Raw genomic sequence first — 57,087 nt, 5'->3', positions numbered from 1 at the left:
GCAGCAGCATTTCAAAAGGCTGATCCAGCAATTCAGCGACCGAGTATCCAAAGATATCGGCGCAATAGGAATTCATGGAGAGGATTCTCCCGGTGTGATCAACCTGCATCAGGCCAACAGGGCTGTGCTCCAACACATCGGGAGTTACTTGTTCTGAGTTCAAAGGGAATGGGGTCACTGGATTCAATACAAGCAGTTTGCCCGAGTCAGAGAAAAAACAAGGGGGCATTACCGTGGTAAAGCCCCCTCTGTTCGTTCAATTGATAAATAATTAATTACTGTGAATTAACATTTCTAAAAGCAGGTGCTGACCACCCCTGGCGAGAGTTGGCAGGCTTTGCCGGCAACGGCGTACCGCCAATCAACTTCTCGGTGGCAGTGCCATATCGCAACCAGGTTTGTGTGGGCTGTGTACCTACTCCCGGTTTGGTATAGTCGCACACACCTTGCGGGAAAATTTCCTTCACCTGGGCCACAAAGGCTGCGGGGTCGGTGATGGACATTACCCCCGCATAGTCGGCTGCATCCACTGGCTTCAATACGCATTTGTTGGCGAGGGTGCGAATATCGTCACCCGCCACTGTGCGCGGTGTGCCAAACCGGGTTTGCACCAAGACATGTTGCAGCTCTGCAATGGGGCCGGTGAGTTGGCCCGACATGCCCGTGGCGTCAAAAGCCGAGAAGTCCAGACCACACACCTGATTGCTGAGTTGATCAAAAATTTGACCCGCCTCGGGAGGTGGCTTCGGAATACTGCTCGAGTTGGCCATGGGCAACACGGGATCTGGATAAAACAGGTTACCACTGAGCGGAACAAAAGGCCCGTCATCTGCATAAATGCTTTGCGCTGACAAGCATTTGTCGCGGGCTGCGCGCGGTTTGTTGGCCACTACTTTTTCGCGCAGTGGCTTGTTGCTGTCATCAGCCTCAATCTGACTCAACCAACGATCCATCACCAGCAAGGCCTCGGTGCTGTAGGTGGAGTCACCGGCCAACACCAATTGCCCGAACCAGATGACATGGTTGTCAAAGTGCCCCTGTGTGGCATTCAAACGGGCGCGCATTTGCCAACTGTGGAAAGCATCGTGTGCAATGCCGGGATCGGGGCCCCGCAAGTCGATAATCGGGATATTGCTGAGGTGCTCGGCCGTGTTCACCGCGCCTGTTTTATAGGAATTGGCCAAAGCCAATGGGTCCGCCACGGTGCGGTTGGCCACGCGTTGAATGTCCACATCAAAACCGCCAATATTGCGGTTCAAGTCCAGAAACTGATCGGCTGTGATGGTGCCTTGCTTCAAGGCACCCAAACCGTATTGAACACCCACGTTGTCCAAGGGAATACCACCAAATCCACGTCCGATTTTCTTTTCGTTGGCACTCCACACATCGGGTGTTCTGAAGCCAAACTGGGTGCTCATGTAATCGATCAAACCACAACGCAAACCGCCCGGATTGTTGACTGGATCGTAGGGCGTGGCCGCGCCATTCAAGCCACGACAATTCTGGGCATATGGGTAGGCTTTTGGAAAAAATGCGTTGTCCGACAGCACTGGGTTGATTGGCAAATGCCCATACACGGCACTCCACTGCACGTAAGGCAGGAAGTTGGGAGCAAATTGCGGAAACTGGCGGGAATTGTCTGCTTCATTCACCCCTTGGTAGCGATTGCCGAAATAGGAGTTCAACAGGTTGTAGTCCGCAAACTGAGTGGCTGTGGTCCAGACATCGGGGTATGAACACTGCACGATGATGCCCTGATAAATACCAGGGTAGGCATTGGCAATGTGTTGCTGGGCAATCGCACCACCCGAGCAGCCTGTGCCCATGGTGTAGCGGATTTCGCCATATTGCTCAACAATCCGTTCCTTCACCATCATCAGCGATTCAGCGGCAGTCACCAGATTCACGTTGTGCCCCAAATTGGCCAGGGCAGTTGAGGTGGCAATAAAGCCGCGCCCCAAAGCCACTGTAATGCTGTCACCCAGCAAAAACTCCGCACCGTCTGGCGCTGTACCCGAAATGTCACCATTCGGTGGATTGCCCGGACCATAGGTGACGCCCACGTTGCCACCATGGTGAATCAGTACTTTGCCATTCCACTGCGGCTGAGGCTTCCACGGTTGCCAATCCTCGGCCGGGTTGAACAGTGTGCGGATTTGATAACGATCGCGGTTTTGCACACCCCGTTCAGTGCGAACAATAAAGGGTACAGTCACACCGTTGTCGGTTGTGGTCATCGCAATTTCACTGGCGGGCGGTGGGTTTTCCGGATCGTATGGCAGGAAAGTGGGTGCAAATTCCTGTTCCTGGAAATTGGAGTTGGTGAGTACGTGTTGCAGTTTGTTGGCAGGCAGATATGAAAAACTGAACACGGCCGGCTGATTGCACTGGGCATCCATGGTGCCCTCGTTGGTGCAGGTCCACGGTTGCACTTGCGGCCCGGAGAACACCGGTCCACCGTTGGGGTGATTGGTGATGGTGGTCACAATTCGGCCTGTGTTTTTCAACACTGCCATGATGCGGTTTTCACCCAAGGCCAAGCCCTGAATGCGACCCATGTAACGGCCATTTTCGCGCAGCGCAAACTGGTCGCTTACATCCACGGAGCCCAGCATCACTTTGACATTCTGCAAATTGGCAGGGTCTTCGGCCGTAATTTCAACCAAGGCATTGCCGTCGCTGATCAAGTCGGCACGATTGGACAAAACACGAATGCCATCCCCCGGCTCCAGTTCGACCGGCGTCTCTTCGTTGGGGTTGGTGACCGTGGGGCCATCACCCCCAGCCAGAATGCTGGAATCGTTGCCACCCAGGCAACCGGCAAGAAGCGCAAGCGTGCTGAGCGCCAGCGCGGACTGAAGTGTTTTGCTCATTTTGTATTGTAAGTTTGAATTGTCTCCAAACCTTCATACTTCAAGCCAACACTTTCAGATTCATCTTGTAAATCAGTTACTTACTTTGTTTCGTACTTTACCTAATCACAGTTACAGTTTATTACTGTCGGTGTTTTTTCGGCATGATGTGAATTAATCCCAAATCCATTTCCACCACACAGGCCTCGCCCTTTTTCAGACCCAAGCGCTGCGCCCCGGACACAGCCATCTTCAGCGTCTCGAACGGCGCCACATCCAGGGCCAGATCAATCAAGCTGAGTTCACCCAGATCACGGTGCGCTTGTACCAGGACAGGCAACGCTACAAAACCCTCACGCTGCAAGTTGTAAGCTGCCGGCTTCAAGGCCAAGCCATCTGCATGCACCACCCAGTTCACCGGGAAACCGGGTGGAATCTTGCCTTTGTCCTTCACCCGAAGCTGAAAGCTGTTGGAAGGTATTGCCTGCTGAGTATCCAGTGCACGGGTCCATTGCAAATGCCCCACGCCTGCTTCCTGGCCGGGTCCAAGCCATGCCCCATGAAAGCGGTTTTGAATGCCCACCAGGTCAGCCACTCTGGAGTTACGGGGTCTTCGATGCACCTCAAAGGCCGGACCTTCCTGCAGCACCTGCCCTTGGTCCAGCACCACCAGTTTGTCGCACAGCATGCGGGCTTCATTCAAGTCGTGGGTGACCAGCACAATCGGGATATTCAGGTCGGCCCGCAGTTCCGCCAACAATCGGTACAAGCCTTCACGGTTCATTTGATCCACCGCGGAAAAAGGCTCATCCAGCAACAGCAACTGGGGCTGACGGGCCAGGGCCCTGGCCAGCGCAACGCGTTGTTGTTGCCCACCGGATAAGCGGGCTGGTTTGCGCATGGCTTCGTCCGCGGTCAAGCGCACGCGCTTGAGCCACTGCACCGCTTCAATAATTTGTTCACCCTTGGGCAAGTGTTGCAAAGCCAGCGCCACGTTGGCAGCAGCGCTAAGGTGGGGCATCAAGGCGTAATTCTGAAAGACCAAACCAACCCGACGCTGCTGAGGCGTTTGAAAAATTCCTTTCTGTGTGTCGAGCCACACCTGCCCGCCCACTTCGATGCGACCACTCGCTGGTTTCATCAAGCCTGCCAACACGCGCAAAATGGACGACTTGCCCGCCCCGGAAGGCCCCACCAGGGCAAGCAATTGCCCGGCCTCACAGGAAAAATTTGCACGCAGCGGCATGGGCTTTTGCTGCTCAATTTCAACATGCAATACGCTACTTGTGTGCTGCATCTGGCTCATGGTTTGCGCCTTCTTCGGCCAGACAGCCACAGCGAAGTGGCCACCGCCACCAGCGAAAACATCAACAGGGCCAGCGACATGGTGTGGGCTGCATTCAAGTCAAAACTTTGCACGCTGTCGTAAATTGAAATCGCCAGGGTTTTCGTTTCTCCGGGAATGCTCCCGCCTATCATCAGCACCACGCCGAACTCACCCAGGGTATGCACAAAAGTGAGCACCATCGCCGACAAAATGCCGGGCCAGGCCAAAGGCAATTCCACTTTGGTGAAAATGGCCCAACTGCTCAAACCGCTCACCTGTGCGGCCTCATTCAGATTGTAGGGAATGGACTCAAATGCCCGCTGAATGGGTTGCAACATGAAAGGAATATTGAACAACACCGAGGCCAGTAACAGACCCGCAAAATTGAAAGTGAGCGACACGCCAAAATTGTTTTGAAGCCACTGCCCCACAGGCGACCCACCGCCCAAGGCAACCAACAGGTAATAACCCATCACTGTGGGTGGCAACACCAAGGGCAACAAAATGGCGGCCTCGATCCAGGTGCGGCCTTTGAAGGCTGTGCGGGCCAACCATCGACCCGCGAGCAGGCCCAGCGGCAACAACACCAAGAGGGTGCCCAAGGCAAGTTGAATGGACAGCGAAAACGCAGACCAATCCATCATCGTTCACGCACCTCGTCATAGCCGTACCTCTTGAGTATGGCGCGAGCAGGTGCCGAGCTCATGAAATCTGCAAATGCCTTTGCAGCCGGGTTACCGGGGCGAATCAACACCATGCCCTGTACCAAAGGTTGATGCCATTCACGGGGCACCAAGGCATATTGGGTACGTGCAGCCAGCTCGGGCGCAAGGGCCAGCGACAAGGCCACCAACCCAGCCTGTGCAGCGCCTGAGGCCACAAATTGCGTCGCCTGGCCCACATTCTCGCCAGTGACCAGTCGCGGTTTTGCTTCAACCCACAAATCAACATGCATCAGCGCTTCTTGCGCGCGCATGCCATACGGTGCCACGGTGGGATTGGCCATGGCCAACTTGCTCAAACGTCCATCCTTCAATGCGGCGGCCAGGTCTGCCAGCGTGCCATCGGGTTTCAGGCGGCTTTTATGCGGCAACAACAACACCAAACGCCCCTCGGCATAGGGCAATGCCGGCGATGCAGCCAGTTTTTCATCCACCAGCTTTTGAGGAAACACCATGTCGGCTGACAAAAACACATCAAACGGCGCACCTTGTTTAATCTGGCTGTAGAAGTTGCCTGAAGAGCCATATGCCACCTTCAGGCTGTGCCCAGTGGCTTTGGTAAATTGCGGAGAAATTTCATCCAGCGCGTAGCGCAGGGTGGCAGCGGCGGCAACCGTGGCGCTGCCCGCATGGGCTGCGCCCAGACTGATCAGTAAAACAAAACAGGCCAATGTTTTCAACACAGTGTTTCGCCTACCTATTCAACATTAAATGCTGCGCTGATTCACACGTCTGGACAACTCTTCTGCAGACTCTACACGCTCGGAATAGCGATCAACCAGGTATTGCGCGTGGCCGCGCGTCAGCAAGGTGAATTTCATAAGCTCTTCCATCACGTCCACCAGTCGGTTGTAATACGGCGAAGGTTTCATGCGGTTGTTCTCATCAAACTCCATAAATGCTTTGGCAATTGATGATTGATTGGGAATGGTGATCATGCGCATCCACCGCCCCAACACGCGTAACTGGTTCACCACATTAAATGATTGCGAACCACCGCACACCTGCATCACAGCCAGAGTTTTGCCCTGTGTGGGCCGCTTGGCACCACCGGTCAGGGGCAACCAGTCAATTTGTGTTTTCATCACGCCTGTCATGGCACCATGGCGCTCGGGCGAACTCCACACCTGACCTTCCGACCAATCCGCCAGCTCGCGAAGTTCTTGAACCTTGGGGTGTTGCTCATTCGCTTCATCCACCAAAGGCAAGCCTTCCGGGTTAAAAAACCGGACCTCGGCCCCCATCAAGGTTAGCAAGCGCCCAGCTTCCTCGGCTGCCAAACGGCTGAATGAACGTGCACGCAACGAACCATACAGAATCAAAATGCGCGGCGGATGCAACAAGCTGTCGCCCAGCAGTTCACGATCAGGTTGCTTGAAACAGTTGGCATCCAGGTTGGGCAAATCACTCGGGTTCATGACTACTTTGTTTCCCTCTTGTTCGAACTGATTAAAACCAGGCCACCGACATTTCAGAAAAATAAATTACCGCCACATAGCGCAATGTTTTTCCAATACCGACCAGCACAATAAAAAGCCATAGCTTCACTCGCATGATACCGGCGACCAGGGTTAAAGGGTCGCCACCAATCGGCATCCAGGCCAACAACAAACTCCAAACACCGTAGCGCTGAAACCAGGTTTGCATTTTCTCGATTTGCTCAGGCTTGAAGTAAAACCATTTTTTATGCTGGAAATGCAGCAAGTAGCGCCCCAACACCCAATTCACCACCGATCCCAAGGTATTGCCAACTGCCGCCACAGCCAGCAACAAACCAGCGGGTTCACCGGCACGAATCATGGCAAACAAAACCACTTCGGAATAAAAGGGCAAAATGGTGGCCGCCAAAAAAGCAGAGGCAAACAGCAATAGATACGACATGGATTACACGCGGAGGGAAGCTTGCTTGCATTGTTGCACAAGCCATTTGAACAGGCGCCGTTGCTGCGGGCGGTAGAGTAAATATTCCGGATGCCATTGCACACCCAACCAGTGACAGTGCTCTGCGGGTTCAATGGCCTGCACGAATCCATCCAGATCTCGAGCCACGATTCGAATACCCTCACCGAGTTGGTCAATGGCCTGATGATGAAGGCTGTTTATTCGCAACCTGCTGGCACGGGTTACTGAGGCCAGACAACTGCTGGCCCGCAAGGCAGCGGTCTTACGTGGCAATACCGTGCCCCTGTTTGAGGTTAACTTGCGCTTTGCGCGAATGTCGATGTGCAAACTGCCACCCAAGCTAACATTGATCAACTGGGTGCCGCGGCAAATTCCCAGCATGGGCAACTGGTGCTTTAAAGCCCAGGCGATATGCGCCTGCTCCAGGGCATCGCGATCAGGGTCGTAATGCGCTTTGGGCGCTTCCTCTTCGCCATACAGGGAGGGGTGAATGTCGTCACCACCACTCACAATCAAGGCATCAATTTTTGAAATCGGCCACGGGTGCCTCACGCTGATGCGCCGGGCTGTGCCGCCGGCCAGCCACACGGCAAACCGGATACTGAACCACGAGGGCGACCACCATTTGGCATTGCCGGTCACACCGACAACAGGTTTTCGTGAATGGTCGCCAGTTGCTGGTGCCAAGGCTCTTCCTTCAAGTTGATCAGGTTTTCGTTGTAATCAGTCCATTGTTCACACATGGACCTTAATGTGACCGGGTCCGCAGCCAAGTGTTCCACCACGCACCAAATATTCCAGCTGTCGGCCAAGCCCCAACCCTGCTTTTCAATCTCGCAGTTGGGCAAGCGGTAATGGAATGTAGGTCGGGCGTTGACGCGTTCATCCTGCACCGCAGCCAGCACCCTCGCTTCATCAATCTGTTTGAACAAAGGCAGCAAATCCATGCCCCGGTTCCGCGTGGGGTTGTATTCCAGGTAATCGTCCATGATTTGTTCCAAGGGTGTATCGGCCGTGTAGGTCATCACCTCATGGATGTACTTTTTGGGATAGGTGTCGATGTAAGGCGTTAAGCGACGCAGTGTGTCCACGTCATGTGCCTTCATCAACCAGTACTGCGACACGCAATAGGCCTGCAAATAGGGCACCAGTGTTTTCGAATCCAGCGCAGGCAATTCGGTGTTGATGTGCACGCCAAATGCGTAAAGCAGTGAATCGGACGTACCCAGCGCACCAGCGTGTTGCAAGGCGCTCACCATGTCGTCAAGTATGCCGAGTTGATCAACTGGAACTGGTGGACAAACCACCTCAAGAGGCACAACCTGACGTGCCAGGTCGGTCATCAATTCCAGCACGGCATCCTCGCTGGCCCCCTGCTCTTCGAGCCGCTTGCGTGCCATGTTCTTGGCAAAGCTCCAGTCCAGTTCAATCTTGAAATCGCCAAATTGTGGGTGCTTTACCTTGCATTCGGCCTGGGTATCCTTGATCACCTCGCCGCGCACCGCTTGCGCCACTGCACTGGCTGCGGTTTGCAAATCAAGCCCGGCAAATTCCAATTCGAAACCTGCACAGCGTACCTGCCCCTCGGCATTGTTCATCCACGCAGGTTTGGCATAGTGCTTGACCATTCAATTTTCCCTACAAAAAACAAAAGCGGCGGGCTTTTTCAAGCCCACCGCTTTTCAAACGGTTAACAGCCTGTGAGCGCTTACACCACAGTCAACTTTACATCCACATTGTTACGGGTTGCGTTGGAGTAAGGGCACACCTGATGCGCCTTCTCCACCAGCGCATTGGCGGCGGCTTTGTCCATGCCGTCCAGCTTGATACTCATGTCCACAGTGATTGCAAAACCCACACCTTTCGGGTTGCCACCGATCCCCACTGTGGCGGTAATTTCAGGCTCGGAAGGCAAGCTGATTTTTTCCTGTCCAGCCACAAATTTGATTGCGCCGATAAAACAGGCCGAGTAGCCTGCTGCAAACAATTGCTCAGGGTTGGTACCTGGGCCGCCGGCACCACCCAACTCCTTGGGCGTGCTGAGTTGCACTTTCAAGCGCCCGTCGTCGGTGGCTGAGCCGCCTTCACGGCCGCCGGTGGATGTGGCTTTGGTTGAGTACACGACTTGCATTGTTTTCTCCTTTGCTTTGATTAGGTGGATGAAGCAGCAAATAGTTATCGCAGTAACTATTTACAAGAACAATTCAATAAAATTTGCCAGTGATCGGCAAATGTTATCGCAATAACCAATTACGAACAAGCGATCAGGCTTTTAGCAGTCGTTCACGCAAGGCATCCAATTCGCATTTCAATCGATGAATGTCCATGGGTGTCATGCCACATTGTTCAACCACACACGCGTAAACGTCCAGCGCTTTTTCCCGAATCCGCTTGCCTTCTTCAGTGAGGTAAATTTGCAGTTGCCTTTCATCATCGGTACTTCGATTGCGGGTCAACAGGCCTTGTTCAGCCATGCGTTTGATCACTGGCGTCAGTGCGCCTGGCTGTTGGCCCAGCTGACGGGCCACATTGATGAGGCTGACACCGTCCTCTTTCCACAGGATCATCATCACCAGATACTGCGGAAAGGTTAAGCCCAAAGGTTGCAACAGGGGCTTGTAAACCTGGGTGATTGCCAGGGAAGTGGCATACAAAGAGAAACAAAGCTGATTGTCTAGCGCTAAAGGATTCTCGGTTTTCATGTTGTTGGAGTTTTAACCAAACGATTGGGGTGTATCAAGTGTAAACGCTTGAGCGGTTTGAGTCATCCTTGTCTAAGTCAATCCAAGACAATCTTGCATGAATGCAGACAATTCACCTCAAACCGCACCCGTCTGAACCCCGAATTACACGCCTCGTTCCTTAAACCAGTCCAAAGTCAGCTTCCAGGCATACGTGGCGGCCCGTCGGTCGTAAGTGGGGCGGTAATCTGCATGAAAACCATGGTTGACCGCTGGGAATACCACGATTTCAGAGGCACTGTTGCCTTTGCCCAGCTCATTACGCATCTTGTCCACCACCTCATCGGGCACGAAACTATCCTCGCCCGCATACAGACCCAGCACGGGCACCTTCAGGCTTGCGGCCACATCCACCGGGTCTGCGGGTTTGTTCGGTCCTTTTAGACCTGCCAACAAACCGTAGTAAGACACACCCGCTTTCACGGCCGGATTGTGGTTCGCGTAAAGCCATACCGTGCGGCCTCCCCAGCAGTAGCCAACAATACCCAAACGGGCGGTATTGACCTTGCCGCTGGCCTTGGCAAAAGCCACGGTGGAATCAATATCGGTCATCACTTGGGCATCGGGCACCACTGGCACCACTTCCTTCAAGATTGCATCGAGACTCATGTTGGAAACATCCGCTTCGCGGCTGAACAGCGCCGGGGCAATCGCATAGTAGCCTTGCTTGGCCAAGCGTCTGCAAATGTCCTGAATGTATTCGTGAACACCGAAAATTTCCTGAATCACAAGGATGACAGGGAAACTTCCACCTTTGGCTGGCATGGCCCGGTAAGCTGGAATTTGCCCGTCTTTGACCGGTACTTTCACTTCACCGGCGGTGATGCCCTGCGTGTCTGTTTTGATCGCTTGGGCGAACAGAGGCTCAGAGGCCACGGCAAAGCCGCCTGCGAGCGACGTGAGCAAAAAGCCCCTTCGATTGACTGTTGTTTCCCTGATTTTCTCTGCCAAGCCAAATTTCATTTGATCCATGCTAACTACTCCTGTGCTTCCTTGGGATTAAGCTTGATTGCTTATCACGATAACAAACTATCACAAGAGATCGACTGCCTTGGCTATTGAGTACGCTCTTTCCTGCGGATTTTTCACTTTCAATGCCGATTGAAGACCAGGGCTGTAATGCAATCTCAGTAATTCTTTGTAAAAGTCGTATTCGTTTTGAATGCCCAGCGCTGCGCGACGCATTTTTAACTGCGCTTCTTGAAATGCCTTACGATGCTTGGGGTAATAACGCTCGACATGCGACAGGGCAAAGACGTCGGCATACAATTCCTCACGGTGACGACGCCGAACAGGTCCAAAATCAATTTGCTCCCGCATTTGAACGCAATGGCCTGATTCATGCGCGAAAAAAGCCTCGTACACCACCTGCTTGGGCAGCCCTTCGAAAAACTCGAGATATTGCTCAAAGCTGTGCCATGTTTTGTCACGAGTGCTGATAAAAAACGTACAGCGCTTAAGCGGGGCGTTGTACTGAACCAGCAAAGGTGACTGGTGAGGCGTTTCTTTTCCGATCAATTTGAAATCGACGCCATAGCCATACATGCGTCCGTATCCACGGGCCACGCTGCCTGCAATGTGGTCAATCAACTCTGCGTCGTCAAAATCCTCAAATCCATTGGCCTTCAATGGTTGAGAATAAAACGCCGCTGCGCCGAGCAGGAGCGCGCCAGCGCACCGCCAATGCAATGAACTACCCACCTGTTTGTCCCCTCTGCCTGTGTGGTTTATTTTTTCATCATGGCTTTGAATGCCTCGCAAGGGTCTTCACGGGGATGCGCCGGCACCTGCGCCAGTACATCGAATTGCTTAGAGCCACCCGCTTGCGAATTCTCAATGAAACCATACACGGTTGTTGTTTCTTGTAGTGTAACGGGCAACCATTGCACCACGCCGACATCTTTTTGAACATGGCCGTTGCCGGCAATCAAAACCACATCGCGCTGTTCAGCTTGCTGCTCGATGACCTTGGCCATCCAGACATCTCGGGCCACTTGCGCCGCAATCATCTTCTCGGCCACCTGGGGTGGCAGCATATTGCAATGCCCCTCCACAATGTTTTGCCGATGCTGTTCAGCCAGTGCCGGTGGCAAAGGTTTGTTTAATTCATAGTGGGCAACCGTGTCAGGGTCCAATGCCGCGCTGTAGCCGCCCTTTACAATGCGGTTTGCGTCCTCGCGCGACACATTGGCCGCCAACAAAGGCAATTGGTAATCAAGCGCCAGCTGAATGATTGGCTCGTAGAGTTCCCACTGCCACTTTTCCGCCCATGGTTTGGAAGTGATGCAAGCTGCTGTTTTGCATTCATCTTGCGCCGTACGCAGCAGGCCTTGGTGTTCGCGGTCAAACTGTTCCATCACAATGGCAGGTCGCCAACCTTGCTTGACCTTCTCAGCAATGATTTCATACCGCGCCTGGTGGGCTTGGGGGTTGTCATGAACCTCACCCATGAGCCACACAGTGGGCGCTGAACGCATGGCAGATTCTGCGGTGTGCTGCATGGAGCAGGCAGTGGTCACCCACACTGCCGACAAGGCAAACAGACTTCGTGTCAAGACTGCCATAGAAGTTATCCCCTGGCCTGCACAGGCACTACAAAATCAAACAAGGCCCGCTTGGGCTGTTTCGCCTTTTGTTCAATCTTCACCAACAAGGCTGGATTGAAGAAACCATCGCGTTGGTTCAGGGGTTGATCTGGAAAATACAATTGTGTGGTCAGCAATGAACTTGCCGGAGGCTGAATTTTGACATGCAAATGGGGGGTTCGCCTGAAACTTGAATTGCCGTAAGCGCCGGGCATGAGTGTTTCAAACCGGTACCAGCCTTGCGCATTGGTGATTTGATGCCCACGCAACTTGAAACCCGTGTTGTCGTAAACACCTTGAGCATCGCAACTCCACAAATCCACTATTGCACCGGCAACGGGTTGGCAGGCGGTGGACAATACCCTGCCCTCGAGCACCAGAATTTCTCCGGGCAAACCGTCGATTAAATTGCTGCGCCTGGGAGTTTGAGGCGTGTAATAAGGCCCCTCAATTTGACGGGGTGTGGGGTTGTCCACGCACTCGGGAGTTTGCGCCAAGGCACGGCGTTGACTAAACATGGGGTCTGCAAGCACAAGGCCCGCGCCGGCCTGAAGAATTTTTCGTCTGAATTTCAGCATGCCACCTCCTACTGCTTTTGGTGCTGAGTGAGTTCACTATAACCAAAAGCAAGGGTGGCTGCACGAAGTTAGCTATTTAGCCAGCTCACGGTTTTCGCCCAGATGGTATTGGGCGATTCCTTGCCGCTCATGATGCCGATATGGCCGCCCGGGCCGATGAAGAATTCGGAGTTCTCCGAACCAACAACCTTGGTAATCGGCTTGCAGCAGGCTACGTTGGCCAGGTTGTCCGATTTGCCTGCAATCCCCAACACCGGGCAAGTGATGTCTTTGAAGTTGGCCACGGCCTTGCCCACTTTGAAGTGGCCGTGCGCTGTTTCATTTTCAAGCCAAATGCTGGCGAACCAGTCGCGCAATGCACCACCAGGGTAGGCTTCCAGGCTGTCAATAAATGCAGCTTGGTTGGCATGCTGGGCCACGAACTCTCGGTCATGCAACTGTGAAATCAGGTTCCAGTAACCTTTCAGGCTACCCACTGGATCGAGCAATTTAAAGCCGATCACGTTGGCCCAGCCCGGTGTGTACAACAGTTTGGCGGGTACCTTTCTGAAATTGATTCGCGCAGACTTCAACAAGTGTGCCAGGCGCTTGTATTGCTGACCGATGGCGCCATTGGCGTGGCCATCGATGGGCGTTCCATAGGTGACCACTTTGTTGATGTTTTCGTCTTTGAATAAAGCGGTGTAAGCCAAGGCCATGCCACCACCCATGCTCCAACCCTGCAGATTGAGCTTTTTGGAACCGCTGTGTTCACGCACGGCATTCAGGCACGCGGGCAGAAATTCCTTGATGTAATTCTCAAGAGTTAAACCAGCCTGTTTGCGCGTGGGCTTGCCCCAATCGATCAGGTACACATCAAATCCCTGCGCCATCAGGTAGCGAACAAAACTGCGCTCAGGCAGCAAATCATACACATACATGTTCACGGCCAGGGGTGCGATCAGCACGAGCGGAATTGCGTTGCGCTTTTTGCTCACTGGCAGCGTGTCGTCACCCACGGTGATGCTTTCTTCAGTCAAGGGCAGGTAATGGCGAACGCTGTGAATACCGCTTTGATGAACGATTTCAAACGGCTGCAAACCAGCGCGAACCATGGATTCTGATTTGAACAAACGATCCCAGCCGTTGCTGGACATGCGGCTGATTCGACGAAGGCTGAGTGCAGTGGACATGGCGGCAAACCTGATTGTGAAAATTATGTGTGTCAGATTCTAACAGCGCCGCCAATGAATTGATTGGGGTGCTGTCTCTAAAAAATCCCGCCGAGCTCATTGTGTGGGCAAGCAGAGTCCAAGAAAACGGGAAATATTCCCTGGCGTCAGCGCACGGCTTATTCGAAGATATTTGCATGAAATTCTCACTACGATCATTGATATGGGTTCCCCTGACCTTCTCAATTGGCTTCGCTTTGTCTGCCAGTCTTATTGTGATACAAGCGAGGGATGACATCCGAGAAGAACTGGAATCCGCAACGCATGTCGCGAAAAGCCTGGCACTGCTGATTGAATATGACCGAATCGGTGCGCAAGAGGCGAAAAATCTGCAGTTCAGACACATCCGGATTTCAACGCAGCCACCGCACTTGGTGAATCAAAGCCTCAATGTGAGCATGCCTTCCTGGCTGGCTAACTGGACTTTGGGTGATGTTGGCAGTGATTGGCAAAAGTATTCAATTCACCTCGACCCGGTTCAGATGTGGACTGTGTACGCCACACCGGAGGATGAGCTCGATGAAGTCTGGGAAAGTCTGACTTCGACATTTTTTGTATTTCTTGTCTCCGCACTTTTGTGCATCGCGTTAATTCAGTTTGGGCTCAATGACGTTCTTAAACGAATGCGTCAGTTTAGTCGCGCCATGACAGAAATGCGCGATGGCCACCTTGAAACAAAGCTGCCTGAAACCAGCCCGATTGTGGAACTTCAGGCTATAGCCCGTCAATTCAATGCCACCACACTGACACTCAAGCAAGCCAGAGAAGACAATAAGTCTTTGTCGATTTCACTGATTAACTCTCAAGAACAGGAACGCAGACGCCTTGGCAGTGAACTGCACGACAATCTGGGACAGATAATCGCAGGTCTTCGTGCCCGAGTCTATTTACTAAACATTCAAACTCAGTCTGAGATGTCAGCCTCTGGTCTAGAGACCCTGAAATCAGTATCCGACGAACTGGAAGAGGCCCACCGCGTGATCCGGAATCTGATCACCGAGTTAGATCCAATGGATCTACAAACAGTCAACCTGAATGAGGCCTTGAACCAGATTTGCATGAAATGGATGCAAGTCACTTACATTGAATGTGAACTTGAAGCCTCGTGTGAAGTGTCACCAGCGATAACCTTGGTCGCACAAGAAGTAGTACACATCATCCGGATTGTCCAAGAGTCCCTTCACAACATTTACAAACACTCGAATGCAAATAAAGTCACCGTGAGCTTGGTCAACACTCGGGACTACCTCGATTTGAAAATTGAAGACAACGGTGTCTCATCAAAAGAGTTGAAATCCGGTTATGGTCTTCGCTCTATGCAAGTGAGGGCAAAAGAACTTGGAGCACGTCTTCGTATACAAAAACACAGCACGGGCGTGACCGTGCATTTGCACAAAACACACCAGAGAGCACACTCGAATGAATTACTTGATTGTTGATGATCATCCACTAATTCGTCAAAGCTACTCACAAATCATTAATCAGATTTGCAATGGCTTGGCGCAAATCGATCATGCGGACAACGCCCAATCAGCTTGGCTCAAGTGGACAGAAATACGACACGAACTGGTCGTACTTGACGTCAATCTCCCCGACATCTCCGGTCTGGATCTGGCAACAAAAATTTTGCGCAGACAACCGGCGACTCGTGTAATGTTTTTCAGCATGCACGATGAGCTTGGCCTGGTGAGTCGTGCCATGAAACTTGGTGCATGCGCTTTCGTCAGCAAATCAGCTGAACCTGAAGAGTTTGCCCGGGCGATTCGGACAATTTCGGAGGGCGAATTCTATGTTGAGCATCGTCTGGCCACCGGGCTTGTTTGCTCAAAACACACAGGAAGCAACGCACTCGCCACACTATCAGGTCGTGAGAATGAAATTTTTCTGATGATTGCAAAGGGATATTCATCCAGACAAATCGGCAAACTATTGAATCTCAGTGCAAAAACAGTCGCCAACAACCTTTCTATTATCAAACAGAAGTTGAATGTAGACACCACAGCAGCGATGACTCACCTTGCAGTGAGTCTCCAGTTGATTGAAGTTTACCAACCCACGGGGCAGCCAGTACAACCCTCAAAATTGGCATCCTGAAACGTGGCGTAATGAATTCGGGCCCCTGTTATTGTGCTGCCATCAAAGTCAACCATATTCATTTTGGCTTCCTGCAAATTGGCATTGTTGAAGTTGGAATCCACCAGGCTGCATTTCTCCATCCAGGCTTTCTCGAAACTGGCCATCTGTGCGTTAGCACCGGTAAAGTTGGCCCGATTAACCCTGGCAAACGAAAAATCAGCCGCTATCAGACTCGTGCGTGTGAAGTTTGCTACTTGACCAAAAGCCGCGTAAGCCTGCACGGCATCTAATGTTGCATCGGTAAAATCGGCTCTGCGCAAATTGGCGCGCTTCAAATCAGCCCTGGTCAGATTGGCACCAGTCAGGTTGGCTCCTTCAAGATTAGCCCCCCGCAAATCAGCATGCCGCAGGTCCGCTCCCCTTAGGTCCGCACCCGACAAATCGATCGCACTCAATTCCATATTTCGTAAATCCATGCCGGTGAGGTTGGCGTTTTTACAGTGGCTTCCGGGCTGTAGTTCACAGGCTTGAACATTCACGGCAACCATTAGCCCCGCCATTATTGTCAATCCATAACACTTGATTGAGTTCATTGAGTCATTCCAAAAAAGAAAAACGGATGGGATTGCCCTGCAAAGCAAACCCATCCTAAGCAACAACGTCTTCCAGGATGAAGAGAGGAAAATTGACGTCGTATTAACGCGAGGCTTGCTGAATCATCTTGGGCAGCTTGAATACCCAGAATGAACCGCCTTGCGGCACTGGCTTGGTCAGCTCGGCCATGTCACCACCCCAAAGTGGCACTGCACCACCATAACCACTGGCCACACCAATGTACTGTTCGCCATCCATTTCCCAAGTAATCGGGGAGGAAACAATTCCTGAACCCGTCTGGAATTTCCAAAGCTCTTTGCCGGTTTTTGCATCAAAGGCCTTGAAGAAGCCATCGCCTGTCCCTGTGAACACCAGATTGCCTTTGGTGGCCATGACGCCGGCCCAAAGCGGTAACTTCTCTTTGTGCTGCCAGATCACTTTTCCTGTAACAGGATTCATGGCACGCAATACACCCACATGGTCGTCGTACATACGCTTGATCCTGAACCCCTGACCAAGATACGCAGACCCCTTCTTGTAGGTCACGTTTTCTGTCCAGTAATCTTCCTTCCAGTGATTGGCGCCGATATAAAACAAGCCAGTATCCTGACTGTAGGCCATGGGGTTCCAGTTCTTGCCACCCAGGAACGGAGGAGATACTTCAACAGATTTGCCGCGATCCTGACCTGGCTCCGGGGGAGGAGGACGCTGCCCGGCCACTTCAATCGGCCTGCCGGTTTTCGGGTCAATGCCCTTGGCCCAGGTCACGCCGTCTACGAAAGGCACACCCCGAATGAATTTGCCGTCCGCTCGATTCACTACATAAAAAAACCCGTTTCGGTCAGCGTGTGCTGTGGCCTTGATGGTTTTGCCGCCATCTTTGTACTCAAACAAAACCAGTTCATTGTTGCCAGAGAAGTCCCAAGCGTCATTGGGTGTATGTTGGTAAAACCACTTCACTTCTCCCGTGCTGGGGTCTACGGCAACTTGACCTGAGGTGTACAGGTTGTCGTACTCCAGCGGATTTCCACCTTTGGGTGTGCGATACCAAGTGTTCCAGGGAGCGGGATTACCTGCGCCCACGATGATCAGATTGTTTTCAACGTCAAAGCTGGCAGACTGCCATGGAGCGCCACCACCCTGGCTCCAGGCTTCCACTTTGCCAGTGGGGCTGTTCGGATCATCCGGCCAGGACGGCGCTCGAGGATCACCTGTAGGAGTGCTTTCTTTTCCATTGAGTCGCCCCATGTGTCCTTCAACAAAAGGACGCATCCAGATTTCCTTGCCTGTTTCCGGATCACGTGCGTAGAGCTTGCCCACCACACCGAATTCGTCTCCGGAAGAACCATGAATCAACAGTACCTTGCCTGTTTTTTGATCCTTCACCAAGGTGGGAGCCCCTGTCATGGTGTAGCCAGCGGTGTGGTCTTCGAACTTTTCACGCCAAGCCACCTTGCCGGTTTTCTTGTCTAGCGCAACAATGCCCGCGTCCAAGGTGCCGAAGAAAACCTTGTCGCCAAAAATGGCCGCCCCGCGGTTGACCACGTCGCAACAGGGTCGAATATCTTCAGGCAATCGATGAGAATACTGCCAAAGTTTTGCACCTGTTCTCGCATCCAATGCATACATTCGGGAATAGGAACCCGTAACATAAATAACGCCATCATGAACCAGGGCCTGCGTTTCCTGGCCGCGCTGCTTTTCATCGCCAAAACTGAAAGACCACGCTGGCACCAGATTGGCCACGTTCTTGTCATTGATCGCGGTCATGGCACTGTAGCGCTGCGCCTTCGGCCCAAAGCCGTAGCTCAAAATGTCTTTCGGAGTGTTTTCATCGTTGACGATGTCTTCCCAGGTAACACCACCTGACTTGGCCGACACAGAACCACTCTGCAACGCCAGGCCAGCTGTTGCAGCGACAACAGCAAGCGTCAGGGCGCTGAGTTTAAAACTTGAATTTCTCACTGATCTCTCCTCTTTGTTTAATCTGATTTGTTGTAATCCGACTCTTCTTTCGGACTCGTTTCAGATTAAGGAGAGCACCCCGTATTCTCCAGAGCAGAATTCCCGCAGTAAACCGGGATTTATTCCCGAAAAACCAATGCACTCTTTACTCAACTTACTTCCATGACAAACCGACCGTGATACCCAACAAGTACTGGCGTTCGCTGGCAGGCTCGAAAAACTGCCCTGCCCCTTGGTTCACAATCACCGACCCTACGTATTCCTTATCGAACACATTGTCCACACGGGCATAAGTGCGCACATTCCAGCCACCATTCAAAGGCCAGTCCTTGCTCGCGCGCAAGTTCACCACCGAGTAGGAAGGGGCGAAGGCATCGTTTGCATCGTTGGCGAACAGCTTGTCGACATACCGCAATTCTGTGGCTGCCTCATACAGGCTTGAAGGCTTGTAGACCAGTTCACCAAAAAAGGTTTTTTTCGGAATGCTGGGCAAGCTGTTGCCGGCCTGAATGCTGTTGACCGAGGTGTCGTAAGTAGCGCGAATGTAATTCACCGCCGCATTGGCTTGCCATTGCCTGTTGAAAGCATGTTGCAGGGCCAGTTCCGCACCTTCGCGACTGGTCGAACCAGCATTCTGAAATGAGGTGGCACCACCGTTCGCAGCCAACACCACGATCTCGTTGTCGGTGTCTACCGTGTACAGCGCCGCATTCACCAAGGTGCCACCAAATTTGGCTTTCACACCGATTTCCAGTTGCTCACTTTTTGCGGCTTCCAGCTGGGAGTTGAAGTTTGGACTGGGTGGTGCAACCGACAAATACGCGGTTTCCAGCAGGGTGGGGGTTTCAAACCCTTCGCCATAAGAAATATAGGTGTTGATGTTGGGTTGCAAACGGTAGGTGAGGCCCACATTGCTGGTGACCTCATCGTACTTTTTGCTGCCACTGCCGTCGCCGTTGCTCAAGAATTGATCATTGGATTCGATCTCGATGGACGAATTTCGAACCCCGCCCAGCACGCTGAACTTGTCGGTGAAAAAATACTCCGCCTGCAAGTACTGATCGAACTGGCTCGCCGTGTTGGCCTCATCCCGGTTGGGTGTGGTGCTGGCACCAAAGAAGCCCAAACGAGCCTGCTCCAGTTCACCGACGGTCAAGCCCGCATTCAAAAACAAAGGTCTTTCCAACAGACTGGTTTGGTGCCCAAATCGCAAATCAGCGCCGCTGTATTCGTTTTTCAAATCAATCACCGCAGTGCTGGCCAACACCTGGCGAATCTTCCGGTCTCCGTAATAAGGGCTGAAAGTCACATTGGTGCTGGGGCTGAACTTGTGCTCCAGCACAATACCGGTTTGGCTTTGTTCCACTGTTTTGTTGGTGTTGTTGGCCACCGTGTTGGTGCCCGCCTGCCGGCGGTTGCTGGCCAGTTGCGCAGCAGTCAGGCCAGCCGGGTCTTGCGCCAGGGGAATATCCACGTAGTTCACAACCCAGCTTAAGCGAGTGTCGCTGCTTAAACTCCACACAATTTTGCTGTTGAAATTGTCTCGACGCGCTTTGCTGTGGTCGCGGTATCCATCCGTTCGGAAGGTGGATGCATCTATCACAATGCCCACCTCCTCATTGCCCTTGTTCAGCTTGATACCGCTTCTGCGGGTGCTGTCGGTTCCAAATATCTGGTTCACCTCCAGCTCAGTGCCCACGCGTGGGTTTTCGGTGGTCAGCAAGATCACGCCGCCCGAGGAATTGCCATACAGGGATGAAAACGGCCCGCGCAGCACTTCTATTGACTCGGTTGAGCTCAAACTGAAGTGGGAAATTTGGCCGGAACCATCCGGCATGGTAGCGGGTATGCCATCGGAGAAAAGACGAACACCACGGACACCCGAAGTTGCCCGCGCCCCAAAACCCCGAATTGAAATTTGAAGGTCTTGCGCAAAATTGTTGCGATTGTTGATCACAAGGCCGGGCACACGGGTCAGCGTTTCCGACAAATTGACCTGAAAGCTCGCCGCCTTCTCCAGAGTGTTCTGGTTAATCTTGTCGACCGAAGCTGGCACCTCAAACGGGTCGCGTGCCTCGCGGGTGGCCGAGACCACGAAGGTGTCCAGGCTTTCGGTTTGTGACCATGCAGGTGAGGCCATGCCCAAAGTGGCCAAAGCGGCAATCAAGGGTGTACTGCGATGCTTCATGAACGGTGTCTCTGAAATGTTGTAGTGAACAGTGCGGCAAGCTTGACGGAAACGGCTCGTGAAATTTTCCCGATCGTCAAGAAAAGTGGAATATTTCCTCTGCCTCTACACCGCCTACTCTTTGTACAATCATAGTAACAACTGTTAACCCCACAATAAAAGTTAGGAGACACCCGCATGTTGCATGCACTGGAAGTGTTCGCGCTTCGCATTTACATGGCCATTTTCAAAGTGGTCACTGCCCTAATGCCCTTCAAATGGCCCCGCATGTTCGAAGGGACTGGCTCCTCGCTTGATTTGATTCGACACATGGCCGATGCAGGGCACCGCAATGTGTTGGTGGTCACAGACGCGGTACTGGTGAAACTGGGCGTGCTGGACAAAATGAAAGCCGAGCTTGATACCCAGGGCGTGAAATACGTGGTGTACGACGGTGTTGAACCCAACCCCACTGTGGAGCAAATCGAAGCCGGTTACCGCATGTTGATGGAAAACGGCTGTCAGGCCATTCTGGCCGTGGGTGGTGGAAGCCCGATTGATGCCGCCAAAATGATTGGTGCACGCGCCAAGAACAACAAGCCCGTGTTGAAACTGACCGGTTTGCTGCGGGTGCACAAAGGCATGATTCCCCTGTTCGCTGTGCCGACTACTGCGGGTACCGGTGCAGAAGTCACCATTGCGGCAGTGGTCAGCGACACAGAAAACAAACGCAAAGTAGCCGCCATGGACATTCGCTTGTTGCCCACCGCCGCGGCATTGGATGGATCACTGATGACAGGCTTGCCTGCACACATCACTTCAGCCACCGGCATGGATGCACTGACACATGCGGTTGAAGCCTTTGTGTCGCGAAACGCCATGAAAAAAACCGACGAGAAGGCACTGGAAGCCACTCAACTCATCATGAAATATCTGGAAACGGCTGTGGCCGATGGCAACAACCTCGAAGCCCGCCAGAAAATGGCACGGGCATCGCACCTGGCTGGCATTGCTTTCACACAAGCCGGAGTGGGTTATGTGCATGGCATTGCCCACAAGTTTGGCGCTCTCTACCACACGCCCCATGGCTTGGCCAACGCGATTGTAATGCCCCATGTGCTGGACTATTCATTGCCCAACTGCGCCGACCGCCTGGCCATCCTGGCTCGCGCATGTGGCATCGGCGACAAAGGGGCAGACGATGTGCACCTGGCCCGCGCCTTCATCGCCCGTATTCGCGAGATGAATGCAAAATTCGGAATCCCGACCCAATTGGCAGCGCTGAAAGCGGCCGATATTCCAGCAGTGGCCAAGTCTGCGATTGCGGAGGCGCGGTTCACCTACGCAGTGCCCCGCTACATGAACCAGCGTGTGGCTGAGTCGGTAATCAAGAATCTGCTTCCTACCAACACCTAGAACTGCGCACCTGCCGCAAGTCAGCGTTACATTATTTTTTCGTGACGCTGTAACTTTTTACCTGCATCGACGATCTATAGCCTAGACCACCCGACCAACCGGGTGGGTTGCGAGATTGATGACCATCAAAAGAAGGATGCAGGAAATGAGAACAGCAATCGGTATGGCAGTTGTTGCGGCACTGGCCGCAATTGGTACACAGGCAGCGGTAGCGCAAACTCCAATCCCCAGCGAGCCGGCCAATGCGGTGAACCTGGTAGACGGTCTCGAGGGTGTATTTGGCACCCACGCAGGTTTCCGCCGATCGGGTGCCCGAGGCGTATGCGCAGCAGGTGAATTCGTTGGCAACAAGGCTGCTTCCGCCATTTCCAAGGCCTCCGCTTTCTCTGGTAAACCAGTACCTGTCACCCTGCGCTTCTCGGTGGGCGGTGGCAATCCAAATGCACCCGAAAACGGCAAGGGCGTGCGTGGCTTGGCTGCCCAATTCGATCTGCCCAATGGTGAACAATGGCTAATGGCCAACATTTCAGCCCCCTTCTTCACCGCCGCGACACCCGATGCATTCCTGGCATTCCTGGAAGCACGAAAACCTGACCCAGCCACCAAAAAACCGGACCCCGCAAAAATCGCGGCCGCCGCAGCCAAGTACCCTGACTTCAAACCCCAAATGGAATGGGTTGCCAAAACCGGCGTACCCGCAAGCTATGCTGCTGTAAATTATTGGAGTACCAACGCATTCAAATTCACCAACGCCGCTGGAAAAACCCAGTTTGCAAAGTGGATGTTTGTGCCCGTAACCGGCCAAGAGTTCATTCCTGATGACAAATTGGCTACTTATGCGAAGGTGTTTCTGGAAGACGAGTTGAAAGGTCGCGTTGCACAAATTCCAGTGGAATTCGACATGGTGCTGCAATTGGCGCAGCCTGGTGACCCCACTGACAATGCCACAGTGGCATGGCCCGATGACCGCAAGAAGGTGGTGGCGGGTCGTTTGAAAGTGACGGCAGTGACTGACAAATCAACTTGCGATGGCATCAATTTCAACCCGCTGGTATTGCCTACCGGCATTGAAGGATCGGACGATCCTTTGCTTGCAGCACGGGCAGGAAGCTACGCAGTGTCACAGGCGCGTCGTTTGGCCAAATAAACGACGTTCCCCTTTTAGCCTGTACACTATTGGCCGGTTCCCCCTCCAGGGTTCCGGCTTTTTTTATGCAGTTCGCCAGCAGTACACAAGGAGCAGTACATGGAATTATTTGACGCAATTTATCAACGCCGAGCCATCAAGGCATTCGATCCCGAGCACATCGTCTCTGAAAACGACGAAAAGAAACTGTTCGAGGCCGCCATTCAGGCACCGACCAGTTTCAACATTCAGCATTGGCGTTTTGTGGTAGTGCGCGATAAAGCCTTGCGCGCTGAAATGCGCAAACTGGGCAATGATCAGGCTCAAATCACGGATGCGTCTTTGCTGGTCATCATGACCGCAGACACCAAGGCTTGGCAGAAGAACCCCGCCCGTTATTGGGAGCAAGCTCCCAAAGAAGTAGCCGACCTGCTGGTCGGCTGGATGGGGCCTTTCCACGATGGCCGCGAGTGGCTGCAGCGCGACGAAGCTCAGCGATCCATCGGTATGGCCATGCAAACCTTGATGCTTGCTGCCAAAGGGATTGGCCTGGACTCCTGCCCCATGATCGGCTTCGACATCGAAGCAGTGGCCAAGTTGATCAACTTGCCAGCCGACCATGTCATGGGCCCTATGGTAGCGATCGGCAAAGGAACCAAAGCGCCTTGGCCAAAACCCGGTCAGCTCACCCTGAATGAAGTGTTGGTCAACAACAAATTCTAAAAGGCCTTAGAGCTTTTCCAGGAACGCAATCAACGCCGCTTGGTCCGCAGGGTTTAAATCCTGAAAGCGGCGTTTTGCCCCCTCGGCCTCACCACCGTGAAAATCAATCGCTTTCCTGAAATCCCTGCCTGCGCGACCATCGTGCAACAGGGGTTTGCTGGTTTGGCCAACACCCCACAGCGGTGCTGTCTTCCACTCAGTGGGTAGCCCCAGACCTTCGGGTGCGTTGTCAGCCAAAGCCGGCCCCATGTCATGCAGCAACAAATCGGAATAAAGCCATACCTCCCGGTCGTTCAAGGGCGCGGGTGCCATGGGCGATGTTTTCATCATGGGTGTGTGGCAACTGCTGCATTGAATGTCGTTGAATAACTGCTGTCCTCGCAAAGCAATGCCCGTCAGTTGCGGCCTTGGCGGTGGCGCCAGCCAGCGTTGGAAATCTGCCGTGGCCTGTGTTTCAGCAAGGCTGACTGCCTCGCCCACAAAAGGTGTGCAATCTGCTGTTGCCAGGTTGCCCTTGGGCCGTACCGGTGCTGCAAACAAGGGGTGGAAAGTGGCAATGCCCAGTTCAGTTGAAAATGCTCCCTGCGTGAATGATTGCACATCGGCCACAAAACCGCGTGCTCCCAAACGGCCCACCAATTGGTCTGCGGCATTCAAGTCGTTCACCCCTCCTGGAAACATCACACCAGGTCGACCACTTACCTCCGGGTTCGCCTGCTCACTGGCCAAACCATTTTCAATCAAGGTGCTGTCAGGAATATTCTCCAGCAATCCAATGCCGAACAGATGAGGCGTAACCCGAGTGGTGCTGGCCATGGCATGGGGAGGCACCAACTCACCACCCAACACACAGCCGGGTACTTCATCCGGAAATTCCGTGGCCACAGAACGCGCATGAACATGGGGCGCACCATCGGCCTGCGTCACCAACCCCACGGCAAAATGCGGTGCCAGTAATGTGGTGAAACGCTGAATGGTTTTGGTGGGGTCGGTACCACCCACAGCAGGCTGACCATGACATTCCACACAGCTTTGCGCATTGAATACGGCACCCAAACCATTGCTGGGCGTGAACACCTTTTCAAACATGGCTTTGCCCTGCTCAAAACGGGCCAGTTGTGTGGGTGTCAAACCATCAATTGGGGCCGACCAGTCGTGCAGTTCAAGGTCGCGTGTTTCAGCTCGCGTTTGCTCGGCAGCCCGTATCGAATTGTTCGGGGAGTTGGTATTGATTGAATTGTCTTCTGAAGTACAGGCGCCCAACATCAGACCGATGGCTGCGAAGGCCGCCACATGGCGTGAACTCTTGATCATGTCTCGAAATTATAATGATGATTATGGTTTCTCCATTCTTACTTCCACACTTCCAAATTGGATTCAAAAGTGACTAGTGTCGGTTACACGACATTGGCACTTTCTATCGGCAGGCGCCTGAATCTGCGCAGGGCCCACTGCAGTAAGAATCAAAGGAGACACCCACACAACAAGTATTCACAATGAACATCCATTTGTATCGCACAACACGCGCTGTCGCAGTTTTGCTGGCTGCAGCCACTTTGACAGGCTGCCTGGGCGAAAGCAGCGATCTGGCCCAAACCGATGGTCGTACCAACCCCAATGAAAACCCCGGCAACAATGAGTTTGTCGACACCGCGGGTTTGCAATGTGCGCTGACTGACCCCAACTTGTTGATCGGTGAGGGGCAAGACAGCCCTTCCATTTCGCCAGCCAGCAAGCCGAACCGCAATGTTCAACCCAGCACAGGTTTGAACAGTGGCGCTTGCAAAAACAACACCGCTTTTACCATGGGCACGGGCATTGTCGACATCACAGGTCCCGCGGCGGGGTCCGTGATGATGGGTTATGAGAGCCCCACCCACGCCAGCCTTGGCCTGCACACCCGGCAGTTTTCCCGGGCTTATGTGATCGGCTCGCCTTGCAACGGCAATCGCGTGGTGTATGTGGTCAACGACCTCGGCATGATTTTCCATGCTGTGCGCCAAGGGGTTTTGAACAAGGTGGCAGCAGATGCCCAATTGGCGCCGTTCTACAACGAACAGAACATCATGCTGAACGCCACCCACACCCACGCCGGGCCCGGTGGCTATGCGCACTTCACTGCGTTCAATGCGTTCCGTTTAGGGCATGACGAAGAGGTTTACAACTTCATTGTCGACGGCATTGTGGAGGCCATTCGACGCGCACATGCCAACCTGCAGGCCAACCCGGAACCGGGTCGCCTGTTGGTCAACAATGGTGAACTGTTGAATGCCAATGTGAATCGCTCTGCGATTGCCTACGATCAAAACCCGCAAGAAGAACGCAACCAGTATTTGAACCAGCGCGGTGAAAGCCAGAATGTGAACAAGGAAATGGCGCTGCTTAAATTGCGTCGTGCCGATGGCACACCCATCGGACAAATCAACTGGTTTGGTGTGCACCCCACCACCACAGGGAACACCAATCCATTGATTTCCTCAGACAACAAAGGTTGGGCTGCATTGGCCTTTGAAAAACTCATGGGCACGCAATACGAAGCACCTGCGGGGAAAGACACATTCGTGGCTGCATTTGCGCAAACCGATGAAGGTGACAGCAGTCCGAATATATTCTTCAAAGACAAACCATTTGAAGAACGTGGTGGTTCCACCGACGAATTGAAGGCTGTGGAAATCAACGGCAGCAAGCAACTGGCACGCGCGCTCACCTTGTATCGTGACGCCAACCAGATGGTGCGTGGTGGCGTGAACTTCGCACAATTTCACGTGAAGATGGACGAAGTGGAAATTACAGACCCCGTGGTGCTGAATTCACTGCGCCACCCTGAATCGCTGAACAGCGCCGTGAAAAAAACCTGCACCGCCGCCATGGGCGTGTCGTTTGGAGCAGGCGCTGAAGACGGCCCCGGACCCACAGTGGAAGGTGCAAGCTGCAACGGCCGCACCGACCCGGCCCGCCTCACCCGCGACCTGGCTGCGCTGGCCGCAGGCAAACTGCCACCGGAAGTATTGGCGACTGCCGTGCTGTGCAATTTGAACGACCTGCCCTTTGACGCCATACCGGCGGGCACCAGCTTAAGCTGTCAGGCTGAAAAACCTGTGCTGTTTGTACTCGGCCCGCCCCTGAACTTCAGTAACAATGTGCTGCCATTTCAGTTGTTCACCATTGGCAATGTGGCAGTGTTGGGCTTGCCTTGGGAAATTACCACCATGGCCGGACGGCGCATTCGTCAAACCGTGCTGGAAGTGTTGGAGCCACAAGGCATTGACCAAGTGATCATCAGTGGCCTGAGCAATGATTTTGTCAATTATCTGACCACGCGCGAAGAATATTCCATTCAGCAATATGAGGGCGCCTCCACGCAATTTGGGCCCTGGACGCTGGCCGCCGTGCAACAGGAAAGCCGCAGGCTGGCTCTGTCATTGGCCCAGCAAAACCAACCACCTGCCGGCCCACCCCGCACAGTGACCAGCAACCCGATTCCCCGCCCACCCTATGTGCCCTTTGACCAGGCCCCCAGTGCCGCATTTGGCGATGTATTGACCCAACCCACACCCACGGTGGCGGCCGGCAACACGGTGACGGCACAATTTCAAAGCGCTCATCCGCGCAATATGAAAACCCGCGGCTTGGCGATTGTGGAAGTGGAGCGAATGAATGCGAAAGGTGAGTGGGAAAGTTTCACACACGACCGCTCACCCGAACTGATTTTCCGCTGGCAGCCCTTCGAGCCCACACCTTACCTCAGCCCGGTTCCCCTGCCCGGCTTTGTATCCACTGCCTTGGCGGAATGGAAAATTCCCGCCAACACGCCGGCGGGCAAATATCGAATCAAGCACCGTGGGGTGGCGGTGCCGGCTGGAACGCCAGAGGAGTTTGAAGGGGTCAGCGAAGCATTTGATGTCACGGCCACTGGGGCCACCTGCGGTGACGGGAGAAGATTGTGATTCATCAATTTTTGTTCGGCGTTGTAACAGTATCACTGCTGTTGTCAGCCTGCGGCAGCGACTCAAGCAATACAGGCAGCACGAGCGCACGCGTGGGCGCAAGTGCCGCCAATACCAGCAACCCTTTCCCGGGCTATCAGAGCACCCTGTACACCGGCACCAGCAATTGGTTGTGTCACCCCGACTTGATGGGGACCAGCAACGTGTGTAACGGCAACTTTGACAGCACCGCAGTGGCCGCCGATGCCTCTGCTACCACACTCAGCTACGCACCTGCCACAGCGCCCCAAGTGGATTGTTTCTACGTCTATCCAACCACCAGCATCGACCTGATGGGCAACTCAGATTTGAATGACGATTTGCAAGAACAACAAACCACTGCTCTACAGTTTGGCCGTTATGGCGAAGTGTGCAGGCAATTCGCACCCGTTTACCGACAGCGCACATTGACCGCGCTGGGCCTGACCACATTCACGGGTGCACTGGGCGGTATCGACATTGCACCGAATGCCGGTGAAGTGGCCTATGCCGATGTACTGGATGCGTTCAAGGAATACATCGCCAACCAAAGTGAAGGACGCGGTTTTATATTGGTGGGGCACTCACAGGGATCAGGCATTTTACGCAGACTGATTGCTGAAGAAATTGAAACCCGGCCCGAGTTGATGAGCCGTTTCATTTCCGCGCACATCCCTGGCACCAATGTACTGGTGCCCAAGGGTCTCGATGTGGGCGGATCGTTTAAAAAGGTACCCGCTTGTCGCGATGCCGACCAACTGGGCTGCGTGGTGGCCTATGTCACCTACCGCGCTGGCGACCCTCAACTTGAAAACCCGCGCTTTGGTTTAAGTGCTGAAGAAGGGCAACAAGCGCTTTGCACAAACCCCGCAGCACTGGCAGGCGGACCCGCAGATTTGTTTCCGATTGTGCCTCGCCAGCAGCCACCGGTGTTTCGTTTATTACTGATTCCACGTGGGCCTGGCGGCCCCTACGCGAATCCGATCAGCAATCTCACCATTCCCACCCCTTACTACTCCATGCCAGGGCAGGTGAAAGGACAATGCAAGGTTGGGCCCAATGGTGTCAGTTATCTTGAAGCGAGTATCGTGGCCGATCCGGACGACCCTCGTGCGGACGACTATCCCGGTGAATTCATTGGCGGATCGAATTGGGGACTTCACCTGATTGATGTATCGATTGTGCAAGGCGATTTGATTCGACTGGCGCAACGCCAAGCAGCCAGCTACCTGAGGCAATAAAAAGCCACCTTACTCCACATTCGTGCTGCACTCTGCAGCACTGGGTGTGTGGTGGCAGCGTACCTTTTTCAACAAACTCATCATGCGTTTGTCGTACACGCCTTCTTGGGTTAATTGAACCCGCGCCTGCTGCATCATCACGTTGTATTTTTCCTGATCCGCAGGCGTCACATTCATCCAGTATTTGGCTGGAACCTGCTTTTCGATGGTTTTTACTGCGTCCAGCGCCTGGTCAATAAAACCCAAACCGAACTTGCGCATCTTTTTCAAACGATCGTCCAGATCAGGCACTTCTTTCTCCAGTCGAGTGCGGTTGATGATGGCCGAGCCCGTGACGTTCAGCAGCGGCATTTTGTAAACGCCCCCCTTGGTGCCCAAGCCACGGTACAACTCAAGCGGAGCGAAGGCCACTGCTGGAGCGGCGACAATGTCCACCACGCCGTTGTTGAATTTTTGGGCAAAGTTGGTGATGTCGCTGGGCACAGCTTGTGCGCCCAATTGCTGAATCATTTTGGCCTGGCTTTTATCCCAATCCATCACCGCCACTTTCTTGCCAGCAGCCTTTTCAATCGAATCAATGGATCGGTCGTTCACCATCACGTACGCTGCACCCAATGGGGCCATGCCAACCACTTGGTACTTGCCTTGAATCGACAAATCATACAAAGCGTCATTGCCCATCAACACCTGCAATGCAGTCTTCAGGTGTTCATACGATGGCAATGCCCCTACTGCATCGAAGCTGCCCATGAATTGATTAAATAATCTTGCACGCAGAGTGGTAATACCCACCGCCTCGCACTGCCCAGTGCGGAAAGACTCTGCCGCCACCGTTTCATTGGTGTGGGGAATCAGCTCGGCAAATACATTCCATTTTCGCGCTTCCAGTGCTACATCTTGCGCAATACTGAACACGGGTCCTGCTTTGCCCAGAATGTCAAAAATACAAATTTTGATATGCAATGGCTTGTCCAGCGGCTTCATTTCCTTCATCAACTGGCGCGACACATTGCCGATAAGGTTGGGCGGAATTTCAGGGCCTTTGACTTGAGAATGTGCCGGAGTGAAAACGACAGCGCAGGCCAAAGCCATTGATGCGATCAGAATACGGGTGGGCATGGTGGTGTTCCAGTGAGGGAAAAAGTACTGCAACACAGATGTAACTGAGCAGTTACATCTGCTGCTATTCACAGCGCAGGGTCAACACTGCGCTGCAACATGCCACTCAGAAATCTAGCGAGGCCGACACTGTCAATGTTCGCGGGTTACCAATCGTCAAGTAGCCTGAACCCGGGAAACCGCCGGCAGATGCCCAGTAATTGCGATCCGTCACATTGTCCAAACGAGCACGCAAGGTCAGTGCTTGCTCGTTGCCCACTGGCATCACATAACGCACCCCGAAATCCAGGCGGGTCCATGAAGGCAGCTCCTGCGTATTGTTTGCATTGGCGTACTGACTGCTGGTATAAATTGCGCGAGTCTCGAATGCAAGTCCCTGCACCTGTTCAGGGCTCCATTCAAGGCCCACATTGGCCTGTGCAGAAGGTGCACCAATTGCATCCTGCCCATCGACATCGGTGTTCAACACGCTCAAGCCGCCCAGCACCTTGACAGTTTTGCTCGCTTTGCCGAACGCCATAATTTCCAGGCCCTCGTTGGTTTGGTCACCAATTTGAGAAAACGTGTTGGTACCGTCAATCCCGTAGCTGGGCTTCTCGCTTTGAAACACCGACACGGAACCACCCACGCTGCCGCCGTCGTATTTCACACCCAGCTCAACTTGCTCGGTTTTGAAAGGCTTGAACACAGTGCCTGCATTGGTCACAGGTGTGCCTCCACCCGTGGTGGCAGGTGCCGAGTCACCCTTCACCAGTCCTTCAATGTAGTTGGCATACACGGAATACTGCGGGCCAAGTTTGAATACCACTCCTGCCACCGGTGTAGTGGCGCTTTCCGAGTAGCTGGCTGTTTGAGAACCATCCGCTGCATTAAAACTCATCGCCTCGATTTCCTGATGCCGAGCGCCCAAGGTCAGCAATAATTTGTCGTTCAGAAAAGCCATTGAATCTGCAACTGCGAAGCTGGAGTTTTTGGTGGTCTCTGTAATGAAAGGACTGCTGAAACTGCCGCCAGGAAAAGTCACTACTGTGGGCTCTGACACAGGCTGCGGATTGTAAATATTGCCTGAGAAGCTGTCATAGAAATTGAAGGCATTTTTTGACTCCAACTCATAAATCATGGCCGAGGTGCTCACGGTGTGCTTCACTGCACCGGTGTTGAACTTGAAACGCAATCCAGCTTCAGCGGTTTGAATAGAATCTTCACGCACGTTCGCAAACCGGTTGGCATCATAATCGCCATTGGAGTCATCCACAGTCGGGTTGGCAAAATTGCCGGCCTCAACACCCTCCCGAATACCACCGGCCAACCAGCCAGTCACAGTGTCATTGAAATCATATTCAGCACGTACAGTGCCGAAAGTGTCCTCTGCGTTGGAGAAGGTCCAGGGCTGCGCAATGCTGCGGTCTGCACGCGGCGTGGTTGGAATGGCAAGGCCGGCGCCAATGGTGATGTTGGGTTGCGAGGCTTGCAACTTGTGCTCTTGATAGCCCACATCGGCGGAAATTCTTAACCTCTCACTGCGGAAATCTGCGCCCACAGCGAACAAGCTTAGTTCTCGCGATTCTCCTTCCACATTGGTGTCGCCGTCGCGCTTGGCAATGGTTGCTCGCACGCCAGTAGAACCATCGTTGAAACGGCGTGCAAAGTCACCTGCAAGGTAAGCCTCTCCGCCATCCTGAATGCCCACGGTGGCCTGATTGATGTCGTAATTGGGTGCACGTTTGGGCACCACATTAATGGCGCCACCCAAGCCGCTGCCACCGGGTGCGGCACCGTTCAGAAATGCATTCGCACCACGCAGCACTTCCACACGCTCCACCAATTCCGAAGCTATGTACTGGCGTGGCAACAGACCATACAAACCGTTGTACGACATATCGTCCGAAAAAAATTGGCAAACCGCGCACCAAATAGACTTGTTGAAAATTTCCGAAACCACGTGCCACACGAACCGCTGGATCGTTCAATAACACCTCGCCCACACTGGCTGCTTGCTGGTCTTGAATCAGCTTTGAGGTGTAACTGGTCAGGTTAAATGGCGTATCCATATTTGACTGGGTACCCAACAAACCCACACGCCCGCCCTTGGCAACCTGGCCACCTGCGTATTCGGGTGCAAGTCCGTCGGCTGAGGCATCGGCGCTGGCATTGACCTGCACTGCAGGCAGCTCGTTGGTTTGGGCGAAAGCATTGGATGACAGGGCTGAAAATACTGCGAGAGCCAACAAGCTGACTTTGGGATTCTGGGAGATCATGAGAAACTTCAGAGAATGGAGAATCCGCCAATTATAATGTTAATTATTATCATTTGTATTAACGAATGTTAATTTAATCACATGAAAACTGCCCTGCGACCTTGGCTAGACACTTTTTACCAACAGGAGTCCCGCCGAATTCTGGCAACACTCATTCGCCTGCTTGGCGACTTTGATTTGGCAGAGGAAGCCATGCACGAGGCATTTTCAATTGCATTACAGCGGTGGGAAGTCGAAGGCATCCCTGCCAACCCACGGGCCTGGATGGTGTCCACCGCCCGATTTAAAGCCATTGATCAAATCCGCCGCCGTGCAAAATTCGACACCTCTTTTGAAGAGGTTGCTGACGAGCTGTCCGAACGATTGCACCATGAACCCGATCACGTCGACGAAACCATTGAAGACGATCGCTTGCGGTTGATTTTCACCTGTTGTCACCCCAGCCTGTCGCCTGAAGCCCAATTGGCGCTCACCTTGCGGGAAGTGTGCGGGCTTTCAACCGAAGAAGTTGCCAGCGCATTTTTAAGCACTACGCCCACCATGGCGCAACGAATTGTTCGCGCCAAAACCAAAATTCGTGATGCCAAAATTCCGTATGAAGTGCCTCAAGCCGATCAGCTTCAAGAGCGTTTGCATGCCGTACTGCATGTGATCTATCTGGTGTTCAATGAAGGCTACTCGGCCTCGACCGGCGAAGCCTTGATTCGCAAAGAACTCTGCCGTGAAGCCATTCGCCTTGGCCGCCTGCTGGCTGAACTGCTGCCTGAACCAGAGGTATTGGGTCTGCTTGCATTGATGCTCTTGAATGACTCTCGTCAACAAGCACGCAGCACACCCGATGGCGATTTGGTTTTGCTCGCCGATCAAAACCGCACACTGTGGAATCAGGCACAGATTCGCGAAGGCTGCCAGTTGGTGTTGCAGGCCTTGGCCTCACGCCGATTTGGCGCGTACACGCTGCAGGCAGCAATCAGTGCCGTCCATGCCGAGGCCCCCAGCGCGGAGAAAACAGACTGGATACAAATTGTTGGTCTTTACGACGCCCTGCTGGAACACACCCATTCGCCAGTTGTTGCATTGAACCGTGCAGTGGCAGTGGCCATGCGCGATGGTCCGCAAGCAGGGCTTGAACTGGTCGACGAGCTGATGGCGCAAGGCCACCTGCAGGACTACCACTTGGCCCATGCCACACGCGCAGACCTGTACAGGCGAATGGGCCGCCTGAAGCAAGCCCATGATGCCTATCAAGACGCGCTTCGCTTGACTAGACAAGGGCCAGAGCAGCGCTTTTTACAACAACGTCTGGATGACTTGGGCAGCGCGAATAATTAATTTTAAAAAAATTTCAAACAATGTCGATTTCAGAAACCGCCGTTCGACTAATTCATGACACCCCCAACTTGAGGAACAACCATGAACGCAATCAAGGCAGTACTGGAAAGCTGGCAGCAAGCGGTGGTCGACGAAGACCTGGAAAAAATCATGAGCCACTACAGCGAGAATGTAGTGTCGTTTGATGCAGTCAAAGTGCTGCACATCGTCGGCAAAGCCGATTACGAAGAACACTGGAAATACTGCATGCAGTTGTGCAGTGGCGGCATCATCTTTGAAATTCATCAATTGAGTATTCAACACAGCGGCGATCTGGCTTTTTGTCATTACCTGTCGCGCTGTGGTTCGGTTCAAGACTTTGGCAATGAAAACGTTGGCTGGATGCGTGCCACCGTGTGCCTGCGCCAGGAAGAAAATGAATGGAAAATTGTGCATGAGCATTTTTCCTCACCATTCGACCCTGAAAGCGGCAAGGCCATTTTCAGTGCCCAACCTTGAGAGGCAACATGCCATGAAATACCTGTGCCTGGCCCACGAAGAAGAGGCCCTGTTCAAAGCCATGCCCCACGAGGAATGGCTGGCTTTGAGGCAGGAAACCTTGAGTTATGTGGAATCCTTGAGAGCAAGCGGCCACTTGATTACCACCTATGCACTTCAGAGCGCCAACCATGGTGTGCTGGTGCGGGTGCGCAATCAAAGGTTGGTAACCACCGACGGCCCCTTTGTAGAAACCAAGGAACAACTGGGTGGTATTTTTCTGATTGAAGCCCATGATTTCAACGAGGCCTTGCGAATTGCATCGCAATGGCCTTCTGCCCGACTGGGTACGATTGAAGTCCGCCCGATTGAAGAATCACTTCGCGAAGATTGTCGCTACGGAGATTAAATATGAAATATCTTGCCTTGGTGTATTACGACGAGAACATCATGAACAGCATGTCGCAACAGGAATGGGATGCGCTGAACAACGAGTGCATCGCCTGCGTTGAAAATTTAAGCCGCAAGGGGCACTTCATCACAGGTAGCCCTTTGTTGCCGGTCAATACGGCGACCACCGTACGGGTCAGAAATGGTAAAACCCACACGACCGACGGCCCCTTTGCAGAGACCAAAGAACAGCTCGCAGGTTTTTACATGCTGGAAGCCCAGGATCTGAATGAAGCAATTGCACTGGCCGAGAAAATTCCACCCGCCCGTTATGGCTCAATCGAAGTACGGCCTGCACGAGAACTCGTGAGCCATGGCAATGCAGCAGGTGGAGAGCAGGCAATCTGACCTTGCTTTGCCGCAATTAAATTACATCGATGTATTCAAATGCGGTGGCAGATGGTTCACACCATTGAAACTGAGTAAGCTGACTTTGCCTTTTGAATACAGTACCTCGGTGAGCGAAGCATTTCGAATGACACGCAACAGGCTGTACCAACTGGAGTTGGGAAGATTCATGACTTCACACACCAGCGCGGCGATCGACCCCGCCGAGGTCACGACCAGTTGAGTTTGCCCTGAAGCTTGTTGCGCCTGTGTGTGCGAACTTAACCAATCGCGTAACTGTTCACGAAATTCACCAAGGCTTAATCGCCCCGGGATACGCACTTCACCATTGGCCCAGGCCCGGCAGGTTGCATCGTAATCACGCAATATCCCGATACGTTCGCGCCCAGAATTCAGCGCCACGGATCGACCCAGAAACTGCTCTGCGGCACTGAAAATTTCCTCTCCTTCAGCAAACTCATCAAGCGCTGCATGCGTTATTGCAGGTGAATCAAACCCTGCACCTGCCAGTAGCAACGAAGCCGTGTTCGCCTGCCTTTGGCGAGGGCCATGAAACACCTTATCCGGTGTAATGCCATGCGCTTTCATCCACTGCCCTGTGGCACGTGCTTGTGCTTGCCCCAGTTCTGACAAGGCATCATATCGCGCTGCGCCAAAAGAGGCTTGACCGTGCCGCATCAACACCAAGGTACTCATGCCAACTCGCCTTTCAATACTTTGGGGTTGCTGGCCAGCAAGCGGCTTTTGCCCATATCGCGCAAATGATTCAACACCACCCCACGTTCAGTGCTTTCGGGGTCAGCAAACCCTGCACGAATGCGCGCCGCAAGTTCACGATTGGCTTGTGCCACATCGAACACGGGCTCACCCAACAACTGGGCCAACGCTTGCTGTTCGCGCTCATCAGGGGCTGTTCCCTGCTGAAATTCTCGCTGCGCAATCGACATGGCATTCATCACCATCAACACATCTCGCTTGGCATCGCCCTGCAGCATAGGCAACACTTTGCTTTTAAGCAGCTCACGCGCACACCGCAAAAGCAATTCACCAGTGGGTTGTTCACGCATCAGTTGTGCTCCGTCATGTTCAAAATTTCCCATTCCAGCTCCGGCACAATGTGGCCAGTCAACGCAAGCAACAGGGAGTTTTCTTGCCCGGAACAAAAGCGTTGTGCCTGTTCAATGGCCACCACCGCCCAACGCACATGGGCCATCACTTCCCAATAATGGATTTGATCGCGATCAATCATGCGGCCTGATTCAGCTTCATAAGCTTCGTAGAAATGTTCACGCTCGCCAATGCCGCCTGCCTGTAAATCGTCTTGCCCAAAGCGCCAGCATTTGGCACAGAACCAGCCAATATCCTCCAGCGGATCGCTCCAACCCGCAAACTCCCAGTCCAGAATACCGGTCAGCCCATGTTCATCCACCATGTAATTGCCGGTGCGAAAATCGCCATGTGCCAGTGTAATCAAGTCGCGTGCCGGCGCGTGGCGCTCAAGCCAACGCAAACCCCACTCCAATGCAGGGTATGCCATGTGGTGTTGATCCAGAAACATGCGATGGGTGTTGATCCGATACTGCGCGGGCGATTCAGCGTAAGCATGCAAAAACCTCAGTGCCTCCAGGGGCGGCCTGATCGAATGGATACGCGCCAATTCTTTGCCCAAACGATGAGCCAGTTCAACACGATCGGGTGCATAAGTGGTGTTCTTCACCAATACATGGCCTGCTGCTGTGCCGCCTATTCTGCGCATCACAAAAAACGGGCGACCAACCACGGAAGTGTCGGTGCACAAACACAAGGGTTGCGGCACGGTCACACCTGCATTAAACACGGTTTGCAACAAAGCGAATTCCTGCGCACGACCGTGGCTGATGGCCACACCTGCAGTGGGTGAATCGCAGCGCAATACAGTGTTCAATCGGCCACCTTGAGTACTTTCATGAACACCACCAGTGACTCGCAAATCCAGTGCCCAGTTTTCCTGCACAGCACCGCCTGAAAGTAAGGCAGCTTGCAAGATTTCAACCCTGTCAGCCAGCAGGGCCTGCGTCAAGTATTTTTCCAGTGACTGCTTTTGACTGTCGTTCATCGCGAGCTAACCTACAAAGCGCTGACCAAATGCCCGCGGTCCACTGCCACGCAAGCGCCAGTCATCCCCACCCCAGCATTGGAGGCCAACAGCAATAGTGGCCCGGTCAAGTCACTCAGCTCACAAAATTGCCGCGTCGGGATTCGTTTGCGCAGTTTTTCTCCCAATTCACTGGCCAAAAACTCGCTGTTCATGTCAGTGGCCACATAGCCGGGCAAAATTGCATTCACGCGAATGTTGTAACGCGCCAGTTCAAGCGCCATGACCTTGGTGGCCTGCACCAAACCTGCTTTTGAAATGGCGTAAGGCCCTACTGAGCCGCCAACTCGTTCACCCAAAATGGATGCGATGTTCACAATCGCCCCCGGTTTACCTGCAGCAGCCAAGGCGCGCGCAAATTCAGTGCCCACCAGCCAGCAACCTTTCAGGTTGGTATCCAGTATTTGGTCCCAGTCGTCTTCGGTTTGCTCCAGCATGGGTTTGGCAATCGACTGGCCGGCATTGTTGATCAACACATCAGGCACACCATGGTGCTGAGTAATGTTCGCCATGGCTGCGCTCACTGAAGACGATTTGCTGACGTCCATGGCCACCGAAAAAGCTCTGCCACCAGCTGCCTGAATTTGATCCATCACTTGCTGCAATTTCTCAACGTTGCGGGCACTCAACACCACGGTTGCCCCGGCATTGGCGAGCACCTGCGAAAAGTGTTTTCCCAGACCACTCGAAGCACCAGTCACCAGCGCCAATTTGCCTTGCATGGAAAACAGATCATTGTTGCTCATGGTTTTTCCTTATTGTTTGTCCAGGCCTGCAATCAGTTTTTTGCCCATGCTGAAGCGGTGCACTTCACTGGGGCCATCATAAATTCTGAAAGCGCGCATGTCCGTGAAAATGCGGCTCACGATGGTTTCACCTGTGACGCCCTGCCCACCCAGAATTTGCACGCTGCGATCCACGACCCGCCACTCGGCTTCGGAGCACACCACCTTCGCACGGCTCGATTCAAAATTACATCGCTCGCCTTGGTCCAGCATCCAGGCGGTGTGCCAAATGTGCAAACGCGCCGTGTGCAAATCCATTTCATTGTCAGCCAACATAAAACTAACACCCTCATGTGCACCCAACTGCACACCAAAGGCCTGCCGTTTGCGGGCGTAGTTCAATGCAATGTCGTGTGTGCGGCGTGCCTGCCCCAGCCAGCGCATGCAATGGGTTAAACGGGCCGGTGCAAGGCGCACTTGCGCATATCGAAACCCCTTGCCAATTTCACCCAATACACTGCTTTCATGCACACGCAAATTGTTGAACTTCAACACGCCATGCCCACCAGTAAAACAGGCGTCCATTGCATCCATGGTGCGCACATACTCAATGCCGGGGGCATTCATATCGCTTAAAAACATGGTGGCAGTGCCGTCTTCCATCTTCGCCATGATGATGGCAAAGCTCGCCCCTTCCGCGCCGGTGATAAACCACTTGTCACCGTTGATCACGTAGTGGTCGCCATCTTTCACTGCGGTGGTTTGCATCATCGAGGGGTCAGCACCAGCGCCGGGCGCGGGCTCGGTCATGGCGAAACACGAACGAATTTTTCCCTGCACCATGGGTTTGAGCCAGCGTTCTTTTTGTTCGGGTGTGGCCACCACTTCCAGCAAGTGAATATTGCCTTCATCGGGCGCATGAATATTCATGGCCGTGGGCCCCAAGGTGGAGTAACCAGCCTCTTCAAATGCAATTGCTTTTTCAATGTGGCTCCAGCCGCGCCCACCCAGTTCTTTGGACGCATGTGGGGTCAGCAAACCTGCCCTGCGGGCCAAACCCACCAATTCCTCGCGCAGTTCCTCAGAAGGTCCATGTGCAGTTTGACGTGGGTCTTTCTCCAGATGAATGATCTGTTCAGCAATGAAAGTTCTCACCTCATCTTGAAGTGATTTCAATGCAGGGGTCAGGGAAAAATCCATGGGGCACTCCGTGTCAGTCGATACATCTACTGTAATCGACTTCAACACGACAGCCAAAATACAAGAGGTAGGCCTGTCCTATGGATTACCCTGAAAAGCGGGAAAAACCTTACTTCCAGGGCAGTGCTGGTGCAGCCAGGCGTGGCGCAACACCGGTGCTGGCTGATTCGTTGAGCACATCGCCAAAACGCGGATCGCCCTGCTCCCAATCCTTTTGGGCTTGTGCAATCGCTTCCTTGCTGTGCCCCACGAAATTCCACCACATTTGCACGGGTGACTCGAACGGCACACCGCCCAACAACAAGACGCGTGTATTGGCGCCGAGCGTTATCTCCAGACGTTCGGAGTCTTTCTCGATGTAGGCGAATTCTTCAGGCGTGTAATTTTCGCCTTGCACACTCAACTGCCCGGTCAATGGCAAAAATCCGTACTCAAACTCCGGGTTCAAATGCAGCGTGGCTTGCCCGCCGTGCAGGCTAAACAAGTCCATGCCAAGCATTGGCGAATGCACTGCGGTGGGTGCGTTGTATCCCTCGTAGGTGCCAGCCAGCAAGGTGTATTGAACGTCCTCGACATGCCAAACAGGCAATTCTGGATAATGCGCAAAATCGGGTTCACAATTGGCCAGTTCTTCTGGCAATGCGATCCACAACTGCGCAGCATGCAGGCGGCCACCATTCACCACTGAATCTTCCGTGTGCACAATGCCACGCCCCGCAGTCATGAGGTTCACCTGCCCTGGGCGAATAATCAGCGCATTGCCCAGGCTGTCTTTGTGCAGCACTTCGCCATCGATCAACCAGGTGAATGTTTGTAATGCGGTGTGCGGGTGTGCGCCCACGTGCATGCCTTTGCCCGGGGCAAAGTCCACTGGCCCTGCGTGGTCCAGAAAACACCATGCCCCAACCATGCGCTGGTGGCGACTGGGCAAGGCACGTTTCACCAACATGCCTTCGCCCAAGTCTGCACTGCGCAGTTCAATTCGCTTGATTTTGTTCATGTCAAAATCATAACGGTTTGCGCTTACTTCGTCAGTGCCGTGTAGCTGGTAATCAGGTTGCGATAGTCTGGAATGTGATTCGAGAACAAGGCACCCAAGCCTTCAATGTCGTTGCGCCAATCACGGTGCAGTTCACATGCCACACCAAACCAGGTCATCAACTGTGCTCCTGCATTGCTCATTCTTTCCCAAGCGGAATCGCGCGTCAGTTCATTGAAGGTGCCCGAAGCATCGGTCACCACAAACACCTCGTAGCCCTCTTCAAGCGCAGACAAAGTCGGGAAAGCCACACACACCTCAGTCACCACACCCGCAATAATCAACTGTTTTTTGCCGGTGGCTTTGACTGCAGCCAGAAACTCGTCATTGTCCCAGGCATTGATCTGTCCCGGGCGGGCAATGTAAGGTGCATCCGGAAAAATCTCTTTCAACTCGGGCACTAAGGGGCCGTTCGGGCCGGTTTCAAAACTGGTGGTCAAAATAGTGGGCAATTTGAAGTATTTCGCGAGATCGGCCAGGGCCAACACATTGTTTTTGAAACGATCAGGATCGATGTCACGCACCAGCGACAACAAACCGGCCTGATGATCCACCAGCAGCACCGCAGCGTTGTTTTTGTCGAGACGAATGTAAGGCTTGCTCATGCTGTCTTCCTTTTCATTGACAGTTAATAATGGCAATATGCTATTGAAACAATCAATCATTGATAAGCTGGCATAAACTCAACAATTTGTTCTATTGATGGAACAATAAAAAGCAAATACACATGGACCTCAACGACCTGTATTACTTTGCCAAGGTGGTTGAACATCAGGGTTTCTCAGCTGCGGCGCGTGCTCTGGGTGTTCCGAAATCAAAAATAAGCCGCCGCATCGCCGAGCTTGAAAAGCGCCTGAACACGCAACTGCTGTATCGATCAACGCGCAAGCTACACATCACAGAAATCGGAAAAACTTACTACCAGCACTGCAAGGCCATGTTGATTGAGGCCGAAAGTGCACAGGAATTGATTGAACAAAATCATTCCGAGCCACGTGGCCTGATCCGCATGACCTGCCCCATCGCATTGCTGCATGCACACATTGGCGACATGCTGGCAGAATTTCTGGTGAAACATCCGCAAGTGACAGTGCACATGGAAGCCAGCAACAGGCGGGTGGATGTGGTGGCCGAGGGAGTTGACCTGGCCATACGGGTTCGCCCCTTGCCGCTTGAAAACAGCGATCTGGTGCTCAAAGTTCTTTCAGACAGGGGACTGTGTCTGGTTGCGTCTCCCCGGTTGATCCGAAAAATGGGGCTTCCAAAACATCCCACTGAGTTGACTGAATGGCCAAGTCTTGGTTTGGGACAAACACAGGGGAATGTACAAAACAACTTTGAGTGGTGCCTGACTCATCTCAGTGGGGAGCGAGTGGTCGTGCCTTTTTCTCCCCGACTGGTAACGACCGACATGACAGCCCTGCGGGCCAGTGCGATGGCAGGGGTGGGGGTGGTTCAATTGCCCAATCTGATGGTGCCCGAACAGGTCGCCGACGGGCGATTGGTCAAATTGCTTCCAGAGTGGTCTCCGCGTCGCGAAATCATTCACGTGGTGTTTCCATCGAGGCGCGGCATGCTGCCCGCAGTGCGTGCACTGATCGACTTTCTCTGCCAGAAGTACGACTCCTTCGATGAGGAGTGACCAACTTTTTTTCAGGTATTAATATGGAAGACATGCTGAAGGTCAAAAATATCAATTGCCCCTGCCTATAGGGTAAATTTATAAAAACAACTTGATTGATAGGATTTAGCACCCTACACTGAATTCAGCAGTTAATAATTAACGGCAACAAAGGAGAGATGTATGTCAAACGATGCAAAGTGCCCATTCACGGGCGACGGTCCCAAAACAGCGATTGCCGGCACACCCACTAACGCAAGCTGGTGGCCGAACGCCTTGAACATTAAATTGTTGAACCAGAATTCCCCATTGACAGACCCCATGGGTGAAGATTTCGACTACGTAGAAGAAGTCAAGAAACTCGACGTACCAGCCCTTCTGAAAGATCTTGAAGCGCTGTACACCAATTCTCAAGACTGGTGGCCCGCCGACTACGGCCACTATGGCCCATTCTTTGTCCGCATGACCTGGCACGCCGCCGGTACCTACCGTATCGCCGATGGCCGTGGCGGTGCTGGCACCGGCATGCAGCGTTTTGCACCACTGAACAGCTGGCCTGACAACGGCAACCTGGACAAGGCACGCCGCCTGCTGTGGCCCATCAAGCAGAAGTATGGCAAGCAGTTGTCATGGGCTGACCTGATTACACTGGCGGGTACCTACTGTATGGATACCATGGGCTTCAAAACCTTTGGTTTTGCCTTCGGCCGCAAAGACGTGTACGAGCCAGAGGAAGTGTACTGGGGCCCAGAAGCTGAGTGGCTGGCCACCAGCGACAAGCCCAACAGCCGCTACAGCGGCAAGCGTGGCCTTGAGAACCCCTTGGCTGCTGTACAAATGGGTTTGATTTACGTGAACCCGGAAGGTCCGGACGGCAACCCCGATCCCAAGCTTTCAGCACACGACATTCGCACCACCTTTGGTCGCATGGCGATGAACGACTATGAGACAGTGGCACTGGTCGCGGGTGGTCACACATTCGGTAAGGCACACGGTGCAGGCAACCCTGCCCTGGTTGGCCCAGCGCCCGAAGGTGCACCCATTGAAGAGCAAGGTTTGGGCTGGATCAACAAGCACGGTACAGGCAAGGGCGGTGACACCACCACCAGCGGTATCGAAGGCGCATGGAAACCCAACCCCACCAAGTGGGACATGGGTTACCTGGAAACATTGTTCAAGTACGACTGGGAGCTGACCAAGAGCCCAGCTGGGGCACATCAGTGGAAGCCGAAGGGCGGCGCAGGTGCAGGGACAGTAGTGGACGCACACGACCCCAACAAGAGCCACGCACCCATGATGACCACAGCCGACCTGGCGCTGCGCATGGACCCCGACTACGAGAAAATTTCTCGCCACTTCCTGAACAATCCAGATGAATTCGCTGATGCCTATGCACGCGCCTGGTTCAAACTGACCCACCGCGACATGGGACCAAAAAGCCGTTACATTGGCCCATTGGTGCCAAAAGAGGATTTGATCTGGCAAGACCCAGTGCCTGCTGCAGATTACAAGCATGCCGATGAGGCTGATGTTGCTGCGCTAAAAGCCAAAGTACTGGCCAGCGGCTTGAGCATTCCTCAACTGGTACGCACAGCGTGGGCTTCTGCTTCCACCTACCGCAACAGCGACAAGCGCGGTGGTGCAAATGGTGCACGCATTCGCTTGGCTCCCCAGAAGAACTGGGAAGCCAACAACCCTGCTGAATTGAGCAAGGTGCTGGAGCAACTGGAAGGCATTCAAAAGCAATTCAATGACGCAGGCAACGGCAAGAAAATTTCGATTGCTGACCTGATCGTGATTGCAGGTGCTGCCGGTGTAGAAGCTGCGGCAAAGAAAGCCGGTCATGACATCAAGGTGCCAGTTGCCTTGGGCCGTACCGATGCCACTCAGGATCAAACCGATGTGGAGTCTTTCGCAGTGCTGGAGCCAACAGCCGATGGCTTCCGTAACTATGCCCGTAAAGGCTTGGAAGGCACCGCGGCAGAGCGCTTGATCGACAAGGCCAGCTTGCTGGGCTTGACTGCGCCTGAAATGACCGTGTTGGTGGGTGGCTTGCGTGCCATGAATTCCAACGTGGGTGGTGCCAAGCATGGTGTGTTCACCAAGCGCCCCGAGGCATTGACCACTGACTTCTTCACCAACTTGCTCGACATGAGCACCAAGTGGAGCAAGTCAACCAGCGCCGATGGTGTACTGGAGGGCCGTGACCGCAAGACAGGCGAAATCAAGTGGACAGGTACCCTGGCCGATATGTGCTTCGGTTCCAACTCACAACTGCGCGCACTGTGTGAAGTGTATGCAGGTGCAGATGCCGAGAAGAAGTTTGTGAACGACTTCGTGGCCGCCTGGAACAAAGTAATGAACGCTGATCGTTTTGATCTGCACCATTAATTTGAACTGGCTGTGAAAAAAGCCCGGTGTGAAAGCACCGGGCTTTTTTTATTGGTGTATCTTCTTGAGTCACTTTGAGAACATTACACGCCAATCACCCTATGTCCGCACCTGTCACATTCAGTACTTTCAGCACCGCCAGTGGCCACAAGTTTGGTCATGCAGTCTTGAACAATCCTGCAGCCTTGAATGCACTCACCTTGCCCATGATCGACCTGCTCGATCCCCAATTAAAAAGCTGGGCAGAAGACGATTCGATTGCAGGTGTGGTGCTGAGTGCTGCAGGCGACAAAGCCTTTTGTGCAGGCGGTGATGTGGTGAGTTTGCACCACGCCAGCAAGCGTGTAGGGGCAGGCGTAATACCGCCTGAAGCCGAGGCATTTTTCGAACGTGAGTATCGCTTGGACTACCGCATACACACCTACCCCAAACCCATTTTGTGTTGGGCACACGGCATTGTGATGGGTGGTGGTGTGGGTTTGATGGTTGGGGCTTCACACCGCGTGGTCAGCCCCAATGCACGGATCGCCATGCCGGAAATTCACATTGGTTTGTACCCGGATGTGGCCGGCACCTGGTTCTTGCATCGAATGCCCGAGCGCACGGGTTTGTTTCTGGCGCTGACCGGCGCAATCATCAACGCGGGTGATGCTTTGCTGGGCAAATGGGCCGATGCGGCGATAGAACATGCGCAGTTTTCAAATGTACTGCATGCCATTGAAAACACCAGCTGGCAGGGTGAGCTGAAATCGGACAGGGAAAAATTGTCTGCCGTGCTAAGACAGTTCGAAGTGAACGCGCCCACACCTTTGTTACATACACACGCCAAAGAAATTGATGCCGTAATGAACCATGACACACTGGCTGAAATCGACGTGTCCTTGCGCGCGCTGCAACAAAGCGAGGTGGTCTGGCTGGCCAAAGCTGCTCAGGCATATGCGCATGGCTCTCCCACTTCGGCCGCGCTGTCATTTGAATTGATGAAGCGCCATGCGGGCGCAGATCTCGCCGATGTATTGCGGCTGGAGTATCAGGCTTCCGTGGGCTGCTGCGTACATCCAGACTTTCCGGAAGGCGTACGTGCATTGCTGGTGGACAAAGACAAATCGCCCAAGTGGAACCCGGGCAAGTTAAGTGAGGTGAGTGAAGCAACGATTCACGATCTCTTGAAACCACGATTTCTCGGGTTGCACCCCTTGAACGATTTGTCAATTTGCCTTTGAATCCAATCTCGATCGACTTGATTTTTTGAATGGCAAGTCCTATCATTGCGACACTCATTGGGGAGTAGCCTCTTTCCGCTCGGAAAGGCTTACGTCAACACACTTGGCCTAACATCTTATACAGGCTATGGCGTAAGCGGTTTTTGAACTTGGCAAGACCTTTGACTACACGGCTTCCAGATTGGCCTGGAGAAGCTGCGTGGTCATTCGGTTTTTCCAGGCCCAGGAACTTTTAAATGTCTTCGGCACTTCTCGTATCCACCGGTGTAATTGCACTTGCTGAAATTGGGGATAAAACCCAGCTTCTTGCATTTCTGTTGGCCACACGTTTCAAAAAACCAGTCCCCATCATCATTGGAATTACTTTGGCCACCCTGATCAATCACGGCCTGGCTGGCGTGGTGGGTAGCTGGATCACCGCCAATGTGGATCAATCCGTTCTGCGTTGGGTGCTTGGCGCATCCTTCATCGCCATGGCAGTGTGGACACTCATTCCTGACAAAATCGAAGATGAAGAAACCCAACTGGCGACCAAGCTGGGGGTGTTCGGTGCCACCTTCATCACCTTCTTTTTAGCGGAAATGGGCGACAAAACCCAAATCGCCACCGTGGCCATGTCAGCACACTACAACGATGTGCTCATGGTAGTTGCGGGCACTACACTGGGCATGCTGATTGCCGACGTGCCTGCGGTGTTTGCTGGCGACAAGCTGGCTGAAAAAATTCCGATGAAGCTGGTGCACCGAACAGCTGCTGCGATGTTTGCAGCACTGGGTGCGGCCACCCTCTTTGGCGTTGGGGCAGGATTTGGGCTTTAATTTTGAGTGAATCAATCCATTCACAGAAAAACATGTATCAAGGATATGTTGACCCAACCAAGGCACAACGATGAGCCATGCGCACATCTCATCACTGTCGATCTGGCGAGATCGTTTTATCTACATGTCCCCCTACTTTTTGGGCGAGCAAAGCTGCCGTCCATCCACGGTCATCCTGATCGGCACGGATGGCGACTTTGAAGTGGAGTCGTCTGGCCACAAACACAGTGGTCGCGCATTTTTGATTGGGTCCAACGTGGCCCGTACGCTGAGCGCCAACAACACCTGTCTTTACAGTTTGAATGTGGATCCAATCAACCCTTACGCCCGAAAACTGCGCGAAATTCTGGATGGCAGGGATATTCTTGACCTGCAGTCACGACTGAATGAAACCGCACAGCAACATGCGTATGACAGCATGTCGGGCAAACGCACTTGCCACGAACTTCGTCACAGTTCCGAGGTAATTCTTCAGGCGCCTTTTTCCGGAAATTATTGGGGCACCACCACTTGACCGGCGTGTAGACATGGTCGCCTCCTGGCTTCACACCCACATTCCTCAAGTTGCTGAACTAAAAAAGCTGTCGGCTCTGTGCGGCTTGTCGGAGAGCCGTCTGGCCCACCTGTTCACAGACGAAGTGGGCATTTCAATTCGGCAATACCTGCTGTGGATCAAGATGCGTTACGCGGCAGAGCTTTTTGTGCGCAACAAAACATTGTCTGAGGTGGCCCATGAAATCGGCTTCTCTGATTCCTCGCACCTAAGCCGTACTTTCACGCGTTACTTTGCACTCACTCCCTCGTACCTTGCAAACAACAAGCTGGTTGAATTACAAATTTGTGATGACTCGTAGCAAGTACATACAAAAGTAGCAACTGCCTTCTATCGCACTGCCCAACATCCACCTATTCTGCTTCCGAAGCATCACCACAAGATACACAAAAAGAAATCAATACCGGAGACAGACTTTGAGGACGTATCATTTATTCACATCCATCGTGCTCACCACATGCTTCACACTGCTTGCAGGCTGCGGTGGATCGGGTGAAAACAGCGCCGCGCGGACAAGCCCCTCGGGTACCGCAGCACCTCAGGTGCAGCCATCCGACGTAGCCGTCAACCCAGCCACAGCCTCAGTTACTGAATGGGGCTACATTCCGTTGCCCGATGGCAACGAGCTGCGTTACACCGCCTGGTTACCCGAAGGTGAAGGCCCCTTTCCAGTACTGATGATGTACGAGGGCTATTTTGGTGGCAGCGATCCATCGCGTGCAGCCAACATTTTCGTGTATGACATGCTCGCCAAAGGATATGCGATTGTGGGTCGCCAGCATGCAGCCTAAACACTTGGTGGCTGTAGGCCCCGGTATGCCAGTGGTGGACACCTACCGGGACATCGGTTTTCCGGGGGGTATTCTGAACGCCGCATTTCCACCCGCTTGGGGTGCTGGGTTGAATGCCGACTGGGCCATCGCCTATCGCGACGCCCTGCAAATTGGCGACAACAAGTGTTTGCAACACGGCGCACTTCATGCCGCTCAAAACAACCTGAACTCACTGGCGGTTCAAATTCCGCAGCACCCGAACGACGACGCCTGGCACCACGCGCACAGCATCAAAAACTGGGTGTCCAATATCAATGTGCCCGTGTTTGCGACCCAGGCCTGGCAAGATGAACAAACAGGGGGCCGAGGTGCTTACTTCTACGACCAACTGGATCCCAACAAAACCTGGATCATCACCAGCAATGGCCACCACACCATACATCAGTATTCCCACGGCATCATGGCCCAACTTCAATCGTTTTATGATCACTTCTTGAAAGGAATCGACAACGGTTTCGACAAAACACCCAAGGTACACATTTGGCACGAAACCGACGCAGCCAACTTGGCTCCCAACAGCGTGACAACACTGCCAAAACTTCCAGTGAAAGTAAAAGCAAAGGAGTTTCATCTGGCTCCTGGTGGCTTGATGCTGAACGACAAAGAGACCGCAGCAGCAGGGCCCGGCACCAGCTACAGCTACCCGCTGCCCGCACCCAATGTAATTGACAGTACAGGGGTGTTTGACCGCACGCAAACTGGCGGTGTTACCGCCAACACATGGACTGTTTCTCCTGACAATCCCTTGGGTCGTGCCGTGTTCACCACCAAACCGTTGTTGAACACCTTCACCAGCTACGGCGTCTCAAGTGCAGATTTGTGGGTATCCACCACTGCCAACGATGTTGACCTGCAGGTGACCATGGTGGAGGTTCGGCCTGATGGACAAGAACAATACGTTCAGCGCGGATGGCTGCGTGCATCACATCGCGCCCTGGACGAACAACGTTCAAGCGCGCTACAACCCTACCACCCGCACACCGCTGAATCGCTGAAAGACATGACACCTGGCGTACCGGAATTGCTTCGGGTTGAGATGATGCCCTTCAGCCATGTGTTTCGCAAAGGCTCCAGCATCCGTATGTATGTTGAAAACCCCAGCATGATCGGACTTTGGGGGTTTCAATCAATCCTGACGCCACAAACCGTGACTGTGCATCACGATGCCGAGCATCCGTCCAAGATCGTACTGGGTGAATTGACCAATGCGAATGTGAAACCAGAGTTGACCGAATGTGGCACGGTGGATTCACAACCGTGCAGAAATAATCCGGTGCCTCAGCCCTGACAAAAGAAGCGGGGAACCACATGAGTGGGCACCCCGCCCTCGTTTCACCATTTGATCAACTTGCACCGCAGCAATTGATCTTTTCAGCACCCGTAAATTTCTTAGAATCCATCCTCTATTTTTTATAATTCCCATCATTTCAATCACTTAGATAACATGGCATACCCCTTGCCCCCTTTACATGGGAAATCAAGCAAGAGGGTTCCAAATGATCAAAGAAGTCAAAACATCCAAAAGCGATACCCCGCCACCGGAGCTGAACGGAATTCTGGAGGCGTCCATTCCACGTTATGTGCGCGTCACCGGCACCTTGAACAATCGCTTTGTCGAGTTCGAGTTTTCGATTGGCGATCCAGAGCTTTGCGTGGAACTGGTGATGCAATTCGATCAGTTCCGCGAATTTTGCAAACAACACAATGCTGTGGAATTGACTGCCGAGCAATGCGCCTGGCTGGACTACGAACGCCTGAAGTGGCAATTCGGCCAGGCCGGCGTCAGCGAATAAAAAACCAAATAAATAGAGGAAAGGAGAAGACATCATGCAAGTCGACATCAAAACGTCGAACATCAAACAACTTCGCAACACATTCTCGAATGTGGCCCGCCGGTTGGGTGCAGACAAGCCTGCGTCGCGCTATCAGGAAGCCACGTTCGACATGCAGTCGGACACCAACTTCCACTACCGCCCCATTTGGGACCCACAGTACGACCTGTACGACACTGCCCGTACAGCCATCAAAATGGCCGATTGGTACAGCTTCAAAGACCCACGACAGTACTACTACGGCGTGTACACCATGAACCGTGCCAAGCAACAGGATGCGGCCGAAAAGCAGTTTGAGTTCGCAGAAAAGCGTGGTGTGTTCTACAACCTGAGCGAAAAAGACAAAGAACATTTAATTTTCGCTGTGCTGCCGCTTCGCCACTACGAGTGGGGCGCCAACATGAACAACTGCTTTTGTACCAGCTTCGGTTACGGCGCTGCAATTACACAAGCCACCATGTACAACACCATGGACCGCTTGGGCCTCGCGCAATACGTCAGCCGCCTTGGTTTGCTGCTGGATGGCAACACGGGCGACTCATTGGAAGTGGGCAAGCAGCACTGGCTGCACACGCCCGAGTGGCAAGAACTTCGCCGCAGCATGGAAAACCTGTTTGTCACAAAAGACTGGTTTGAAGTTTTTCTGGCACAGAATTTTGTGATGGACGGACTGGTGTACCCCATGTTTTACAAGCACCTTGAAACACGCCTGAATCCAATGGCTGGCCAAACCTTCTCCATGTGTACCAACTTCATGCAGGAATGGTTTGCCGAAACCCAACGTTGGGTGGACTCCACCATCAAAACCGCAGTGGATGAATCACCAGAGAACAAGGAAATACTGAGCCGCTGGTTCGACATCTGGATGACAGAAACTACCCGCGCTTTGCAGCCTTTGATGACCTCATTGTTTGCAGAAGAAGCCGCCAGCATTTTCATGCAGATTAAGGAAGACCTGCTGGTGCGCGCCAAGAAGATCGGTTTGAAAACACCCGGAGCTACAGCATGAACACGCCAACCCCAGAACGAACGAAAACGCCGGTGTTTATTGCATTTGTCACCAACGACGATACCCGCAACATTGTCGAGGCCATTCGGGAAGACAACCCGCAAGCCACAGTCGAGGAGTTTCCGGCAATGGTCAAGATCGAGTCGCCCGGCCGTTTGGTGGTCAAGCGCCAAAGCGTGTCCGACCTGATGGGGCGTGACTGGGATCTTCAGGAAATTCACCTGAACCTGATTTCCCTGTCGGGCAGCATCAATGAAACAGAGGATGAATTTGAACTGTACTGGGGCCACGCGGCGTAATGCCAGTCCCGGAAATTTTCAACTTGAAGGAGTAGAGACATGAGCGCAGTACCCAAGAACACAGGCAACAAAAAACTGGGCCTGAAAGAGAAATACGGCATGATGACCCGCGGACTTGGCTGGGACACCACCTACCAGGCCATGGACGATGTATTTCCCTATGACAAATTCGAAGGGATCAAGATTCACGACTGGGACAAGTGGGAAGATCCGTTCCGCTTGACCATGGACGCCTACTGGAAATTCCAGGGCGAAAAAGAGAAAAAACTGTACGCCATTATTGACGCGTTTGCTCAGAACAATGGTCAGTTCAACGTAACGGATGCTCGCTACATCAACACGCTCAAGCTGTTCCTGACTGGTGTATCCCCTCTGGAATACGCTGCACACCGTGGCTATGCCCACGTGGGTCGCTCTTTCCGTGGCGTCAGTGCACGCATTGCATCGCAGATGCAGGCCATTGATGAATTGCGCCATGCACAAACCCAGGTGCACACCATCAGCCACTACAACAAGTTTTTCAACGGCTTGCACGACTTCCGCCACATGCACGACCGCGTGTGGTACCTCAGCGTACCCAAGAGCTACTTTGAAGATGCACAGTCTGCAGGTCCCTTTGAATTCATTACAGCCATCTCGTTTTCTTTTGAGTATGTATTGACCAACCTGTTGTTTATGCCATTCATGAGCGGTGCTGCCTACAACGGCGACATGGCCACGGTTACTTTCGGCTTTTCCGCCCAATCAGATGAATCCCGCCACATGACACTTGGTCTTGAGGTGGTCAAGTTCATGCTGGAACAAGACCCGGGCAACAAAGACATCGTTCAAAAGTGGATCGACAAGTGGTTCTGGCGCGGTTACCGCTTGCTGGCCTTGGTTTCGATGATGATGGACTACATGCTGCCCAAACGCGTGATGAGCTGGCAGGAAGCATGGGAAACCTATTTCGAGAAAAACGGTGGCGCACTGTTCGAAGACTTGAGCCGCTACGGTATTCGTATGCCCAAGTACCACGAAGTAGCCAGCAAAGAGAAAAGCCGTTTGAGCCATGAAGTGTGGGCTACTTTCTACAACTTCAGCCATGCCGCTGCATTTCACACTTGGGTACCCGAAGAAAGCGAACTGAAGTGGTTGAGCGAGAAGTACCCCGACACTTTCGACAAGCACTATCGTCCACGTTTTGAGCACTGGGATGCCCTTCAAAAAGAAGGTAAGCGCTGGAGCAACCCAGGCCTGCCGATGCTGTGCCAGTTGTGCCAAGTGCCGGCAATTTTCACGGAACCCGATGACCCCACAACCACCTGCCTGCGGGAAACAACCTACCACGGTATGAAGTACCACTTCTGCTCGGATGGCTGTAAAGACATTTTCGAGAACGAGCCCGAGAAGTACGTTCAAAGCTGGCTGCCTGTGCATCAAATCTTCCAGGGTAATTGTGGTGGCGAAGGATTGGATAACGTTCTGAAGTACTACAACCTGGTGCCTGGCCAGGACAACGGCGAGTACATGGGCAGTCAGGACCAGATGAACTGGGAGCAATGGACAGGGCGCGACCACAAAGACGCACCGGCGGCCTGACAACAACAAGGAGGAGAACAACATGGCACTCGTTTCATTGCAACCAGGCTACACCGGCGTTGTACGCGATCTTGAAGAGAACTTTCACGGCAACCGCTTGTTGTTCGTGAACTGGGAACACCACCTGATGTTTTGCGCACCCATGGCCTTGCCACTACCACCCGCCATGCCCTTCGGGGCATTGGTGAATGAGGTACTGCCTTCGCTATACGGAAGTCACCCCGACTTTGCAAAAATTGATTGGAGTACCGTTCAGTGGAAACACGGGCGTGAAAACTTCACTCCCGACTTGGGCAAATCGCTGGATGAAAACGGTTTGACGCACAAGTCGGTGTTGCGCTTCACCACCCCCGGCTTGACAGGCCTGTCTGGTTCGGGCGCGTAAGCGCAAAGGGGAACCCGCAATGAGCTATCAACTCACCATCGAACCGATTGGTCAAACAATCGACATCGAGGAAGGGCAAACCGTGCTGGACGCCTGCCTTCGTGCAGGTGTTTGGCTACCCCACGCCTGTGGTCATGGCCTGTGCGCCACTTGCAAGGTACAAGTGTTGGAAGGTGAATTCGAACATGGGGAAGCCTCGCCGTTTGCGCTGATGGACTTTGAACGCGATGAACGAAAAATTCTGGCGTGCTGCGCAACCGTTGAATGCGACACCGTGATTGAAGCTGAGGTGGACGAAGACCCGGATGCACAATTCATTGGACTTCAGGACTTCTCCGGGCGTGTGGTCAAAGCTGACATGCTCACCCCCACCATTCGCGGTATCTGGCTTGAAGTCGATGAGCCGGTTCACTTTCAAGCTGGGCAGTACGTCATGCTGAAAGTACCGGGCGTGCAAGGCGAACGTGCATTTTCAATCGGCAATGCTCCGGGCACAAACCTGGTTGAATTGCATATTCGAAAAGTACCAGGCGGTGCGGCCACCACCTGGCTGCATGACGAACTGAAGGTGGGTGACACACTGGAATTCACCGCCCCGCTGGGTCGCTTTTTCACACGCAAATCGGCCAATCTACCCATGATTTTTCTGGCCGGTGGTTCAGGTCTGTCAAGCCCCAAAGCCATGATTGAAGAACTGTTCAACGAAGGCTGCACACTGCCCATCACTCTGGTGCAAGGCGCTCGCAATCAGGCTGAACTGTACTACTACAGTCACTTTGTCGAGTTGGCTGCAAAGCACCCCAACTTCACTTACATCCCTGCCTTGTCAGATGCAGACATCAGTGAAAGCTGGACCGGAGCAAAAGGTTTTGTTCACGAGGCATTGAAGGCGCACTTCAACAATGATTTTCGGGGCCACAAGGCTTACATGTGCGGACCACCGCCCATGATTGAAGCGTGTATTTCAACCCTGATGCAAGGCCAGTTGTTTGAACGGGATATTTACACCGAGCGGTTCCTGACCTCGGCCGATGCAGAAGGACTGGCCAAGAAAAGTCCGCTGTTCAAACACGTGTGATGGAGGGCTGCACACATGCACCGCGTGGCCATTCAAAACACAAAGGAAGAGTACACCTGCAGCTCAGAAGACAACCTGCTGAAAGGCATGGAGCAACTGAACCGCAAAGGCATCCCGGTGGGATGCCGTGGTGGTGGATGCGGCGTATGCCGTGTCCGCATTGAATCGGGCGAATACCGCACCCTGAAAATGAGTCGACAGCATGTGACGGCTGAAGAACAAGCCCAAGGCGTGGTGTTGGCCTGCCGATGTTTTCCGCTGACCGACCTTGAACTGTCGGCCCTCGGAAAAATGGAAAAGTGCATTGCGAAGCATTTTGCCAAGCAACCCATGCACACATAGCAATAAAACCATAGGGATAAGGAGATCAACATGGCAATGACAGGCGTAATAAGGCCAAGCCACGTGGCGCTTCGGGTGCTGGATTTGGAACCAGCCGTGAAACACTACACCGAGGTACTGGGCCTGCTTGAAACCGGACGCGACATACAGGGTCGCGTGTATTTGAAAGCATGGGATGAGCATGACCACCACAGCGTAGTGCTGCGTGAAGCAGATGCCGCCGGCATGGACTACATGGGATGGCGCGTCGACAGCATTGAAACGTTAAAAGACCTTTCGAAAAAAGTGGGCGAGAGTGGTCTTGCCACCGACTGCTGCTGGATTCCCGCCGGAGAACACCTGGAAACCGGCGAGCGCTTTCGTTTCACCACCACCACAGGCCACACCATGGAACTATTGGCCGAAAAAAACAAGGTGGGCAATTGCCTGCCGCTGGTGAACCCAGACCCCTGGCCAGACGGCTTGAAAGGCATGGCACCTTCGCGTTTTGACCACTGCCTGCTGTATGGCGATGACCTGGATGGCGTGGTGAAGTTATTCACCGAGGTGCTGGGCTTCGATATCACGGAGCAGGTAGTCACCGAAGATGACCACAACTTCCGCATCAGTGTGTTCTTGAGCTGTTCAACCAAACCGCATGATGTGGCCTTCATTCGGCAGCCCATGAAAGGGGCGTTTCACCATGCCTCATTTATTCTGGACAACTGGGGCGAGGTACTGAAAGCTGCGGATATTATTTCCAAGAAGAAAGTGTCACTCGACCTTGGGCCCACACGCCACGGTATTACCCGTGGTGAGACGATTTACTTCTTCGACCCCTCGGGCAACCGCAACGAAGTCTTTGCGGGTGGTTACATTCATTACCCTGACAAACCTGTGATTACCTGGACCAGCGACGACTTAGGCAGGGCGATTTTTTACCACGACAGAAAGCTGAACGAAAACTTCCTGGGCGTATTTACCTAAGCAATACAATGCTTTTGACGGGCCATTGGCATGGCCTGAAAGAGCCCAAACGGGGTAACAGTCCCGCTTGGGCTTTTTTACATTTTCTGGATTAAAAACAAGGCATAATCAAAAGAAAAAAGCCAAAGGCACATTGGAGACATGAATACTGTGACCGACCTGCAATCCCTGTTGAAATTCAATTACCCGTCAGGCCACATCTGGTTGGACGAGCAACGCATGCTATTGATGCATGCCCGCGCGCTGGGCGCGCTGCGCAAAGAATTGTTTGAAACCCTGGGCCTGAAACGCGCGCGCGGGCTGCTGATCCGCCTGGGTTTCGCCTCAGGCATTCGGGATGGACAAGTGGCCTTGAAGCACAAACGCCCTGGCGGTTCAGTTGAAGAAGCTTTCATGCTGGGCCCTCAACTGCACACACTGGAAGGCATGGTGCAGGTTGAAAAGCTCAGCTTGGAAATTAATTTGCCAACCAAACACTTTTACGGTGAATTTGTCTGGAAGAACTCGTGGGAAGACGAGGCTCACGTGGCCGACTATGGCCAAGGCGATGAACCAGCCTGTTGGACCATGATTGGCTATGCCTCCGGCTACTCCAGTGCCTTCATGGGCAGACTGGTGCTGTATCGAGAAATGGAATGCATGAGCCAGGGCGATTCACAGTGCCTGATCATCGGTCAAAGTGCAGAGGCTTGGAATGACCCCGAGTATGAGGAATATTTCAAAGCCCAAGCCTTCGCCGAAGAATTGATCGAATACCACATGGGTGCAGAGAAACTGGACACAGCTCTGGTTCGCCGGCGCAGCAATGACGATTTGGTGGGCGTATCTCCTGCCTTCATGAATGCTTTCGAATTGCTGCAGCGCGCGGCACAGGGCAGCATCACTGTATTGCTCCTGGGCGAAACTGGGGTAGGCAAGGAAATGTTTGCTCGCTGGTTGCACGACAAAAGCCCTCGTGCCAAGGGGCCCTTTCTGGCCGTCAACTGTGCAGCCATTCCACATGAATTGATTGAAGCCGAGTTGTTTGGTGTGGAAAAAGGCGCTTACACGGGAGCGCACACACCACGCGCAGGCCGCTTCGAACGTGCCGACCACGGCACCCTGTTTCTTGATGAAGTGGGCGATCTGCCTTTGTCAACGCAAGTGAAACTGCTGCGCGTGTTGCAAACCGGCGAGTTCGAAAGATTGGGTTCGGAACGCGTACAAAAGGTGAATGTTCGTATTGTGGCGGCCACCAACGTGGAGCTGCAACAAGCCATACGCGAGAACAAATTCCGTATTGATTTGTACTACCGCCTCAACACCTTCCCCATCAAAATCCCCCCCCTGCGGGAACGCCAAGCAGACATTTCGCCACTGATCAACCGCTTCATGACCAAGTACTGCACAAGCTACAACAAGAAGCTGCAAGGGCTGACCGACAAAGCCATGCAAGAGGTGATGAGCTATGAATGGCCCGGCAATATTCGCGAATTGGAAAACCTGATTGAGCGCGCCGTGGTGCTGGCACCCGACGGGGGGTATGTGGAGGCCTGCCACTTGTTTGACGACCGCATCGAACCCTGCAAAGAAAAATCGCAGCTTAATGCGCAAGGCGAGTTGGCGCCAGTTGAAACGCGCCCTATTGATGACTTGTGCAATGAAATTTTAACCAAGAATGTGGGGCTAGACACCTTGGAACGCCGACTGATGCAAACTGCCTTGAAACAGGCCAAAGGTAATCTGTCTCAAGCTGCACGGGTGTTGGGCATTACCCGTCCTCAACTGGCTTACCGTCTGAAGAAAGAAGGTATTCCGCTGGAATGAGTTGACCAAGGCGAATTGCTTCAAGACGAGATTTCACACCCATTTTCGAAAAAATATTTCGCAAGTGGTATTTCACC

Annotated in this window: 59 protein-coding genes and 1 riboswitch (1 of these 60 only partly in view); of the genes, 28 read left to right on the top strand and 31 right to left on the bottom strand. The window is 53.2% G+C overall.

The genetic code is table 11. From position 1 onward, the window contains the following. From A0129_RS00290 to A0129_RS00215, 16 genes are all read right to left on the bottom strand, one after another. A protein-coding gene (locus A0129_RS00290) for an ATP-binding protein (protein ID WP_291711327.1) crosses the window boundary here: on the bottom strand, positions 1-163 show its start. The gene continues 1,406 nt to the left of window position 1, outside the view; 163 of the gene's 1,569 nt are visible here — the first part of the coding sequence; the start codon lies at positions 161-163; the stop codon falls past the left edge of the window. Between the two features lie 112 nt (positions 164-275). Further along, positions 276-2,873, bottom strand: coding sequence for a DUF6351 family protein (locus A0129_RS00285; RefSeq protein ID WP_291711325.1), 2,598 nt, complete (start codon positions 2,871-2,873; stop codon positions 276-278). Between the two features lie 121 nt (positions 2,874-2,994). After that, on the bottom strand, positions 2,995-4,158 hold the full coding sequence (locus tag A0129_RS00280) for an ABC transporter ATP-binding protein (protein ID WP_291711323.1): 1,164 nt from the start codon (positions 4,156-4,158) through the stop codon (positions 2,995-2,997). Continuing rightward, entirely contained in the window at positions 4,155-4,823 is a 669-nt protein-coding gene (gene modB / locus A0129_RS00275) for a molybdate ABC transporter permease subunit (RefSeq protein ID WP_366796374.1), read from the bottom strand. The genes A0129_RS00280 and modB overlap by 4 nt, the downstream gene beginning before the upstream one ends. Further along, positions 4,820-5,584 (bottom strand): molybdate ABC transporter substrate-binding protein, encoded by a 765-nt coding sequence (modA, locus tag A0129_RS00270; protein ID WP_291711322.1) that lies wholly within the window; start codon positions 5,582-5,584, stop codon positions 4,820-4,822. Before modA ends, modB begins: the two co-directional genes overlap by 4 nt. Before the next feature lie 24 nt (positions 5,585-5,608). Then, positions 5,609-6,319: an arsenical resistance protein ArsH gene (gene arsH / locus A0129_RS00265; protein WP_291711320.1), complete on the bottom strand. Its 711-nt coding sequence runs from the start codon at positions 6,317-6,319 to the stop codon at positions 5,609-5,611. 31 nt (positions 6,320-6,350) lie between these two features. Next, positions 6,351-6,782: a YqaA family protein gene (locus A0129_RS00260; RefSeq protein WP_291711318.1), complete on the bottom strand. Its 432-nt coding sequence runs from the start codon at positions 6,780-6,782 to the stop codon at positions 6,351-6,353. A 3-nt stretch (positions 6,783-6,785) separates the two neighbouring features. Next, a complete protein-coding gene (locus A0129_RS00255) occupies positions 6,786-7,490 on the bottom strand; it encodes a gamma-glutamyl-gamma-aminobutyrate hydrolase family protein (RefSeq protein ID WP_291711316.1) in 705 nt (234 codons plus the stop codon). Further along, positions 7,442-8,431 carry an amidoligase family protein gene (locus A0129_RS00250; RefSeq protein WP_291711314.1) on the bottom strand — a complete coding sequence of 330 codons (990 nt, stop codon included), beginning with the start codon at positions 8,429-8,431 and terminating at the stop codon, positions 7,442-7,444. Before A0129_RS00250 ends, A0129_RS00255 begins: the two co-directional genes overlap by 49 nt. Before the next feature lie 80 nt (positions 8,432-8,511). Next, on the bottom strand, positions 8,512-8,934 hold the full coding sequence (locus tag A0129_RS00245) for an organic hydroperoxide resistance protein (protein ID WP_105028451.1): 423 nt from the start codon (positions 8,932-8,934) through the stop codon (positions 8,512-8,514). Positions 8,935-9,067: 133 nt separating this feature from the next. After that, positions 9,068-9,505 (bottom strand): MarR family winged helix-turn-helix transcriptional regulator, encoded by a 438-nt coding sequence (locus tag A0129_RS00240; protein ID WP_105028450.1) that lies wholly within the window; start codon positions 9,503-9,505, stop codon positions 9,068-9,070. Positions 9,506-9,649: 144 nt separating this feature from the next. After that, positions 9,650-10,516 (bottom strand): dienelactone hydrolase family protein, encoded by an 867-nt coding sequence (locus A0129_RS00235; protein ID WP_291711312.1) that lies wholly within the window; start codon positions 10,514-10,516, stop codon positions 9,650-9,652. A gap of 60 nt (positions 10,517-10,576) precedes the next feature. Continuing rightward, positions 10,577-11,245: a hypothetical protein gene (locus tag A0129_RS00230; RefSeq protein ID WP_146106652.1), complete on the bottom strand. Its 669-nt coding sequence runs from the start codon at positions 11,243-11,245 to the stop codon at positions 10,577-10,579. A 26-nt stretch (positions 11,246-11,271) separates the two neighbouring features. Beyond that, a complete protein-coding gene (locus tag A0129_RS00225) occupies positions 11,272-12,108 on the bottom strand; it encodes a ChaN family lipoprotein (protein ID WP_291711310.1) in 837 nt (278 codons plus the stop codon). A 5-nt stretch (positions 12,109-12,113) separates the two neighbouring features. Next, on the bottom strand, positions 12,114-12,707 hold the full coding sequence (locus A0129_RS00220) for a hypothetical protein (RefSeq protein WP_105028446.1): 594 nt from the start codon (positions 12,705-12,707) through the stop codon (positions 12,114-12,116). A gap of 68 nt (positions 12,708-12,775) precedes the next feature. After that, positions 12,776-13,879, bottom strand: a complete 1,104-nt coding sequence (locus tag A0129_RS00215; protein ID WP_291711308.1) for an alpha/beta fold hydrolase — start codon at positions 13,877-13,879, stop codon at positions 12,776-12,778. A 176-nt stretch (positions 13,880-14,055) separates the two neighbouring features. Here A0129_RS00215 and A0129_RS00210 point away from each other — a divergent pair, with 176 nt between their 5' ends. Then, positions 14,056-15,357 carry a histidine kinase gene (locus A0129_RS00210; RefSeq protein WP_291711306.1) on the top strand — a complete coding sequence of 434 codons (1,302 nt, stop codon included), beginning with the start codon at positions 14,056-14,058 and terminating at the stop codon, positions 15,355-15,357. Beyond that, the gene (locus A0129_RS00205; protein WP_105028442.1) at positions 15,338-16,012 is read left to right on the top strand and encodes a response regulator transcription factor; all 675 of its coding nucleotides are present in this window, start codon (positions 15,338-15,340) and stop codon (positions 16,010-16,012) included. The genes A0129_RS00210 and A0129_RS00205 overlap by 20 nt, the downstream gene beginning before the upstream one ends. Here A0129_RS00205 and A0129_RS00200 read toward each other — a convergent pair. The 3 genes from A0129_RS00200 to A0129_RS00190 form a co-directional block, all read right to left on the bottom strand. Next, positions 15,964-16,587 (bottom strand): pentapeptide repeat-containing protein, encoded by a 624-nt coding sequence (locus A0129_RS00200; RefSeq protein WP_291711304.1) that lies wholly within the window; start codon positions 16,585-16,587, stop codon positions 15,964-15,966. The two genes, A0129_RS00205 and A0129_RS00200, sit on opposite strands and share 49 nt — an antisense overlap. A 103-nt stretch (positions 16,588-16,690) precedes the next feature. Next, complete coding sequence (locus A0129_RS00195) at positions 16,691-18,490, bottom strand: PQQ-dependent methanol/ethanol family dehydrogenase (protein WP_291711450.1); 1,800 nt, start codon at positions 18,488-18,490, stop codon at positions 16,691-16,693. Positions 18,491-18,707: 217 nt separating this feature from the next. Further along, positions 18,708-20,741, bottom strand: coding sequence for a TonB-dependent receptor (locus tag A0129_RS00190; protein ID WP_291711302.1), 2,034 nt, complete (start codon positions 20,739-20,741; stop codon positions 18,708-18,710). A gap of 177 nt (positions 20,742-20,918) precedes the next feature. On the opposite strand from A0129_RS00190, the gene A0129_RS00185 reads away from it, so the two are divergent. From A0129_RS00185 to A0129_RS00175, 3 genes are all read left to right on the top strand, one after another. Next, entirely contained in the window at positions 20,919-22,136 is a 1,218-nt protein-coding gene (locus tag A0129_RS00185) for an iron-containing alcohol dehydrogenase (protein ID WP_291711300.1), read from the top strand. Positions 22,137-22,281: 145 nt separating this feature from the next. Further along, a complete protein-coding gene (locus tag A0129_RS00180; RefSeq protein ID WP_291711298.1) occupies positions 22,282-23,283 on the top strand; it encodes a catalase family peroxidase in 1,002 nt (333 codons plus the stop codon). Positions 23,284-23,382: 99 nt separating this feature from the next. Then, on the top strand, positions 23,383-23,985 hold the full coding sequence (locus A0129_RS00175; protein ID WP_291711296.1) for a nitroreductase family protein: 603 nt from the start codon (positions 23,383-23,385) through the stop codon (positions 23,983-23,985). Positions 23,986-23,991: 6 nt separating this feature from the next. On the opposite strand, the gene A0129_RS00170 is transcribed toward A0129_RS00175, so the two are convergent. Next, complete coding sequence (locus A0129_RS00170) at positions 23,992-25,299, bottom strand: di-heme oxidoredictase family protein (protein ID WP_291711294.1); 1,308 nt, start codon at positions 25,297-25,299, stop codon at positions 23,992-23,994. Between the two features lie 182 nt (positions 25,300-25,481). Between A0129_RS00170 and A0129_RS00165 the strand changes: the two genes are divergently transcribed. Then, a complete protein-coding gene (locus tag A0129_RS00165) occupies positions 25,482-27,932 on the top strand; it encodes a neutral/alkaline non-lysosomal ceramidase N-terminal domain-containing protein (protein ID WP_291711292.1) in 2,451 nt (816 codons plus the stop codon). After that, positions 27,929-29,191 carry a DUF3089 domain-containing protein gene (locus tag A0129_RS00160; RefSeq protein WP_291711290.1) on the top strand — a complete coding sequence of 421 codons (1,263 nt, stop codon included), beginning with the start codon at positions 27,929-27,931 and terminating at the stop codon, positions 29,189-29,191. The genes A0129_RS00165 and A0129_RS00160 overlap by 4 nt, the downstream gene beginning before the upstream one ends. Positions 29,192-29,200: 9 nt before the next feature. Here the strand turns inward: A0129_RS00160 and A0129_RS00155 are convergent, their stop codons facing one another. The 3 genes from A0129_RS00155 to A0129_RS00145 all read right to left on the bottom strand — a co-directional run bounded on the left by A0129_RS00155 (position 29,201) and on the right by A0129_RS00145 (position 32,568). Next, positions 29,201-30,310, bottom strand: coding sequence for a putative solute-binding protein (locus A0129_RS00155; protein ID WP_291711288.1), 1,110 nt, complete (start codon positions 30,308-30,310; stop codon positions 29,201-29,203). Positions 30,311-30,416: 106 nt separating this feature from the next. Further along, a complete protein-coding gene (locus A0129_RS00150) occupies positions 30,417-32,162 on the bottom strand; it encodes a TonB-dependent receptor (protein ID WP_291711448.1) in 1,746 nt (581 codons plus the stop codon). After that, entirely contained in the window at positions 32,047-32,568 is a 522-nt protein-coding gene (locus A0129_RS00145) for a TonB-dependent receptor plug domain-containing protein (protein WP_291711286.1), read from the bottom strand. Before A0129_RS00145 ends, A0129_RS00150 begins: the two co-directional genes overlap by 116 nt. A gap of 81 nt (positions 32,569-32,649) precedes the next feature. Here A0129_RS00145 and A0129_RS00140 point away from each other — a divergent pair, with 81 nt between their 5' ends. The 4 genes from A0129_RS00140 to A0129_RS00125 all read left to right on the top strand — a co-directional run bounded on the left by A0129_RS00140 (position 32,650) and on the right by A0129_RS00125 (position 35,175). Then, complete coding sequence (locus A0129_RS00140) at positions 32,650-33,900, top strand: RNA polymerase sigma factor (RefSeq protein WP_291711284.1); 1,251 nt, start codon at positions 32,650-32,652, stop codon at positions 33,898-33,900. An 81-nt stretch (positions 33,901-33,981) separates the two neighbouring features. Beyond that, a complete protein-coding gene (locus A0129_RS00135) occupies positions 33,982-34,398 on the top strand; it encodes a nuclear transport factor 2 family protein (RefSeq protein WP_291711282.1) in 417 nt (138 codons plus the stop codon). Next, positions 34,334-34,786, top strand: a complete 453-nt coding sequence (locus A0129_RS00130; RefSeq protein WP_291711280.1) for a YciI family protein — start codon at positions 34,334-34,336, stop codon at positions 34,784-34,786. The genes A0129_RS00135 and A0129_RS00130 overlap by 65 nt, the downstream gene beginning before the upstream one ends. 2 nt (positions 34,787-34,788) lie before the next feature. After that, positions 34,789-35,175, top strand: a complete 387-nt coding sequence (locus A0129_RS00125) for a YciI family protein (protein WP_291711278.1) — start codon at positions 34,789-34,791, stop codon at positions 35,173-35,175. 21 nt (positions 35,176-35,196) lie between these two features. Here A0129_RS00125 and A0129_RS00120 read toward each other — a convergent pair whose 3' ends face one another. The 7 genes from A0129_RS00120 to ycaC form a co-directional block, all read right to left on the bottom strand. Further along, complete coding sequence (locus A0129_RS00120; RefSeq protein WP_291711276.1) at positions 35,197-35,871, bottom strand: histidine phosphatase family protein; 675 nt, start codon at positions 35,869-35,871, stop codon at positions 35,197-35,199. Continuing rightward, positions 35,868-36,275 carry a DUF6285 domain-containing protein gene (locus tag A0129_RS00115; protein WP_291711274.1) on the bottom strand — a complete coding sequence of 136 codons (408 nt, stop codon included), beginning with the start codon at positions 36,273-36,275 and terminating at the stop codon, positions 35,868-35,870. Before A0129_RS00115 ends, A0129_RS00120 begins: the two co-directional genes overlap by 4 nt. Then, the gene (locus A0129_RS00110; protein WP_291711273.1) at positions 36,242-37,270 is read right to left on the bottom strand and encodes a phosphotransferase family protein; all 1,029 of its coding nucleotides are present in this window, start codon (positions 37,268-37,270) and stop codon (positions 36,242-36,244) included. The genes A0129_RS00115 and A0129_RS00110 overlap by 34 nt, the downstream gene beginning before the upstream one ends. Before the next feature lie 11 nt (positions 37,271-37,281). Then, positions 37,282-38,055, bottom strand: coding sequence for an SDR family NAD(P)-dependent oxidoreductase (locus tag A0129_RS00105; RefSeq protein WP_291711271.1), 774 nt, complete (start codon positions 38,053-38,055; stop codon positions 37,282-37,284). Positions 38,056-38,064: 9 nt separating this feature from the next. Beyond that, the gene (locus A0129_RS00100) at positions 38,065-39,234 is read right to left on the bottom strand and encodes an acyl-CoA dehydrogenase family protein (protein WP_291711269.1); all 1,170 of its coding nucleotides are present in this window, start codon (positions 39,232-39,234) and stop codon (positions 38,065-38,067) included. Between the two features lie 109 nt (positions 39,235-39,343). After that, positions 39,344-40,234 (bottom strand): pirin family protein, encoded by an 891-nt coding sequence (locus A0129_RS00095; RefSeq protein ID WP_291711267.1) that lies wholly within the window; start codon positions 40,232-40,234, stop codon positions 39,344-39,346. Positions 40,235-40,257: 23 nt separating this feature from the next. Then, positions 40,258-40,878 carry an isochorismate family cysteine hydrolase YcaC gene (ycaC, locus tag A0129_RS00090; protein ID WP_291711265.1) on the bottom strand — a complete coding sequence of 207 codons (621 nt, stop codon included), beginning with the start codon at positions 40,876-40,878 and terminating at the stop codon, positions 40,258-40,260. Between the two features lie 122 nt (positions 40,879-41,000). Between ycaC and A0129_RS00085 the strand changes: the two genes are divergently transcribed. The 17 genes from A0129_RS00085 (at position 41,001) to A0129_RS00005 (ending at position 57,010) form a co-directional block, all read left to right on the top strand. Next, positions 41,001-41,915: a LysR family transcriptional regulator gene (locus tag A0129_RS00085; protein WP_291711263.1), complete on the top strand. Its 915-nt coding sequence runs from the start codon at positions 41,001-41,003 to the stop codon at positions 41,913-41,915. Positions 41,916-42,077: 162 nt separating this feature from the next. Then, complete coding sequence (gene katG, locus A0129_RS00080; protein WP_291711261.1) at positions 42,078-44,285, top strand: catalase/peroxidase HPI; 2,208 nt, start codon at positions 42,078-42,080, stop codon at positions 44,283-44,285. Positions 44,286-44,386: 101 nt separating this feature from the next. After that, positions 44,387-45,508: an enoyl-CoA hydratase/isomerase family protein gene (locus A0129_RS00075; protein ID WP_291711260.1), complete on the top strand. Its 1,122-nt coding sequence runs from the start codon at positions 44,387-44,389 to the stop codon at positions 45,506-45,508. Positions 45,509-45,555: 47 nt separating this feature from the next. Beyond that, positions 45,556-45,741, top strand: a riboswitch (yybP-ykoY riboswitch). A 3-nt stretch (positions 45,742-45,744) separates the two neighbouring features. Then, positions 45,745-46,326, top strand: coding sequence for a TMEM165/GDT1 family protein (locus A0129_RS00070; RefSeq protein WP_291711258.1), 582 nt, complete (start codon positions 45,745-45,747; stop codon positions 46,324-46,326). A gap of 70 nt (positions 46,327-46,396) precedes the next feature. After that, a complete protein-coding gene (locus tag A0129_RS00065) occupies positions 46,397-46,840 on the top strand; it encodes a hypothetical protein (protein WP_291711255.1) in 444 nt (147 codons plus the stop codon). A gap of 13 nt (positions 46,841-46,853) precedes the next feature. Beyond that, entirely contained in the window at positions 46,854-47,180 is a 327-nt protein-coding gene (locus A0129_RS00060; RefSeq protein WP_291711253.1) for a helix-turn-helix transcriptional regulator, read from the top strand. A gap of 115 nt (positions 47,181-47,295) precedes the next feature. Next, the gene (locus tag A0129_RS00055) at positions 47,296-47,670 is read left to right on the top strand and encodes a hypothetical protein (protein WP_291711251.1); all 375 of its coding nucleotides are present in this window, start codon (positions 47,296-47,298) and stop codon (positions 47,668-47,670) included. Then, positions 47,660-49,000, top strand: a complete 1,341-nt coding sequence (locus A0129_RS00050; protein ID WP_291711249.1) for a CocE/NonD family hydrolase — start codon at positions 47,660-47,662, stop codon at positions 48,998-49,000. The genes A0129_RS00055 and A0129_RS00050 overlap by 11 nt, the downstream gene beginning before the upstream one ends. Before the next feature lie 208 nt (positions 49,001-49,208). Continuing rightward, entirely contained in the window at positions 49,209-49,505 is a 297-nt protein-coding gene (locus A0129_RS00045; RefSeq protein ID WP_105029437.1) for a phenol hydroxylase subunit, read from the top strand. A 34-nt stretch (positions 49,506-49,539) separates the two neighbouring features. Beyond that, positions 49,540-50,553, top strand: coding sequence for an aromatic/alkene monooxygenase hydroxylase subunit beta (locus tag A0129_RS00040; protein ID WP_291711247.1), 1,014 nt, complete (start codon positions 49,540-49,542; stop codon positions 50,551-50,553). Next, positions 50,550-50,852: an MmoB/DmpM family protein gene (locus A0129_RS00035; RefSeq protein ID WP_105029439.1), complete on the top strand. Its 303-nt coding sequence runs from the start codon at positions 50,550-50,552 to the stop codon at positions 50,850-50,852. The genes A0129_RS00040 and A0129_RS00035 overlap by 4 nt, the downstream gene beginning before the upstream one ends. A gap of 39 nt (positions 50,853-50,891) precedes the next feature. Further along, positions 50,892-52,433, top strand: coding sequence for an aromatic/alkene/methane monooxygenase hydroxylase/oxygenase subunit alpha (locus A0129_RS00030; protein ID WP_291711245.1), 1,542 nt, complete (start codon positions 50,892-50,894; stop codon positions 52,431-52,433). 22 nt (positions 52,434-52,455) lie between these two features. Next, the gene (locus tag A0129_RS00025; RefSeq protein WP_040513144.1) at positions 52,456-52,818 is read left to right on the top strand and encodes a phenol hydroxylase subunit P4; all 363 of its coding nucleotides are present in this window, start codon (positions 52,456-52,458) and stop codon (positions 52,816-52,818) included. A 19-nt stretch (positions 52,819-52,837) separates the two neighbouring features. Beyond that, on the top strand, positions 52,838-53,896 hold the full coding sequence (locus tag A0129_RS00020) for an NADH:ubiquinone reductase (Na(+)-transporting) subunit F (RefSeq protein ID WP_291711243.1): 1,059 nt from the start codon (positions 52,838-52,840) through the stop codon (positions 53,894-53,896). 15 nt (positions 53,897-53,911) lie between these two features. Next, positions 53,912-54,238 carry a 2Fe-2S iron-sulfur cluster-binding protein gene (locus A0129_RS00015; protein ID WP_291711241.1) on the top strand — a complete coding sequence of 109 codons (327 nt, stop codon included), beginning with the start codon at positions 53,912-53,914 and terminating at the stop codon, positions 54,236-54,238. 30 nt (positions 54,239-54,268) lie between these two features. Beyond that, a complete protein-coding gene (locus tag A0129_RS00010; protein WP_291711239.1) occupies positions 54,269-55,204 on the top strand; it encodes a catechol 2,3-dioxygenase in 936 nt (311 codons plus the stop codon). Positions 55,205-55,345: 141 nt separating this feature from the next. Then, positions 55,346-57,010 carry a sigma-54-dependent Fis family transcriptional regulator gene (locus A0129_RS00005; protein ID WP_291711237.1) on the top strand — a complete coding sequence of 555 codons (1,665 nt, stop codon included), beginning with the start codon at positions 55,346-55,348 and terminating at the stop codon, positions 57,008-57,010. Here the strand turns inward: A0129_RS00005 and A0129_RS15785 are convergent. After that, positions 56,955-57,086: a hypothetical protein gene (locus tag A0129_RS15785; RefSeq protein WP_367189641.1), complete on the bottom strand. Its 132-nt coding sequence runs from the start codon at positions 57,084-57,086 to the stop codon at positions 56,955-56,957. The genes A0129_RS00005 and A0129_RS15785 overlap by 56 nt on opposite strands. Position 57,087 lies beyond the last annotated feature (1 nt).

Origin of the sequence: Limnobacter sp. CACIAM 66H1 (assembly GCF_001601825.1) — a bacterium.
GTDB lineage: Bacteria > Pseudomonadota > Gammaproteobacteria > Burkholderiales > Burkholderiaceae_B > Limnobacter.
This window is presented reverse-complemented; position numbering and strand designations above follow the sequence as displayed.

Coding starts and splice junctions, on each gene's coding strand:
- A0129_RS00285 (WP_291711325.1), bottom strand. CDS start 2,873: ATGAGCAAAACACTTCAGTCCGCGCTGGCGCTCAGCACGCTTGCGCTT.
- A0129_RS00280 (WP_291711323.1), bottom strand. CDS start 4,158: ATGAGCCAGATGCAGCACACAAGTAGCGTATTGCATGTTGAAATTGAG.
- modB (WP_366796374.1), bottom strand. CDS start 4,823: ATGATGGATTGGTCTGCGTTTTCGCTGTCCATTCAACTTGCCTTGGGC.
- arsH (WP_291711320.1), bottom strand. CDS start 6,319: ATGAACCCGAGTGATTTGCCCAACCTGGATGCCAACTGTTTCAAGCAA.
- A0129_RS00260 (WP_291711318.1), bottom strand. CDS start 6,782: ATGTCGTATCTATTGCTGTTTGCCTCTGCTTTTTTGGCGGCCACCATT.
- A0129_RS00250 (WP_291711314.1), bottom strand. CDS start 8,431: ATGGTCAAGCACTATGCCAAACCTGCGTGGATGAACAATGCCGAGGGG.
- A0129_RS00245 (WP_105028451.1), bottom strand. CDS start 8,934: ATGCAAGTCGTGTACTCAACCAAAGCCACATCCACCGGCGGCCGTGAA.
- A0129_RS00240 (WP_105028450.1), bottom strand. CDS start 9,505: ATGAAAACCGAGAATCCTTTAGCGCTAGACAATCAGCTTTGTTTCTCT.
- A0129_RS00235 (WP_291711312.1), bottom strand. CDS start 10,516: ATGGATCAAATGAAATTTGGCTTGGCAGAGAAAATCAGGGAAACAACA.
- A0129_RS00225 (WP_291711310.1), bottom strand. CDS start 12,108: ATGGCAGTCTTGACACGAAGTCTGTTTGCCTTGTCGGCAGTGTGGGTG.
- A0129_RS00220 (WP_105028446.1), bottom strand. CDS start 12,707: ATGCTGAAATTCAGACGAAAAATTCTTCAGGCCGGCGCGGGCCTTGTG.
- A0129_RS00215 (WP_291711308.1), bottom strand. CDS start 13,879: ATGTCCACTGCACTCAGCCTTCGTCGAATCAGCCGCATGTCCAGCAAC.
- A0129_RS00210 (WP_291711306.1), top strand. CDS start 14,056: ATGAAATTCTCACTACGATCATTGATATGGGTTCCCCTGACCTTCTCA.
- A0129_RS00205 (WP_105028442.1), top strand. CDS start 15,338: ATGAATTACTTGATTGTTGATGATCATCCACTAATTCGTCAAAGCTAC.
- A0129_RS00200 (WP_291711304.1), bottom strand. CDS start 16,587: ATGAACTCAATCAAGTGTTATGGATTGACAATAATGGCGGGGCTAATG.
- A0129_RS00190 (WP_291711302.1), bottom strand. CDS start 20,741: ATGAAGCATCGCAGTACACCCTTGATTGCCGCTTTGGCCACTTTGGGC.
- A0129_RS00185 (WP_291711300.1), top strand. CDS start 20,919: ATGTTGCATGCACTGGAAGTGTTCGCGCTTCGCATTTACATGGCCATT.
- A0129_RS00180 (WP_291711298.1), top strand. CDS start 22,282: ATGAGAACAGCAATCGGTATGGCAGTTGTTGCGGCACTGGCCGCAATT.
- A0129_RS00175 (WP_291711296.1), top strand. CDS start 23,383: ATGGAATTATTTGACGCAATTTATCAACGCCGAGCCATCAAGGCATTC.
- A0129_RS00170 (WP_291711294.1), bottom strand. CDS start 25,299: ATGATCAAGAGTTCACGCCATGTGGCGGCCTTCGCAGCCATCGGTCTG.
- A0129_RS00165 (WP_291711292.1), top strand. CDS start 25,482: ATGAACATCCATTTGTATCGCACAACACGCGCTGTCGCAGTTTTGCTG.
- A0129_RS00155 (WP_291711288.1), bottom strand. CDS start 30,310: ATGCCCACCCGTATTCTGATCGCATCAATGGCTTTGGCCTGCGCTGTC.
- A0129_RS00145 (WP_291711286.1), bottom strand. CDS start 32,568: ATGATCTCCCAGAATCCCAAAGTCAGCTTGTTGGCTCTCGCAGTATTT.
- A0129_RS00140 (WP_291711284.1), top strand. CDS start 32,650: ATGAAAACTGCCCTGCGACCTTGGCTAGACACTTTTTACCAACAGGAG.
- A0129_RS00135 (WP_291711282.1), top strand. CDS start 33,982: ATGAACGCAATCAAGGCAGTACTGGAAAGCTGGCAGCAAGCGGTGGTC.
- A0129_RS00130 (WP_291711280.1), top strand. CDS start 34,334: ATGAGCATTTTTCCTCACCATTCGACCCTGAAAGCGGCAAGGCCATTT.
- A0129_RS00125 (WP_291711278.1), top strand. CDS start 34,789: ATGAAATATCTTGCCTTGGTGTATTACGACGAGAACATCATGAACAGC.
- A0129_RS00120 (WP_291711276.1), bottom strand. CDS start 35,871: ATGAGTACCTTGGTGTTGATGCGGCACGGTCAAGCCTCTTTTGGCGCA.
- A0129_RS00115 (WP_291711274.1), bottom strand. CDS start 36,275: ATGGGAAATTTTGAACATGACGGAGCACAACTGATGCGTGAACAACCC.
- A0129_RS00110 (WP_291711273.1), bottom strand. CDS start 37,270: ATGAACGACAGTCAAAAGCAGTCACTGGAAAAATACTTGACGCAGGCC.
- A0129_RS00105 (WP_291711271.1), bottom strand. CDS start 38,055: ATGAGCAACAATGATCTGTTTTCCATGCAAGGCAAATTGGCGCTGGTG.
- A0129_RS00100 (WP_291711269.1), bottom strand. CDS start 39,234: ATGGATTTTTCCCTGACCCCTGCATTGAAATCACTTCAAGATGAGGTG.
- A0129_RS00095 (WP_291711267.1), bottom strand. CDS start 40,234: ATGAACAAAATCAAGCGAATTGAACTGCGCAGTGCAGACTTGGGCGAA.
- ycaC (WP_291711265.1), bottom strand. CDS start 40,878: ATGAGCAAGCCTTACATTCGTCTCGACAAAAACAACGCTGCGGTGCTG.
- A0129_RS00085 (WP_291711263.1), top strand. CDS start 41,001: ATGGACCTCAACGACCTGTATTACTTTGCCAAGGTGGTTGAACATCAG.
- katG (WP_291711261.1), top strand. CDS start 42,078: ATGTCAAACGATGCAAAGTGCCCATTCACGGGCGACGGTCCCAAAACA.
- A0129_RS00075 (WP_291711260.1), top strand. CDS start 44,387: ATGTCCGCACCTGTCACATTCAGTACTTTCAGCACCGCCAGTGGCCAC.
- A0129_RS00070 (WP_291711258.1), top strand. CDS start 45,745: ATGTCTTCGGCACTTCTCGTATCCACCGGTGTAATTGCACTTGCTGAA.
- A0129_RS00065 (WP_291711255.1), top strand. CDS start 46,397: ATGAGCCATGCGCACATCTCATCACTGTCGATCTGGCGAGATCGTTTT.
- A0129_RS00060 (WP_291711253.1), top strand. CDS start 46,854: ATGGTCGCCTCCTGGCTTCACACCCACATTCCTCAAGTTGCTGAACTA.
- A0129_RS00050 (WP_291711249.1), top strand. CDS start 47,660: ATGCAGCCTAAACACTTGGTGGCTGTAGGCCCCGGTATGCCAGTGGTG.
- A0129_RS00045 (WP_105029437.1), top strand. CDS start 49,209: ATGATCAAAGAAGTCAAAACATCCAAAAGCGATACCCCGCCACCGGAG.
- A0129_RS00040 (WP_291711247.1), top strand. CDS start 49,540: ATGCAAGTCGACATCAAAACGTCGAACATCAAACAACTTCGCAACACA.
- A0129_RS00035 (WP_105029439.1), top strand. CDS start 50,550: ATGAACACGCCAACCCCAGAACGAACGAAAACGCCGGTGTTTATTGCA.
- A0129_RS00030 (WP_291711245.1), top strand. CDS start 50,892: ATGAGCGCAGTACCCAAGAACACAGGCAACAAAAAACTGGGCCTGAAA.
- A0129_RS00025 (WP_040513144.1), top strand. CDS start 52,456: ATGGCACTCGTTTCATTGCAACCAGGCTACACCGGCGTTGTACGCGAT.
- A0129_RS00020 (WP_291711243.1), top strand. CDS start 52,838: ATGAGCTATCAACTCACCATCGAACCGATTGGTCAAACAATCGACATC.
- A0129_RS00015 (WP_291711241.1), top strand. CDS start 53,912: ATGCACCGCGTGGCCATTCAAAACACAAAGGAAGAGTACACCTGCAGC.
- A0129_RS00010 (WP_291711239.1), top strand. CDS start 54,269: ATGGCAATGACAGGCGTAATAAGGCCAAGCCACGTGGCGCTTCGGGTG.
- A0129_RS00005 (WP_291711237.1), top strand. CDS start 55,346: ATGAATACTGTGACCGACCTGCAATCCCTGTTGAAATTCAATTACCCG.